Genomic DNA, 57,671 nt, shown 5'->3' on the forward strand with positions numbered 1-57,671 from the left:
ATTCTGCTCGTCGCGTTAATTCCGCTGACACAATTATTACTCGATAACACGATTGGACCGACAGCAGCTTCCGTCAGTCTGAGTGTCGCCGCCATTCCGTTTCTCGCCCGACTGGTCGAAACATCGCTTCGCGAGATTCCACCGGGATTGATTGAAGCAGCAGAAGCGTGTGGCGCGACACCGTTTCGGATCATCATCAGTGCACTCTTACCGGAGGCCCTTCCCGGCATCATTCAAGCCGTCACTTTGACGACCATCAGTCTGATCGGATTTTCCGCCATGGCCGGTATCGTCGGTGGTGGCGGCGTCGGTGACCTGGCCATCCGCTTCGGCTATTACCGGTACGATAATGTCGTCATGATCGTGACAATTGTCGTCCTCGTCATCATTGTTCAAAGTATTCAAGGGCTTGGCAATGTTCTGGCCCGTCGTGCTGATAAACGTTAACCAAAAATAGAGAATCGTAAGGGAGAGAATGAATATGAAAAAACGTTATGCCTTTTTAGCAACAGGACTACTCGGAGCCGGAATTCTTGCCGGTTGCGGTGACAGCAGCGCCAAGGAAGACAACAAGTCGATTAAGATCGGTGCAACGAGCGGGCCTTACAGCGACATGGTCAAAGAAGCGATCCAACCCGGGCTTGAAAAGAAAGGCTACGACGTCGAAATCGTCGAGTTCGGGGATTATATTCAACCGAACATCGCACTTGGCAGTGGCGACATCGACGCCAACTTGTTCCAACACTCGATCTACCTGAAGACATTTGCGAAGGAAAAGAACCTCGACCTTAAAGGACTGATTACTGTCCCAACGGCGCCGATGGGCTTATACAGCAAATCCTATAAATCGCTGGATGACGTCAAGACGGGAGCTGAAGTCGCGACACCAAACGATCCAACGAACCAGGCCCGGGCACTGAATCTGCTCGCTGACCAAGGCTGGATTGAATTGAAAGCCGACACCGATCCACTGACGGTCTCTGAAAAAGATATCGTCAAGAATCCGAAGAAACTGGTCATCAAACCGCTCGAAGCCGCGCAACTGCCGCGTGCCATTGAAAGTGTCGATATCTCTGCCGTTCCGGGAAACTTTGCGTTAGCCGCGAAGTTTGATTTACTGGATGCACTGGCACTCGAAAAAATGGATGAGCAGTACCGCAACCTGGTCGCCATCAAAACTTCTAATGCAGATAAACAACTGGCGAAAGATTTGACGGCTGTCGTCAAATCGGATGACTTTAATAACGTTATCGAAAAATCATTCAAAGGATTCAGTAAACCGGACTGGGCAAACTAACATAACTCTTTTTGTATATCAGTTTATCTAAAAATGATATAAAACCCCTGAAACAGCTGCCTCCCTTTACAAAAAAGAGGTGGAACGGTTTCAGGGGTTTTCCATTGAATGATGACTCTTGGAGAAGTCACGTCTTCCGCTCGACTTCTATGGGAAAAGGAAGCTTCGCTTCCGTCAGGAACAGGCGAGACCCGGTCATCAAACAGATGACAGCTAGCTTGCGTTCCGCCCGAGAAAAGCGAGCGGAGAAGACAAGGCTTCGTCAATCAAAAGCCTTCTCTCATTTTTCAAGATAGAATTCAAATCTAGGTGGTGCGTCATCCATCTACAGATTGATCCACACAAAAGAACCCCCATTCTGCTTTCGCAAAATCGGGGTGATACGTACACTTCGTTTTAAATGTTGCTTCAGGGTGTCCGGAAATTAATCGTAAAGTACGGTGCATTGTTACGGAACGCGACACCGGTATCCGCCTGTTCGAAGTCCTTGTTCATGATGTTATCGCGGTGTCCTTTGGAGTTCATCAAGCCCCAGTGCGCTGCAAAGACATTCGGATAGCCCATCGACAGATTTTCTCCGGCTGCCGAAAAGCGGATCCCGTTTTCTTTCATCCGCTTAAACGGATCACGTCCTTCCGGATCGGTATGAGAGAAGAAGTTATTCTTCGCCATGTTTTCACTGTGTGCCCGCGTGACCGGTTTTAAAGTACTGTACGGCGTCAGCGCTCCGAGCTTATAATCGGCCCGGTCCCAGTTCATCAGACGCAACATCAGCTTCTCATCCGTCGTTCGCAAGGCACTGGACGCCTTGCCGTAAAATCCACTCTTCTTCGCTTCGACCTCTTTCGGTATCGCGAGTGTCGCTTTGACTTTGTTGCGGTCGTGCTGATCAAAGAAATACGTCACGTACCGGTCATTCTTTTCATAGACGGCGGCATGATCGAGATTCAGCAAATAATTCGTATTGCCTTTCCGGTACGACTTGACGGCTTTCCAGCCTTTTTTCGCAAGGGTCGTTTCCGTGTCTTTATTTAAGACGGCCCCTTGCGTCCTCACACCGTTTTTCGAACGGTACTTTCCGTAATCCTTGCCGTCTTTCGTCAACGCCACGAACTCTTCCGTCGCCGTCCGTCTGACTTCCCAGTCATAACCCGGGTATTCACTTGTATATCGATCAATCAGCGTTCCGCCGCTTTTCGGATAATCTGCTTCTGCTTGTTCCATCGGGGTATTTTCATAACTAAAGAAAGCGACCGCTGCTACTCCGAGTACTAACCACTTTTTCATCTGCTTGCCTCCTCGGTTCTTCTATTGACTTCATTTTAAAAGAAATCTGTCTGTTCGAACAGTCTAAGCTATCGTTTCAAGTGAAATCACACGATTCCCTGTTCCGCTTCACAGTTTTGACACATCTCAGATTTTTTGTGCAAAAGAGGTCTGACGTCTTTATTCATCACATTCTCACACCATTATCATACATAAAATAAATTATTCTTTCCCTGTTGTTAAAATGTGTGAACATTCTTTTATTTTTATTCCCTTTAAATGTTGTTGCCGTTCCTGAAAACCCTCGCTATCATTAGAACTCGTAAGGAAAAAATAAGGAAATTCCATATAATATTCACTTCCAAAGGAGTATGCCATGATTCTACTTTATTTTATCTATGAATCGATTACGTTTTTACCGATTCAGCAGTATCTGTTTTCCGGATGGCTCATTTTAGTGTTGTTGACTGTCTCATTCAGTCTCGCTAATGCCCATGAAGAAGTCCATATCAGTCAACGGTTCGGTTTCGAACTCCTTGTCCCGGGTGTCGGTCATCTGTTACGCAAACAATTTCTTCCCGGTCTTGCCATTATCCTGTTATTGATCATCATTCATTTTACGTACATGTTCCGTGTCATCCCGTTAAACCTCGCGTTACTGCTTACCCTCACGATTAGTCTGCTGTCCTTTTTCTCTCTCTTTATCCGAATACACAAAAAAGCGGACAATTAAGTCCGCTTTTTTCAATAAAGTCGCTTAGTATTTCGTTGTTTCTTTTAATTTGTACCCATTCGACAGTTCAAGCCAAATCGTTTTTCCTTTTTTCGTTTTCACCTGGATATACGGACGACCTTGGGAAACACGTAATTCGAGTAGCTCACCTTGTTGATCGGCATGTGTTTCGCTCGCTTTGTCCCATTTCCCGGCTAGTTTACGTTCGATGAAGATATGCTTTCCTTTTTGGACAGCACGCCATTTTCCGATTTCTGCTTTTCCGTTGACCGCAACGGCACTTTCCATCCCTTGAATCGAGATGATGGCTGGATCGTGGTCACTCGCGCTGCCGTCCGCTTCCATATAATCCGAGTTGATGTTGACGATATCAGACGATGTATACGGCTTCAGGTTTTTTGAAATCAAGACATGGTCGAGCACCTGAGCGTTTCCGTTATAAACATAAGAGTAACGCTCCGATTTCGGGAGATCATCGACCGTATTCCAAAGGTTGTCCCCTTTTAAGATATCAAGTGTTTTCGAGAACTGGAAGTCATTCAAGTCACCGAGTACGACGACGTTTGAATCCTTAACTTCTGTTTCCAGTTCATTGACGAAGTTTTGGACGATGCCAGCGATTGCGTGACGCTGTACTTCACTCTTACGAACGACCGGCTGGTTTTTACCAAAGTCCGCTCCATCGCCGCCTTTAGAGTTAAAGTGGTTAACGATGACGTGATACGATTCGCCTTTAAAGATGAATTCGCCGACGAGTGGTTTCCGTGAGCTGTCAAAGTTTGGATCGTTCGGTTGAATCCGACCCGGGTTGTTCGTCAGCTTACCGTTTTCAACGGCAACAGCTTCTGTCGCTGTTCCTTTTTCACCTGGTGCAAGTGAAACACGAGCCGGGTTGTATAAGAAACCGACACGGATATTTCCGCCCGGTTGTCCGCCGTCTTTTTTATCTTCCGGTGCGATATCCGTATACGCATAACGGACACCTGTTTTCGCTTCGATTGCTGTAATCAATGTCTCAAATGATTTCGATGCATCGACTGTGCCGCTGTCCGTCGCCCCATCGTTATCCTGCATCTCTGTCAAACCGACGATATCCGGTGTTTTCAGGAATGTCGCGATTCCTTCCGAGACACGGTCGACTTTTCCGGCATCCGCCGTTGAAGCAAAGTTTTCCACGTTATACGAAGCAACCGTCAAACGCGAATCGCCCGTTTCAATGTTCGTCGGTTGACGATCGACTTCACTCGTAATCAGCTTCGGCAGATCCGCTGCTTTCGCGAATACTTTATACGCCGAATAGTTATAGCTCATGACCCCTTCGATTGTTCCTTCGAAACGGTCCCCTGATTTCGCACGGTACGAGCTGCTGCCCATTTCAACGAACAGTCGCTCCGGATTGGCATTATCTTCTGTCAGGATTGGTGTACCGCGTTTCGTATAGATTTTATCTGCTGTTTGCGTACGAACTGGAATCGTCCGGTTGGCCTGTGGTCCCGTAACGATGGCATTCGGAAGTGCGACACGCATCCCCTCCACACTTTCGTATAGATCGATCGCATCTTCAGCCGGATCAAATTCAGCAAATGAATCGTTGTCGATGACTTTCGTCGGAATCAAGACACCGTTTTCCCCGAGAACGATACTTGCCGGCAATCCTGAGTTCAATGCGCCCTTCACAAGATTGACGGTACTGATTTCCGTCACCGCGAGATCCGTATCAAACTTGTCGCTGTATCCGCCAAGCAACCATTCCTTGACGTATCCTGTCGTTGCAACGGTCTGTCCGACGGCTGCGCCGTGGTTCTTCGCATACACTAAAATTCCTTCAGACGTTTTACTGTTGTTATCCGGATTTGGATCCTGCATGTAGAAGTTATTCGCATCGACGACATAGGTGACGACACCCGTCGTCCGGACAAGTTGATCCGCGTATGGTGATGTATGCGCGATTCCTTGAATGCTGCTGATTTTCGTGATTGGAGGTGCGATGTAGTATTTGAATGTCGAAACAGCAGACGTTTTTCCATCTTTGACGGCCACTGCCTGAATCGTCATTTCTTCATTAATTGTAATCGGACCGGAGTAGACCGGACTTTCAGCAGTCGGTGTTGATCCGTCGACGGTATAGTGGATCGTACCTTCTCCGTTTAACGTCACTTGATCGCCGCGATCGACTTCTCCGACCGGTGACGCCGTCGGTGCGACTAAAATGTCTCCGGCTTCAGCAGCGTGCGTCCCGAGATTCGTTAACGTGTCGACCGGGAAGCTTGTCCATTGTGATGGTTCGTATGTTTTCGAACCGGCTGTTACGTTTGAGTTCCGAACGAGTGTCGTATCTTTCGCGAAATCAGCACTTGAGCCGACCGGACCGATAATATCGAGGACGACATCGCCTTTTTTCAAGGCAACAGGATCATTTCCGTTAAAGTTTAGTGAACCTGTTGTTTGCTGTGCTTTTCCCTTGATATCTGCATTCGCACTTGAATTGGCAATGACAAATGTTTTTCCCGGCTCAAGCGTTCCCGACAGTGTAATTTTTGACTCCGTCGGTCCACCATTCGTATATTGAACAAGCGTGTAATCTGAAAGATTGATGATTTGACCCGAACCATTATAAATTTCAATCGCTTTGTTGTTGCTTGACCCCTCTATGTACTCGGACAAGATGACGCCTTCGCCTTCTGCCCCGACCGTAATGCCTGCTTGTGGAAGAATTCCTGCTGTTAATGCTCCGACCAATGCCCACTTCCCAAACGTACTGACGTTCTTCATGATGTTGACCCCCTATGAATTTTCTGACACTTCTTTATATTATCAGATTAATTCATGAATAGTGTATGTTTTATGTAAAAAAAGATGTTAATATTCGCAAAAGAATAACTTGTTAACGCTTACAAAAATTAATCATTCGTCTTTCAGGATGGAATGCTCAGCTTCCGTAGTCATATTTATGAAAAAACGGCATAAAAAAAACGCCTTTTCAGCGTGTCTGTTTTTTAGGTGTCATGAGAATCGAGGATACAGGTGATCAAAACACCTGAAACGACGAAAGCCCTACCTCTCTTTCGTTGTTACGGCTCCTTGGCCGCGCCAGCTGAATCAAGCGTTTTAGCAAGAATCAAGTTACGCGTTGGGTTGCGTATTTACTGGGATTTTTAGAATTTCGCTCGGAAATGAGCTGAAAAGTATCGAATGGAAGGTTTATCTTGCTGGGTCAACTTCTTCTCGTTCAACAGAAGAAGGACAAAATAAAAGCGATGACTTATGTCTGACTCATTTGTCAGTAAGGTCTAAAAATCCTGACCTGATTATTAAATTGTGTATTTTTGTGATGGATTCTCACATGAGTGATCATCCCCGATTCATGACAAAATTTAATATACCACGTTTTATTTTATAAAGTCAATCTTTTTTAAGAAACTTCTATTTTGGATACGGGTCCTTTTGTTGATTCATCTCCCGAACACCGGTATCGTTAAGGTTATCAAAAGACGACTGACTATTATTATAGAAGAAACGAGGTTTTAGAGATGGCGACAAATCGACTGATCAATGAAAAAAGTCCTTATTTACTCCAACACGCCACCAATCCGGTTGATTGGTATCCATGGGGGGAAGAAGCGTTTGCCGCTGCCCGTGCGGCGAACAAACCGATTTTCCTGTCAATCGGCTATTCGACCTGTCATTGGTGCCATGTTTTGGCACACGAAAGCTTCGAAGACGAAGAAACGGCCCGGATGCTGAATGACCGGTTCATCTCGATCAAAGTTGACCGGGAAGAACGACCAGATATCGATCAGATTTATATGACGGCGGCCCAACTGATGAACGGACAGGGCGGTTGGCCGCTCAGCGTCTTCATGTCCCCGGATCAGACGCCGTTTTTCATCGGTACCTATTTTCCGAAGACACCGCAGTTCAACCGCCCGAGCTTCCGACAAGTTCTTTTGCAACTCAGTGAACACTACCGAACTGATCCGGGCAAAATCAAACGGGTCGGACAGGAAATCATTCAGGCGTTAACGGCGGTCACGACCTTCGACTCAGAGGATCCCTTGGATGAGGCATTGGTCCACGAGACATTTGATCAGGCGATGCGTCAGTTTGATATGGAGAACGGCGGGTTTGGCACAGCCCCCAAGTTCCCATCGCCCTCGTTGCTGACTTTCCTGCTCGATTATTACCGGTTTGCAGAAGATGAGACCGCCTTGCAGATGGTCATGCGGACCTTAACCGCGATGCGGGATGGCGGAATCACCGATCACGTTGGATTTGGCCTTTACCGGTATACGGTCGATGAACGCTGGGAAATCCCGCATTTTGAAAAAATGTTGTATGACAATGCCTTATTTGCGACGTTATGTATCGAAACGTATCAAGTATCGGGCAGAGAACGGTTTAAACAATATGCGGAAGAAATTTTTGCGTACATCGAACGCGATTTGTCCTCTCCGGACGGTGCGTTTTATTCGGCGGAAGATGCGGACAGCGAAGGTCGCGAAGGTCTTTTTTATACGTTCACATTCGATGAACTGACGGATTTACTCGGACAAGACGCCGTTTTCCCACTTCTCTATCAAGCCACGCCTCAAGGAAACTTCGAAGGGCGGATTGTTTTTCGGCGGACCGGTCAATCGATTCAGCAACTCTCGGCTGATCGAAATACCGCTGTCCAAGATATCCTGATCCAACTCGAGCAGGAGCGCCGGACCTTGTTGCTCTTCCGTAGTCAAAGGACCTGTCCGTTCCGTGACGATAAGGTCTTGACGTCTTGGAACGCCTTGATGATTTCTGCCTATGCGAAAGCAGGACGTGTTTTTAACGATGAGCGGTATACAGAGCGTGCCCGACAGGCTTTGACGTTCCTTGAGACCCATTTGATGGACGACGACCGGTTACACGTCCGGTACCGTCAAGGTCATATTCAAGGAAACGGTTATCTCGATGACTACAGTTTCTTGACGGAAGCTTATCTCGAGCTGCATCAAACGACACAGCACATCCCCTATCTCAAACAGGCAATCCGGCTGACAGAGCGGATGATCGGGGACTTCTCTGACGAAGACGGCAGCTTTTTCTTTACTTCATTTGAGGACGACACGTTACTCATGCGGCCGAAAGATGTTTATGACGGCGTCAAACCGGCCGGTAACAGCACGGCTGTCTCGAATCTGCTTCGTTTATCCCAGCTGACAGGCCGGACCGACTACCGGTATCAGGCCCAGCGGAACTTCTCGACGCTTGCTTCCGAAATTAAATCTCAACCGACCGGTTTCGCCAGTCTGCTGAGTGTCTACACGCGGACATTGATGGAACCAAAGGAATTAATCGTGTTAACGGAATCTTACACGGACGTCACCTCGTTTCTGACGCAGCTCCATCAGCGCCGCCTGCCTGAACTTTCACTGCTCGTCGGTTCAAAAACGGACTTGCTCGAAATCGCTCCATTCCTTGCCACGTATGATGCTCCGACTCAACAGGCGACAGCCTATCTTTGTCATGATTTTCAATGCGACCGACCGACGACTAATCTGTCGGAACTTTTTCAAAAAATCATGATATGACTTAATTCCCTTCTGTTTCCTAAAACAGAAGGGTTTTCCAAAAAACTAAACCCCTTTTTTCAAAAAAATTCTAAATATACTGTAGATAAATGTTTTATTGTCGATAGTAAGTATAGGCAAATTAATTTCACATCTTAGAATTGACATCCTAGAGCCCGAAACGTCTTCGGACGAATTCTAACTAGGAGGATACGATCTTTGAACACGACACTATTCACGAAACCCTTGAAGATGCTGGTCAGCTTTATTCTGGTCCTCGGCATATTTGTTTCTTACAGCCCTTCACTCGAAGCTGCGACGACCAAAGCAACGACCTACCGTCTGTCTGCCGATACTTCTCTGTATGACAAGACGACATCTTCACGGAAACGCTTGTTGACGATCAAGACCGGAACTATCGTTTCATCCACGTATGAGTCGTCTTCTGGCTTTTTCAGAAGAGTAGCATACGGCGGAAAAACGGGATATGTCGCGTCAAAATATCTAACAGCATTTGATCAGAAAGAAACGATTAAAGGACAACGGTTCCTCGTTTCGAAAAAGACGACCCTTCATACGTCGGCGTCGGCAACAGCTCCTGTCATCGCTACTTTAAATGAACAGGATGCGTACTACAGTTCACAAAAAATCACGAATTCGTTCGGCGAAATCTGGTACCGTATCAAGTTTGACGGCAAGACGGTTTATGCCCGTGCCTTGAACACGACACCAATCTCCTATACGAAAATGTCGAAAACTGTTTTAAAGACGACAGACGGTTACATACTCCGTCAATATGCCGGTACAGCCTATCCGCGGCAGATTGTCGTTCCAACAGGGACTTCCCTGCAAACAACCGGACGAATCGGTGACTGGTACAACGTCACTTATGCAGGTAAGTCAGGTTATATGCACAAAGGTGCGTTCGCCGGCTCTTCTAAACAAGAAGTGACGACGATTCCGGAAACCGCGTTCCAAACGAAATCTGCTCTTGTCCTATACGATACGACGGACGGAACAAAACGTCCGCTCGTCACGCTTCCAAAAGGAGCAATCGTTAAATCGACTGCAGTTTCGGGTCTCTACCATCGTGTCACGTATGACGGGAAAACAGGTTACGTTTTGACTGCTGCTTTGAAAGAGTACACGGCGAAGGTCAAGTTAGCCTCGTCACGCTTCCTTTTGTCGAACTCCGTTGAAATCAAAGCCGCACCAGTTGCATCCGCTGCGACACTTGCCAGCCTGCAAACGGGCAACGTCTACTATACGACGCAACTCGTGACAAATCCGCTTGGTGAGCAGTGGCATAAAGTCTCAAAGGATGGCAAAACCGGTTATGTCAAAGTCAATCAAGGAAAAACGATCAAGTACTATACGGTCCATGATCTTTCTCTAAAGACGACGACAGCAACGGCATTACACTCGTACGCCGGACCTTCTTACGGTGTCATCAAAACGATTCCAGGCGGCACTATCATCAAAATCCAGGGACAAATCGGCAACTGGTATAAAGTCTCGTACGATGGAAAATCAGGTTACGCGTCAGGTACAACGTTTACAGACTACGTGACGACACAACCGATTCCAGAAACAGCTATCAAGCTTCAAACAGATGTCGTGATGAAAGCCGCACCGAAAGCAACTGCTGCCACAGTCACGACATTCAAGACGAATGATATCTATCAAACGAATCAACTCGTCACGAATGGTTCGTCTAAATGGCATCGTGTCATAAAAGACGGTCAGACAGGATACATCCCGGTCGATCAAGGGACACCTGTCGATTACAGTTCAGAGAACATGGCAATGAAAGCGACAGAAACGACTGTACTGCGTACATATGCAGGAAATTCATATGCGGCTGTCGCAACCATCGCGACAGGTACGAACGTTCAGGTCATCGGAAAAATTCAAGATTGGTATAAAGTATCGGCTAACGGGAAAACCGGTTATGTTGTTGCGGATACGATGACTGAATTGATTACAAAAAAAACACTGCCGGCTTCACGATTCGTCTTATCGAAGTCAGTCGACGTAAAGAAATCGCACCACTCGACAGCCGATACGTTGACGACACTCTCGGTAAATGACGTCTACTACACGACACAACTCGTCACGAACGGCCGGTCGGAACAGTGGCACCGGATGACAATCGACGGAAAAACCGGTTACGTTCGCGTCAACCAGGGAACATCGATCGACTATCAGGCATTACCGGCTACAAAATATAAAACATCAGCTTCAACACCGCTCCGGTCATATGCCGGACCATCGTACGCTTCGGTCACGACCATTCCGAACGGAACAGTCGTCACGGTGACAGGAAAAATCGGCAACTGGGTGAAAATCACCTATGCCGGTAAAAGCGGTTATGCAGCTGCTTCCACTTTGACGGAGTTCTCGGACACAACGACGATTGCAGAAGTCCGCTTCTTACTCGATGCTCCGGTCGCTGTCAAAAGTGATGCAAAAGATACGGCAACAACAATCGCCAACTTAAACAAAGGCAATGTCTACTCGACGAAAACCCTTGTCACGACATCCGTATACGGACAGTGGCATCAAGTCACTGTCAACGGAAAAACAGGTTACATCAAACTCGGTCAACCGACTTCACCGATCGCTTATGAGCCGATTGAAAAATCATTCGTCCGGGCAACCGGTACGACTTCGCTCCGGTCTTACGTCGGGGATGCCTATCAGCTCGTCGCTTCCATTCCGGTGAACACGATTTTACCGGTCACCGGTAAAATCGGCAGCTGGTACGAAGTTTCTTATGAAGGGAAGACGCTTTATGCGTACAACGGAACCATGGTCATGACATCAGCCAAGCTGAACGTCTATAATTCGGTCGCCACTCCGTATACGTTTGACAGCTTCATCAGTGCCCAAATGAAACTGAATCCGCCACCGCAAACTGATTTATATGCTTCGAAACTGATGTATGTCAGTTCGGATTACGTTCGCCTCGGCGGTGCACTTGATCCTGTCAACGGAACGATTGCCACTGTCACGGCAACGACACCGCTGAACATACGCTCCGGTGCGACGACTGCCAGTCACGTCTATGGTCAGTTCAAACCGAACGTGATGATTAAGGTCTACCAAAACGTCAGCGGATTCTATACGACCTATCCGCGTGTCTATACATCGACTACACGCTATTCAACGATTTATTGGTTGAACGCTCTTGAAGCCGATGTCCGGAATGCGGCCGACCCGTTAAAAGTCGACCGTCAATCCTCTGCCTATTACCAGTTCCTTGATCTATCCAAATCAACAGGTGCTTCAGCCGCGACGCTGAACAATATCCTCGCGACAAAAGGAATCTTCGGTAAATGTACGACAGGCAGCTGCGGCCAAGCTTTCATCGATGCCGGTGCGAAGTATTCGGTTAACGAAGCGTACCTCATCTCACATGCTTTACTTGAGACAGGGAACGGGACGTCGAAACTTGCGACAGGCGTCACTTGGAACGGACGCACGGTCTACAACATGTACGGAATCGGCGCGTATGACTACGATGCCATCAATACAGGTGCTGCATATGCGTACAGCAAAGGATGGTTCACACCGGAAGCCGCCATCGTCGGTGGTGCTGAATTCATCAGTACGACATACATCCACAATGCTTACGATCAAAACACACTCTACAAAATGCGTTGGAGTCCGATGCGTCCCGGTGTTCACCAGTACGCGACGGATATGGGCTGGGCGGTCAAACAAACAACCCAAATCTACAAGCTGTATGAACAGATGGACAGCTATACGGCCGTCTTTGATATTCCAGTCTTTACGCGTTAAGAACTACAAAAAAATCCAGACACTGAATCAATCGATTCGTGGTCTGGATTTTTTTGTGTGCTTTGACCGCCACCATCTGACGGAAGACGTCCCCTGCATTTACGCGGAAGAGACACCCTGTCAGACTTGATCATCAGCGACGATTTGCAAATCAATGCCCCGGTTTTGGCGCATGATTTGATTGACGATCGAACCGCGCCGGATTTCCTGCCACCGGGTCCGTGCGGATTGACCGAGCACGATTTGTGTAATGCGGTGATGTTTTGCGGCCGCCGTGATGGTCTCCGCAATCGAACGTTCTCCTTGAATCCGAATTAAAACTTCTGCGTCAAACAGGGCACCACTTTCCCGTAACATCGCCAGTACTTCTTTTTGAAATGCCGGCAACTGGTTTTCCGGTTTGGGTAGAATCGTCAAGATATAGAGATCCGCTTTCATCCGGCTCGCCATCCGAAATCCACGATAGATTAACTTTCGTGCATTTTCGTTCAACTGGACACAGACCAAAATTCGTTCCTGTAATAATGTCGGATCTTTTTCAATCAGCAGACGGGCTTGATACACTTGATCGTCGACTTCATCTGCGACTTGCCGGAGCGATAACTCCCGTAAGCTCGCTAAGTTTTGTAAGGAGAAAAAAGAATTCAAGCTTTGTTCAATCTTCTCTTTTTTATAAATTTTCCCGTGTTCCAACCGCTCGCGCAATGTTTGCGGCGTCACGTCCACGAGTAGAATCTCATCCGCCTCCCCGAGAAAGGGATCCGGAATCCGCTCCCGGACTTCGACCCCTGTCATTTCTTTCACCTTAAACAGCAGGCTTTCGAAATGCTGGATGTTGACAGCCGAATAGACATTGATTCCCGCTTCAAGCAGGACAGAGACATCCTGGTACCGTTTTTTTCGAACCGAACCCGGCGCATTCGTATGTGCCAGTTCGTCAATCAACACAATATCCGGCTTGCGGGAAATGATCGCTTCGACGTTCACCTCAAGAAACACTTTCTCTTTATAATGGACGTCGAGTAACGGCACCTGCTCGAGCCGTCCAATCATCTCTGCCGTATCGCGTCGGCCGTGCGTCTCAATCAAGCCGATGACGACGTCCTTCCCTTCCCCGACTAACGCATGTGCATCCGCGAGCATTTTATACGTCTTCCCGACACCTGGAGCCGAGCCGATGTACAGCTTCAGCTTTCCGCGTGTCATGATGGACTCCGATCAAGCTTCAGATTCAACATCAGAACGTTCACATATTGATTGTTCCCTGCTTCCTGATCAACTAATCGTCGAACGGCATCAGGCGAGAGGTTTCGTTCCGTTGCAATCCGTTTCACCTGGGCCCGTGCATAATCGAGCGAGATATGCGGATCGAAGCCAGAACCGGATGTCACGCGGGCATCGTCCGGAAGCGAAGCGCCGTCCACCTGATTCTGTTTTTTGTATTCCGCCATCTGCTTGCCAAGCTCCGGGTTTGACGCGGCCAGGTTATCCCCGGCAGAAGCTCCCGCTAATTGATCCACCGCTGACGGACGTCCGTGAAAATACTGTTTCGACGTGAACGGTTGAGCGATCAATTCCGATCCGATGAATTTTCCGTTTTCCTGCAGCAAAGAACCGGCTGCTTTGTCCGGGACGAGTAACTGACCGAATAAGGTCAGCAAAGCGGGAAAGACAATCCCGCACAACGCGGTGACGAAAACCGTCACACGAATGGCCTGTTTCATGATTCTGTTCTCCTTATAGGATGCTTGCGAGCAAGACATCAATGATTTTAATGCCGATGAACGGGACGATGACGCCGCCGAGACCATAGATGAGTAAATTCCGACCAAGTAGCTGATCCGCTGTCATCGGTTTATACGATACACCTTTCATCGCGAGCGGAATCAGCATTGGGATGATAATCGCGTTAAAGATCAAGGCCGAGAGAATCGCGGTCGTCGGCGAATCGAGTCGCATGATGTTGAGCAGTTCCATTTGGGGAATCGCGACCATGAAGATTGCCGGAATAATCGCAAAGTATTTCGCGACATCATTGGCAATCGAAAACGTCGTCAACGCGCCGCGTGTCATCAGCAACTGTTTCCCGATTTCGACGACTTCGATAATTTTCGTCGGATTGGAATCGAGATCAATCATGTTGGCTGCTTCTTTTGCCGCCTGCGTTCCACTGTTCATTGCAAGACCGACATCGGCCTGGGCAAGCGCCGGTGCATCGTTTGTTCCGTCCCCTGTCATCGCAACCAGGTGTCCGGCGTCCTGCTCACGTTTGATGACACGGATTTTATCTTCCGGTGTACATTCGGCGACGAAGTCATCGACTCCGGCTTCCCGGGCGATCGTCGCTGCCGTCAATGGATTGTCACCGGTACACATGACGGTTTTAATACCCATCTCCCGCAGGCGGTCAAAACGTTCCCGCATGCCGGGTTTGACCGTATCTTTCAAGTAAATGACACCTAAGATCGTCGAATCAATCGCAACGACGAGCGGAGTGCCGCCGAGCCGTGAAATCTGTTCCACTGTTTCCTGCAGATTACCGGGAATCTTTCCTCCCTGGTCCGCGACCCACTGTTGAATCGCTTGTCCGGCTCCTTTTCGGACTCGGCGGCCGTCGGCTAAATCAAGACCCGACATCCGTGTTTCCGCCCGAAACGGAATGATTTCCGCTCCGTCCAACTGTTTTTGTTCAATCGGCATGTTTCGCAGTTCAGCCAGTTCCAGAACCGAACGGCCTTCCGGTGTCTCATCCGCGAGTGACGAGAGTGTCGCACCGGCAAAGACGGCTTCCGTCGTCGTAGCACCGACCGGCAGAATGTCGGACGCCATCCGGTTCCCGAACGTAATCGTACCCGTCTTATCAAGAATGATCGTTTGGATGTCTCCCGCTGCTTCGACCGCTTTCCCGCTCATCGCAATGACATTAAAGCGGGTCACGCGGTCCATCCCGGCAATCCCGATCGCGGATAACAATCCGCCGATCGTCGTCGGAATCAGACAGACCAGCAAGGCAATCAGAATCGGACCGGACAAATCAAAGCCTAAATAATTCGTAAAGACAGGCAGCGTCATGACGACGAGTAAAAAGATCAGCGTCAAGCTCGTCAGTAACGTCGAAAGTGCCAACTCATTTGGTGTTTTTTGCCGGCTTGCTCCTTCGACGAGCGCAATCATCTGGTCGAGGAACGATTCGCCCGGGTTACTCGTAATCCGGACTTCAATTTCGTCACTGACGACTAACGTGCCGCCGATGACAGATGAGAAGTCACCCCCGGCTTCCTTGATGACCGGTGCTGATTCTCCGGTGATCGCCGACTCATCGATCGAAGCGAGACCTTTAATGATTTCGCCGTCCCCCGGTACATATTCACCGGTTCGGACGAAAACGATGTCACCCTTCCGCAGTGTCGCCGAGGAGACAGTCTCGATCATCTGCCCGACCCGTTTGCGCGCTATGACATCCGCTTTTGAGGCTTTTAAAGAATCTGCCTGGGCTTTCCCGCGTCCTTCGGCGATTGATTCGGCGAAATTCGCGAACAGAACGGTCAGGAACAGGATGATGCTGACGGCTAAGTTAAAACCACGCATCTCGTCGATGAAAATCGTATAACCGATTGCCAGCAGACAACCGATCCAGACGACGAACATGATCGGTTGTTTGACCATATGCGCCGGATTTAATTTTTTAAAGGCATCCAGTGTCGCTTGTTTTGCAATTGACGGATTAACGGCTGATGTTGACGCTTTTTCCGGAACGTTCGGTTCCTGCCCAGTAGGTTGATCTTTGATTGGTTCCATCATCTTTCATTATCTCCTGTTCACATCGTCAGCCAATCCGCGATAGGTCCAAGTACAAGCACTGGCAGGAATGTCAATGCACCGACGAGTACGACCGTACCGAGGAAAACTGTACCGAATAGTGGGGTATCTGTTTTAAACGAAAATTCATCTTGCGGAACAGCTGGTTTTGCTTTCAGTGATCCGGCAATCGCAAGCATCAGAGTCAACGGAATGTAACGACCAAAGAATAAGGCAAATGAAGTCGCGACATTCCAGTAGACATTCGCGTCACCGAGCCCTTCAAAACCGGAACCATTGTTGGCGGTAGCCGAAGTGAACTCATACAAGACTTGTGACAGACCATGGTAGCCGGGATTTGAAATCGCTCCGACACCCGGTGCCACGTACATTGAAACTGCTGTTCCGACGAGAATCAGAAACGGCGGAACGAGTAAGGTAATCGCCATCAGCTTGACTTCAAACGTCTCGAGCTTTTTGCCAAGGAAGGTCGGTGTCCGCCCGATTAACAGTCCGGTCAGGAAGACTGCGACGAATGCATACAACAACACGTTCAGGAAACCGGCTCCTGTTCCGCCGTAAACGACGTTCAGCATCATGTTTCCCAGTTGAATCAATCCGGCAAGCGGATGAAGCGAATCATGCATCGCATTGACCGCACCGGTTTCAGCCGCTGTCGTAATCGAGCTGTATAATGCTGTCCCAATCTGTCCGAAGCGAAGCTCTTGACCATGTGCGGTCGGATTTGCGAGGAGACTGCCCGCCATGCCGAACGTCATTATGACAAACAAGATCGTCATCACGCCGAGGAACAGGCGGCCCTGCTTGGCCGAGCCGATGATTTTTCCGTAAGCGACCGGAAGTGACATTGGAATCAGCAGCATCAAAAACATCTGAATGAAGTTGACGTATTGATTCGGGTTCTCAAACGGATGCGCTCCGTTCGCTCCGAAGAATCCGGCGCCGTTGTTCCCGAGCTGTTTGATGACTTCAAACGCAGCGACCGGTCCGCGGTAAATCAACTGTTTGGCGCCTTCGAGTGTCGTCACGGTCACCGCTCCGCCAAACGTCTGCGGAACGCCGAGCAGGATCAGCAACAATCCAAACAGGAAGGACACCGGAATTAAGATCCGGAGAATAAAACGAACGAAATCCGCATAAAAATTTCCAAGCGGCTGATTCGCCAGTCCGCGGATAACGGCGATACAGACCGTAAAGGCCATCGTCGGTGCGACGAACAACATCGTACCGAGGACAAATGTCTGGGACAGATACGATAACGCTTCACCGGAGTAGTGCTGTTGATCGGTATTCGTCATGAAGCTGATCGTCGTATGCAGAGCAGTCGACCAATCCAGATTGACGGCTCCATTCGGATTCAGCGGCAAACTCCCTTGAAAACGCAGTAACAGGTATCCTCCGACAAAAAACAGCAAGTTGACGAGTAACAGACTTTTCGAATACCCGACCCACGACTGGTCTTGTTTTCGTTCATCGACACCGAGCAGCAACAACAAACGCCGCTCCAGCTTTCCAATCCAGTCAGTCTTTCGAATACCTACAGGTGCAAAGACCGTTCCGATGTACCGCCCAAGCAAAACGGCTGCTCCGAGTGCGATGACCAGTAAAATCCAAAATTGAAGTAAAAATTGAGTCCACATGATTTGTTTCTCCTATGCGATTAGAATTTTTCCGGATAAATTAAACAATAGCTCAGATACAAAAAGACAAGACAACCGACCGCCAATAAAAACCATGTCATTTCCGGTCACCTGCCCGCCATTGAATCCGTTCAATCAGACCGATCATCAAAAACGAGCTTCCGAAAAAGAAGACGAATAAAAGAATGCTCCAAATATCCCCCATGTTGAAATTACCTCCATATTATTCAATATTTTTACAATTAAACACGACAAAAAGACGATGCGAGGCAGTAACGGCCCCAGCATCGCCTTAAAAAATGGCAGCACTGAATAAGAGTCGTTCCCTCCTAAAACGCCTGCGAGGTTAGCTGTCGGATTCGGGCATACCTAGGATTTTGCCCTACTTCTCTTGTCTGAGAAGATTCACCCCGTGTCACGTGTCGTGACGGTTGGGTCCCCCGCTTCAATCATGAACTCGGCGTACTTTGAGATCGAAGCATTAACATGTTAGTGTTCGTTGATGAGATGGATATTACTCCGATTATTTGACGTTGTAAATAGAATTTCTAAAAAAAATATAGTCAGACTTTTTGATGACTTATTTTATAAAAATAGTGTTTTTCAGCCTATGCTATAGACGAAAAAAAACCGCAGAAACCGATTCCTTCATCTGAATGGAAACATTCCTTCAGCAGGAAATCGGACTGCGGTTTTTTTGAATCAACACCGGTTATGATTGCTCATTCAGTTTGGCCTGGACCGTCAAAGGAGCTAGCATCGTCACCCACAGGGCGACCACTCCAGAAACAAGAATCACAATATCACGTTCGAATCCGAGGGTCAGCAGTGTCACAACACTTGCGACCAAGACGAGACAAAGCGTCGCGATCATGACAAAACGCGATTGTTTCAACATCTTTCTCATGTGGCATCTCTCCTTTCCTTCCAAAGTCTTTTGTACTTTATCAAATATCGGTACGATTCAGGGCGGCTGACACCGGATTGTGAAGGGATTGTCATCTTGATAACCGTCATTCAGGCGAAAGCCGGAGGCATTTGCTACACTGGGATTAAGACCATAAGGGGGAATTCAGATATGTTACAGGAGCAGACATTTCAACGGATCGACGGTACGGAAGCGACGTTAAAAGATTATCCGGGACAAGCTTGGCTGATCGTCAATACAGCGAGTAAATGCGGCTTGACACCCCAGTTTGAAGGACTGGAACAACTTCATCAGGACTACCGGAAACAAGGACTCGTCGTCCTCGGTTTCCCCTGTAACCAGTTCGCCGGACAGGATCCGGGAACAGACGAAGAAATCCAGAGTTTTTGCCAAATGAACTACGGCGTGACGTTCCCTGTCTTCTCAAAAATCGAAGTCAACGGGGAAGGGACACATCCGTTGTTCGCAGAACTGAAAGCACTTGCCCCGAACACGACGGGCGAGCAGGATGTCGAATGGAACTTCACGAAATTTTTAGTGACGCGTGACGGGGAAGTCACACGATTCGCACCAAAAACTAATCCGACAGATCTTGTCGCAGCTATCGAACGGATTGTCGTTCCGGTTTAAGATCGATTCGTACGAAGCACATCTTTCCATCAAACAGACAAACGGGGGAGTGGATTTAACATCCGTTCCCCCGTTTTTTTCTATTTTCTTTTTGCTGATCCAACGTAACTCATGGTGTCCCCGGATCCAAATGCCCTTTAATCATTTCTTCCGCCAACACTTTTACATCTTCGACGTCGCGCATTTCCGTAAACGGATGTCCCCAGACATCTAGCCATTCGATTTCTTCAATCGGCTGGGTCCGGAAACGTTTGCCGGTCGGCTCAAATGATCCGGCAGCCGTTGATTCGAAGGCGGCGTACTTCAGCAACCACGGTTTATCAAGCAACAGTTTTGTCGTCTGCTTCGGATTTTTGAACATGACATCGCCGACCAGAACAACAGGATCAAATCGTTCATGAAGCGGATGCGTGTATTGAACGGACACAATCAGAGCATGATTCAACACTTTTTCATTTTGACGTGTGTAAGACCGGGTCAAAAAATGCGGGACAAGCGATTCGGCGCTGTCCTTGGTCTGATGAATACTGATGCCGTGTTCTGTCTGGACGACATCCGGTAAAGTCGGTTCGTATCCCCGGTTGGCGAGTTGTTGATCGAGCTCCTTGAATAATAATAAGGTATGTTCGACGAGTGCACGGACTTGTCGAAATGACAGTTGAATCGACTGATTGATCATGAGGTTGACCTGCCTTCCAATTGATAGAGTAATATAGTTTCTTTTACCCTAAGCCCTATCCGTTCATACCTGTTCCTTTCAACTATTCACCTGATTTTAAAAGAATTCACCTGTCTCGCACTGCCGGCAACCTTCGGACGATTTGTTCAGCACGCCGCGTTAAACGTTGTTTCGTCACGAACGGATCAAGCGTCTTTTCTTCATCCGGATCATGAATCACTTCGCAAATCCATGCCTGTTCCATCCTTTCCGTCACTTCACCCGCAAGGACGATACAAGGAACGTCCGCCTGATCCGCTAATGCTATGACCTTTGCCGGGAGCTTCCCCATTGCGGTCTGACGATCGACCCGCCCTTCCCCCGTCCAGACATAATCGGCTCGTTCGATTCGTCCCTGCGCATGGATCATCCGTAAGATAAAAGCGGCACCCGATTCGATTGAAGCACCAAGCGCGTACGCCGCTCCGCCGAGACCGCCGGCCGCCCCTGCTCCTTTGATTTGATTGATATGCAGCCGGTGTCCGATTTCCTTTAACCGTCCATCCAGTAAAACAATTTCCGATGCAGTCAATCCTTTTTGCGGTCCGAAGACGGACGCGGCTCCCAGTTCACCGGCATATGGAGCCGTGACGTCTGCCAAGACATGTAAGGGAACGGACATGGCTGGAAGACGGAGGTATTTTGTTTCCATCAACGGGTTTGTTTGCCACGCAATCGGTGCCCCGGTTTCTGTCATTAAGTCAGCCCCCAGCTCTGCCAAGAAACCAAGTCCGCCATCGGTCGTCGCCGTACCGCCCAAAGCCAAAAATACGTCAGATACACCCGTCGTCAACACCTGCCGGACGAGACGACCGACGCCCCGTGTATGCACCGAAAAGACCTCATCTTCCGGTCGTTTCAAGTGAAGTCCGCAGACGCTTGCCGCCTCGATGACGGCAATCCGGTCTTTTTGCGCATAGGCCACGTCAATCGGACGACCGGCTAAATCGATTGTTGCAGCCCAGATTTTTTCAAAGCCGTTGGCGAATAATGTATCAATCGTTCCCTCTCCGCCGTCTGCGACCGGACTCCAGTCAATCGTCGCATCAGGATCAGCATGCAGGATGCCCCGTTCAATGGCACGCGCTGCATCTTCCGAGCCGATACAGCCTTTAAAGCTGTCGATACAGATGAAATGATGCATCTTGATTGCCTCCCCTTACTTGTCTTTAATTTGACCATCCAAAAAAAAGAAAATATGATATGATAATTGTCATGCACACGACACGTTCTGTTTGTTTTCGCCGTCGAAAACAGACGATTTTTTATGAGGAGGTTCTACCCCGTGAGTCTTTCCAAGACATTATTACGAATGGCACGATTCGGAAAAACGATTTTGCCAGCACCGAAAAAAAATAGCCCAGCCCGATCAAAATTTAAACAGTCCCTTCAATTGGAATCTACATTCCAAGAACAGACCATCTCAGGAGAGCTTTCTGACACGACAGTAGCGGTCGAAGCCTTACTCGTTCGCGATCGTCTTTTGAACGAAGTCATCGTACTGCCTAACACGCACAGTTCAGGAGGACATCAATTTTCTTTTTCGTTGACGCATGACATACTTCCTGCCCTTGTTGATCGTGTCCTTGAAAATAAGGAACTGACTGAACAGGAACAACCGGCTCTTCCGGAAACGACCGAAGATGCGTTGGAAAACCTGGAGACGGATGCTTCTGACGACATAAAGGAAGAAGAAACAGCATTGCCTTCCGGACGTTTTTCGCTTTGGCTCAAGTTCTCGAAAAACACCGCCGATTTCCGACCGGCGACGCTCGAAAAGTGGGAAGCAAAAGGCTTACCAAGTCGTGCGACGTTGACAGAGGATCGTTTCACACGCGAGATTATTCTCGGCCGGTTCTCAGACACGCGGATTGCCGCGCCTTTAAAACCTTTGCTCGATTCGGAGTTTCAACATACAGCCCATCTGTATACGGATTTAAAAGGCAATCTTCGTCTGTTATTAAATAAGGAACCAAAGGTCAAACCAAAAATGCAGATTGATGCGATCGATTCCCCCGTCGCCGATCAAACGGAAATCAAAGGGAAAATCTTTACCCGGCATGCCTTTATCAGCAAAGGAACGTTACAGCTCGTGCACCGCGAGACGGGTGAGCAAATTCCGGTCCCGATTGATTGGGTATACGACAATGCCCGGAGTGCCGAAAAATTCGGTCTCTACCGCTATACGTACCGGACTGTCATCGACTGGACACATCTGCACCGGGAGCATCGAGTCTTACAGGAAGGCATTTATGACGCCTTCGTTGCCCTTGATTACTACCATCGTTCTGCTCAAACTTTGCTTCGTCTCGGACGGGCCCGTTACATCACCCGTCAATTGACACCGGAAACACGGGGTCAAGGAGACGAAACGACGATGCATATCATCCCGTACTTTACGGTCGGACATCGGAATCTTTCGTTTGAAATGACAGAATTCACGAATGACAACTATACGTATTTGAATCATATGATGAAGTTTGCTCCGCTCTATCGACTGTTCGCTGAAAAGAACACATGGCTTGTCGGCGAACGTCCTTATAAAGCACAAGACAACGGTTATCATTTCTTTAAATACATGCGCGAGACGTATCCGGATCGCCCAGTTTATTATGTGATTGATCCTGAGTCCAATGAATATTCGCAAGTCGAACAGTTGGGACATGCATTGCCGTTTAAATCAAAAGAACATATCTATCATGCCTTGATGGCGAAAAAAGTCATCGGGACGCACCATGCGGAATACCTGTATCCGCTCCGCTCGGAAGCATTCAAACGGAAGATGAAGGCGGACCGGATCTTTATTCAGCACGGTGTCCTCGGGACAAAAAACATGGACAATCAGTACGGGAAGTTTGCACCGGCATTCGATACGGATTTATTCCTCGTCAGTTCAGAGCGCGAAAAACGCCTTGTAACTCAGGACATGGGCTATCCGGAACGTGAAGTCCGAATTACCGGCCTGTCCCGCTTTGATGCTTTGCTTGCCAAAGACGTTGAAGTGAAACGACAAATGTTAATCATCCCGACATGGCGTTCTTGGTTACAGACACCACTCCAATTCTTTGAATCGGAGTACTACCGCCAGTACCAGACTTTGTTGACCAGTGAACGGTTACACCGATTCGCGGAGGAACATCACCTCGAAATCGTCTTCTGTCTGCACCCGAACATGCAACAATATACAAGTCACTTTGAAGACTTGCCGATCACGGTCATCCATCAGGGTGAACGCGATGTTCAAGGATTGATGAAGGAAAGTCTGCTGCTCGTGACGGATTACTCGAGTGTCGCGTTCGACTTCAGTTTCTTGAATCGTCCGGTCCACTACTTCCAGTTTGACCCGGTCCGCTTCATCGGACCAAAGGGATCTTATTTGGATCTGGAACAGGAATTACCGGGACCGATCTCATCGACACTGGAAGAGTTGTTTGATGATCTCGATGCGACGGCAGCCCGTTCGTTTTCAATGGCACCGGAATATCAGGCACGTGCCGCTGCTTTCCTGCAGCCCGTCGAATCGTCGTATTCGGAAAAAATTCTCCAAACGATCGTTGACTTTAAAAAGACCCGTAACTGGATTGAACAAATTCAGACAGCGGAAGCGGCTAACATTTTGTTCCGTCTTTACCGCCGGAGCCGGTTCTATTTCCCGTCGATGAAGCTCGCATATCGTCTTATGCAAAAACTGCCCGTCGATCCGAAACTCGTTGTGTTTGAAAGCGGACTCGGGAAACAGTATTCTGACAGCCCGCGTTATATCTATGAAGAATTAAAACGACGTAATCTCGATTATAAAGTCGTCTGGGTCTACCATAAGCGTCTGTATCTCGGGGATCCGAATGCCAAAGTCATTAAACGTCTGTCACCTGCTTACTTCTATTACCTGGCGACAGCGAAGTTTTGGGTCAACAACCAGAACTTCCCGCATTACTTCACACGCCGGAAAGAGACGACCTATATTCAGACGTGGCACGGCACACCGCTCAAGAAGATGTTGTTCGATTTGGACGAGATTCACGGACGGGATGAAGGGTATGTCGACCGGGTGACGAACTCGATCAATCAGTGGAGCGTCTTATTGTCTCCGAGTGCTTATGCCTCGACGATCTTCAAGAGTGCTTTCCGGTATGATGGACCGATTTTTGAATCCGGTTATCCGCGGAATGACTTGTTCTTCTCGAACAATCAGCCAAAGACCATCGAGAGCATCCGGACGAAACTCCAATTGTCGGATGATAAGAAAGTCATTTTATATGCTCCGACTTTCCGTGATCATCAGTCGCTCGGAAACGGAAAGTTCTTCTTTGACTATCCGTTCGATTTCGACCGTGTCGCGGAAGCACTCGGTGACGAATACGTCTTCCTGATCCGGACGCACGTTCTTGTGACGAAGAAACCGCGGATTCCTGCTGAACACCGGGAACGTTTCATCGATGTCACGAGTTATCCGGATATTCAGGAACTCTACTTGATCACGGATTTATTGATCACCGACTATTCGTCCGTGTTCTTTGATTTCGCGAACATGAACCGCCCGATGTTCTTTTATGCGTACGATCTCGATCTATACCGCGATACATTACGCGGCTTCTATCTTGACTACTACAAGGACTTACCGGGACCGATTCTCGAGACCGAAGATGCTTTCGTTGAAGCCTTGGCCAACATCCCGCAGTTGACGAGCGACTACCGGTCACGACTCGATGCTTTCCGGGAATCCTATTGTGCGATGGAAGACGGGTCGGCGGCATCACGTGTCGTTGACACCTACTTTGCAGAAGATACACTTGAAATGACCGAGCAGTCGGACGGCAGTTATTCCGTTTAAGAGCTTATGTTTTTAAGATTCCTTCCACACGCGTGGAAGGAATCTTTTTTCTGATCTGACGAAAAACCATCGGCTTCAACCAATTGCTTTTTGATTTGATTTCCAATTAATGTTATTCTAAATTAGAATTTCAAAAATATTATTTTCTGTAAAAAATAATGTGTCATATCAATTAGGAGGGATGGTTCATGGAACGTTGTTCACTTTGCGGAACACCATTGGAAACAGAAGCGACAGCATGTTCCTACTGCAAACATCCTGTCCTCAAAAAACGACAATTCGATGAGGAATCATCTGTCACACCCGTCAAGTCCAGCCGTTACGTCTTATCTTTTATTATCGTTTTTGCAATTGCAGTCGGAGCGATCGGGACGTGGTACGCTTTGACGCAAACCGACTCGACCCACACGACGCTGGCTGCACCCGTCCAGGCCCTGTCCTTGTCGGACTGGTCTGACGAGACCTCTGCTTACAATCAAACCTATTCGTCGGAAAATCCTCCGGCCTCTTACGATATCCTGAAGTTCGTCCGCCAATATACACAAACGGTTCCGGAAACGGCCAATTATTCCAAAACGACGGATACACTGGAAACATTCTCTGCGATCCAGTTTGCGACCTTGGATGCCTTCCAGTCAGAAGTAGATGCCTTACGGACGATTCATGCCGCTTCCGACAGCCCGGTTCCGCCGCGCCTCCAAACCGTTGATTTTAAACGGTTCGTCTCAAAAGGGGATTCCTATCAGGTCAGAACGGTCGAAACCTATCAACTGCCTGTCAATCAACAGCTCGTCACGTACGATGTCCGCTACAACGTCCGGTTACATACGGATCATCTGCAAATCACCCACATCGTCCGGATGGAGGTGGACGCATGAGAATTGTCATTCTGCTTCTGTTCTGTAGTTTGTTGATGGGATGTTCGCAGGAACCGTCGCGTATCCAGGACGAGCTGGACCTCGGACAATACACACAGGCGGTCGATCAATCGTCCCGTCAAGATCCGATGCATGATGCGGCTCAGTTGATGGTGCGGCTCGAAACGCAGTTCGCGAGTTACCGTTTTGAAGACAGCATCACTACTGCAAGAACGATTGAAAAGTTACCATTGCCTCAGGATAATCCGATCCGCCTGCGTGCGAAGTCGATTCAGCTGAGTGCTGAAGCGATGCTCGATCGTTTGAAACAGGCAGCGGGCACTTATCAAATCGAGCGCAGCATCCTCGATGATGGGCAGGAAGAAACAACCTTCCCGGCCACGGGTCAGCTCCACGTCTCGTTCGGCCAACCGCATACGTTGCTCGCGACGGTTCAGTATCAGGACTTTGGAACGCCCGATGCTCCGCGAAGTGATACGGAGACCGTCCGCTTCGAACCAGATTTATCAGCCCGTCTCGCCCTCTCCGAAGGACTCGTCAGTTATGTCTTCAGCCGCGCGGGTCTGACCTTAACTTTCGAAGGTCCAGGCGGAAAACGGATCTATCAATTAAAAAAAGTCGATTAACACAAAAAAGCGACCGCGTTCTCTCGATGATCGAAGAGGACACGGTCGTTTTTTGCTGTCTCAACTGCCTTAAAGTGCGTCCAACCGTTTCACGATTTCCACACAAAGCTCATGGGTTGCCAAGCTGTCTTTTCCCGTGACGGACGCTGACGGATGACCATGGACGGTCTCGATGAAGGCATCGACCATCTCGACGAATCCGCGGCGTCGCAGGGTCGGTTCCCAGTTATCGAGCGGCAGGCGTAACGTACCGGCTTTCGTCAACCGTTCCACCGACGTCACATCTGTCGCAATCCGTTTTTCGTTCGGTCCCATCACTTCGACGCGTTCTTCCGTCACGCCGTTATTCCGGTTCATGATACCGATCGCGGTGATACCGTTCGATTCGAATTGAATCGTCACGTGATGCAGCAATCCGTCGACTTTCTTACCGCGGACCTGCAACTGTTCGATTTCGCCTCGACCGGTCAGAAAACGGAGTGTATCCGCGACATGGACGAAATCATCAAAGATGAACGTCTTGGCATCTTCGATAAAGGACGTCCGGTTTTTTTGCATGACGACCAGATTCGGTTCTTCGACTTCAAGTAACGTCCGGTGGGCGGATGCAAACCGGCGATTGAAGCCGGTGATGAAATGCAGACCTTGTTCTTCCGCCTGTTCTGTCAATGCCCGGACTTCATCGACTTCGAGCGAGACCGGTTTATCAATGTAAAGATGGACGCCGGCTGCCAGTAACTGTTTTGCCTGTTCCGCGTGGACTTTCGTCGCCGAGTGAATCATCGCGACTTGAATCCCTTCCCGAATGACATCATCCAGGGAAGACAACGTTCCGGCAAACCGGTAAGCGTTCCGCAACCGTTCTGCCTTCTCCTGATCCGTCGAGACAAGATAGACTTCCAGGTCTGTCCGCTCTGCATAGACCGGTAAATACGCCTTTTGGGCGATATCGCCTAAACCAATTACTGCTATTTTCATCTGATTTCCTCCTTGAACCTGTCTTTTGCTCTCATTCCCTATGTTAGCCGGTTTCATGCGCTTCGTGTAGGGAAACTATTTTTTTGAAAAAGAAGATAATTTCCTTTTTTTGTTTTATGATAAGAACATATTTTGCAAAAGGAGGGAATGAGTTTTTTATGAAATCATTATTCAGGATTGGTTTGACACTCGTCCTGCTTCTTACCTTATGTCTCCCGGCCCTGCCTGCTCAAGCAGCAAGCTATCAGGTCATCGTCACGTCGACGATTGGGGCAAACATCCGGTCGAAGCCAAGCACAAGTTCATCTGCAACCATTACCCGTCGTGCCCCGTACAAAGCTAAGTTTACCGCTGTGTCTTATTCGAACGGTTGGTACAAGATCAAGGACGGAGGCGCCTATCGTTACCTGTCGAATCAGGTCGCGAAAAAAGTCGGATCCAGCTCCGTCAAGACATATAAGATTATCGTTTACTCGACGGCAGGCGCGAATGTCCGGACGTCACCAAGTACGGCCTCTTCTAAAAATATCAAACGGCATGCTACATATAAATCAAAGTTCAACGCTGTTTCCTATTCGAATGGCTGGTATAAGGTCAAAGGGAAAACGAACTACTATTATGTCTCGAACCAGGTCGCGAAAAAGCTGACGACAAGTTCGCCGGCTCCGGCAAGCGGCAGCTATCCGGTCGCATCGATGCGTTACTTCAAACTCGGTTCGTCCGGCTATGAACTGACGAAAGAAAGTTTTGCCCGCCGTTATCCGGCCAGTACGACGAAGTTACTGACGGCAATCGTCGCTTATGACGCGGCGGCACAAAAAGGAACGCTCGATCAGACCTTTACGTTGACGTACTCGATGTTAGCCGTTCCCTCCGGCAGCAGCACCGCCGGTTTCCGTTCAGGCGACAAAGTCACGATGCGCCAACTGTTAAACGGGATGTTGATCCGCTCCGGCAACGATGCTGCGAAAGCGATCGCCGTCCGGACTGCCGGTTCGGAATCGAAGTTCGTTTCGCTCATGAACAGCCGTGCGAGCCGCATCGGTATGTCGGCCAGTCATTTCATGAATCCGCACGGCTTCTATCATCCAAGCCACTATACGACGGCAGCGGATATGCAGAAGCTTGCCAATACGTATGCGAATTACAGTTATCTGATGACGGTCAGCGGACGTAAATCGTTCCAGACGACCGTTAAAGGACCTTATGCCCGGACGTTGACGTGGTATCATACGAACACGTCACTTCCAGGCGACACACGTGTTTATGCGAGCAAGACCGGTTATACGCCGGAGTCTGCCTATACACGCGTCTTCTTCATCAAAAAAGGATCGACACGTTACGGTCTCGTTACGTTAAAAGGAACACTTCCGCAAACCGAAACGACATTACGTTCCGTCCTCAACCGTTAAGACCAGACTCTCGGATTCGCTTTCTGCTGAAAGTGATATCCGGAGTCTTTTTTTGTTATTTCCACCTGAAAAATTTCACTTGCAATGGAAGCGAATTCATCATATGGTGGAAGTAACAATCAGACGTCTGACGTCTTAATGGAGGAATTCACGTGGGAAATGTAAGTTTGTTATTCGGAGGCGTCGCCCTCTTTTTAAATAGTCTGTCGCTGTTCGGGAAAGTCGATTTGAAGAGCGCCGGTCTTTTTAGTTTGTTGACCGGTTTATTGCAGACCTTCATCGCGACTTGGCTCGTCATCGGGGCAGCCGGTGATCCGGCGCTGACGTTCGGGTATGCGAGCATTTATTTATTCGCCTTTACGTACCTGTATGTCGGCATCACGTTTTTGTTTGGTCTCGACGGCAGCGGTGTCGGCTGGTTCTCATTGTTCGTCGCCATCTCTGCGCTTTTTTATGCCGGTGTCAGCTTCAGTACCGGTGACATCATCGGCGGTGCGACGTGGTTATTCTGGGTCATCCTCTGGGGACTGTTTTTCCTCGGGATGGGATTGAATATGAGCCTCGATGCGCTGACGGCTCGTGTCGCGATCGTCCTCAGCTGGTTGACGCTCATCGTGCCTGCCCTTGTCGGTCTCCGGTTCGGGACGACAGGTGCCAACTACCAGCTCATCTGGAGTGCAGCCGCCATCATGACGGTCTTATATTTCATCTATGCGGCTGTGAAGTTTCTCCCTGTCCGTACAATCGTCCGTTCAAAAAACTAAAAAGCTTCGTTTATTCCGACTCAGACGTCAAGGGGCTGACTCAAAAGTCAGATTCTACAAAGAGAAGGGTGGCAGAATTGGAATCTGCCACCCTTTTCGCGTTAAAAAAGAAACACTCTTTTCACGCGACTCCTACAGGAAAAAGCGCATGTTGCGCTGTCAGAGACAAATAAGACCCGGGTTTCTGCCTGATTCAGGCAGGAAAACTGGCTTGTGTCTCGCCTGAGGAAAAGGCGTGAAAGAATGAGTGTTTCTTTTTTGAGTCAGCCCCTTTTCTCGTCTAACAAGAATTACGCTTTTCTCAGTTGCTGAACCATCACTTCAGTTCCTGTTGCAACTCGGTCTCGACCTGTTTCAGCGAAGCCGCTGTCGGATGCCAGTAGTAGATGTGATCCGATTCGATGCCGCCGCTTCCTTCAAGCGACAAGGTCTCGACCTGTTTTAGACTGTCCCGGTAATCGGTCGCAAGCTTCCGGACGACCGGGAACGGGATATCGGTTTTGACGTTTTGACCGAGTGCCGTCAACACATCGTTAAACCGCGTCAAGGAGAAATCAGCCGTCAGTTTATCGGCGACGGCCTGAACGACTTGCCGTTGCCGGATTTGTCGTCCGAAGTCGCCCCGCGGATCATCATGACGCATCCGGGCATAGGCGAGCGCTTCCTTCCCGTTCAGTGAGACTGGACCTTTCGGGAACTGCATCTCGTAATAAGAGAAATCAGTATCGTTTTTAACCGTTACGCCATCAACGGCATCGACTAAATCGGTGAATCCTTTAAGATTGATTTCCGCGAAATAGTCGATTCGCAGATCCAAGAGATGCTCGACCGTATCCCGTGCCATTTCCGGACCTCCGAAGGCATAGGCATGATTGATTTTATCGTTCGAACCGACACCGATGATTTCTGTCTTCAAATCGCGCGGGATGCTCAGCATCTTGCTTTCCCCGGTTGCTGGATTAACGGTGACGACGATGATCGTATCACTCCGTCCGGCTTCGTTTCCCCGCTGATCGACACCGAGCAATAAAAACGACAATGCCTTTTGTTGATTGGCCAGTTTGGTTTTCGAGGCTTTTGCCGGTTGAGACGGCGTCGTCGCCTCGACATGTGTCGGATCCGTCACCTCCGCCTGCTTGCTCGTCTGGTGATCCGCCTGTTGGATGTACCCACCTGATCCGAAAAAAACGAGTAACCCGATACCAACCACTGTTATGATCAGCCACGTCCATTTTTTCATCACGATATCCCCTTTTCTTTCGGATCAAGTCGATTTACGATTGCTCGTCGGAGACGATCATCACCGCATTGCTCCAACTGCCGAACAAGGCTGTGATGACACCGATGCTCGGTGCCTCCCGTCCCTCACTGAATCGTTGATAATGAGCAATCGTCAAGCCATCCATTTCAGCTGCTGCTTCCCGTAAAATGCGTAAAACCTCTTCTTCTGTCCAGCGTTTGCGTGGTTGTTCAATCCCGATGATCTCCAGGGCATTGCTCCACGATCCGTAACGTCTCGCAATCGTCGCCACCGTCGGCCGGTTTTTGCCCGCTGCCCACTTCGTATAAGTCTGGCTCGTCAGGACGGATAACGTCTCTTGTGCTTCGAGTAACGATTCGATGATCCGGCGCTCCATCTCCTGCACCCGTTCCTTTAAGATCTCTGCTTCCGATAATGCCTGCTGCCACGAGTTGAATTGATGGACGATATCGGTCAAGCTCGGCGCCTGATGTTGCTGAGCCCATTCACGGTATGTCGCACTCGTGAAGGGTTCCAGTTCCTCCTTTGCGGCCCGTAAGGCCTCGATGATATCCGACTTGGTGAAGGCTACCCGGACGTTACCGATACCGGCCCGTTCGAGAGCGATCTGCCATGATCCGAATAAAATCAGGATTTCCGCGACGCTTGGATACTGGGTATTCAGTTGCCAGCGAAAGTAGGTATTTGCCGTCAGTTCATTTTTCCCGTTAGCAGCGAGACGGAGTGCTTCAATCGCTTCCTCCAAATCGCTCATCACGATGTCTCCCTCCCACACATTCATAACTGAACATTTCGTCGAACATCTTCAACGAGTCCCTGGCGAACAAAACGAATGACCAGTGCTTGATCCGTAAAGCTCATTTGCGAAGCAGACGGTAAACAGATCCCTTCCTCGAATAGACGGCGGCTGACATCCTCTTCATTCGCCGTGACATAAGGCACATCCCGGTAAACGGGTTGAAGGTGCATCGGTTTCCAGGCCGGACGCGCCTCGATGTTTTTTTGCTGCAACTGCTGAATCAATGTATCCCGTTGTGCCGTGCCTCCCGGTAACGTCAGTGCCGTCAGCCAACGGTTCGCGCGGCTTCCTTCGATTTCCTGCTGGTAATGTGAGACGTCGACCGTCTCAAAGGCCCGGACATACCGCTCGAAAATGGTCCGCCGTGCTTCGACCCGCTCTTCAATCACTTCCAGCTGGCCGCGTCCGATTCCGGCAGAGACATTGCTCATCCGGTAATTGAAGCCGACTTCCGTATGCTCATAATGTAAGACGGGCTGACGGGCTTGTGTCGCGAGATAAAAGGCCCGTTCGATCAGGCCGGTGTCATTTGAGACCAACATGCCCCCGCCCGACGTCGTGATAATTTTATTGCCGTTAAACGAATAGATGCCGAATGTTCCGAACGTGCCTGTCATCCGACCGTTGATCGTCGACCCGAGTGATTCTGCCGCGTCCTCGATCAGCGGTACATCATACTCCTCACAGATGGCGGCAATCTCTTCGATCTTCGCGACAACGCCGTACAGATGGACGACGATGACGGCTTTCGGCAGGCGTCCCCGGGTCGCGGCTTGAATCATCGCCCGTCGCAGTGCTGCCGGTGACATGTTCCACGTCTCCGGTTCGGAATCAATCAAAACCGGCCGTGCACCGACATAACGGATCGGATTTGTCGAAGCGATGAAAGTCAACGACTGACAGAAGACATCATCTCCGGCCGTCACGCCGAGTGTCGCCAGTGCCAAATGGATGGCGGCTGTCCCGCTGCTCGTCGCGAGTGTCGCAACGGAACCGCTGTATGTTTTCATTGCTGCTTCGAAGGCTTCGACATTCGGACCGAGCGGCGCAATCCAGTTCGTTTCCAAAGCTTCCGTGACATAACGCATTTCCTGACCACTGAGATGTGGGATCGATAACGGGATGTGTTTCATGATGACTGCTACCCCCTTGGTGACAGTTGGCGGACAGGTGTCCGGTAGACCGGAAACCAGTCCTGTGACGACAGGACGTTGTGTGCGAGGTGCTGTTCGGATAGTTGACGGTACAGTAAAGGGTGAAGCACCGATGTGCCGAGCGTGAATGAGGTCTGACGATTGCTGAAGGAACGTTTGTAGGCGAGCAGGCTGTCGTCTTCGTTTCGTGTCGTTCCGCCTCCGAGATGCAGGGCTGTTTTTCCGAGTGCTTTGGCACGGCGGATCATTTCCGCAAACAGAAGATGATTCGGGCGGGCGGACAGTTCTGCCGGATCGGATGCGCCGAGATGATAGTGCGCAAACTGTTGACCGTAGAGAACGATACAGCCGGCGATGATTTTCCCTTCCCGTTCGGCGACCAGTAACTCCGCCGGCAGCCGCCCGTCATGAAACTGGCGAAAGTAGTGATCGGTAAAGTAATAACGGGCATCGGCCTGATGTTTGTCCATCGTCAGCCGGTAAAGTTGGATGAACTTGGCATACTCGTTTTGTCCGGCGACCCGGACCGTCACGTCTTCCCGGACGGCTTTTTTGATGTTGCGCCGCGTCATCGAAGAGAACTGACTTTCAATCGTCTCGAACGGTTCGGTCAAATCGACCGTCACCGTCTGTTGCAGGACGGTCGTCGTTTCACACCAGCTTCGTCCGAGCTCATCATTTTCGAGGAGCGGATGAAACCGGATCGTTTCGCTGACAATCCGTTCCGCCTGACAATACTCGAGAAAGTGCTGCCGGATGTCCTCGATTTGATCGCTCGACCAAAGTCCGACAAAGATCGGTCCGCCGTATCCGTATGGCGTCGTCAAATCCTGAAACGGTGTCCCGGTGATCCGGCGTTTCAAGTACGGATAAATCAGAATCCCGAACTCCGAAGGATGAACGTACATCTCCGGCACGGCTTCCGGTTCTTGGGCCAGTTTAAAGTAAGCGTACTCATAATAACAATCGAGTCCGTACCGGGCGACGAGCGCATCCCATTCCAACGGATCGTGAATCAGCCGTTCATTGCTTAGCGACATCATGAGGGACACCCCCGTCAAGGCCTTTAAATTCGCCCATACCTGTCTGGTGATCGGTCGAGTTCCCTTCTGACGAGATGACGATTTTGACCGTCTTCCAAAGAATATAAAGATCTATCCGGAATGTATGATTCGCAGCATACCACTGATCCTGTTCCAACCGTTGCTGCCACGTCGTTGCGTTTCGTCCGTGGATTTGGGCCCAGCCGGTCAGACCGGGCAGGACGTCATGCCGGGTCATCTGTTCTTTCGTGTAATGGTTCAAATAGCTGACGAGCAACGGACGTGGTCCGACGAAACTCATCTGCCCCCGCAGGATATTAAAGAACTGGGGAATTTCATCGAGACTCAGACGGCGGATCCATTCAACCGACTTTGGAATCCGGTCGGCGTCCGGCAACAGCTTTCCGGCCGCATCGGTTTCGTTCGACATCGTCCGGAACTTATAGATCTTAAACAGTTCACCTTTATACCCCGGACGGACTTGATTGAAGAAAAGCGGCCGTCCGAGCTTCGTGTAGATGAATAAGGCGACGAAGGCGTAGACCGGCAACAGGACGATGATGGCGAGTAGACTGACAGTGAAATCGAATGTCCGTTTCATGATGACGTCCTCCTTCTCATAAGTTCGAAAAGAGATTGAGTTGCCGCTTGATGACATCTGCTTCGTTAAAGTGTTTCATCGCCCGTTCGAATCCGGCCCGCCCCATCTCGGACGCGACGTCCGGCTGTTCGACCAGATCGAGCATCCGTCGGGCCAGTTGTGTTTCGTCCTGTACTTCGACCAGGTAACCGGTCTTGCCGTCGACGACTTCTTCCCGGCAGCCGCGGATATTTGTCGCAATGACCGGTTTTGCCGTCGCCATCGCTTCGATGATCGAACGTGGAACCCCCTCGCGATGCGACGGTAAGACAAACGCATCGACTTGGTGCAACAGTTCCGGGACATCTTCGACGAACCCGAGGTAATCGATGTTCGGAATCTCTCGGATCCGTTTGCGGAACGTGTGTTTCGTCGTCTGATCGCGTTCACTTTCCATCATTTCACCGGCGATCACCAGCCGGACGTCCGGCTGAACTGAAACGACTTGTTCAAAAGCGTTCAGCAGTTCGAGAATCCCTTTTTCCTCGACAATCCGACCGATGAATAAAAACGTAAACGGTCCGGTCGTTTGGCGGGGCCGGGGATAGAACCGGGTCAAATCAATCCCGTTTCCGAGATGCATCAGCCGCGTCGTATTTTTGAACCGTTTGCGGTTCGCCAGTTCGTAGTCTTCCTGACTTTGGAGCAACAGATAATCGGTCGCGAACCGGGCCAGCCACTTCTCGACCGAATACGTCAGCTGATACGTGACGCGTCCCATCTTTTCGTGAAAATAGAACCCGTGCGCCGTATAGACGATGTGTTTTGTGCCGGCCCGCTTCGCTGCGACCCGACCGAGGGCCGCCGCGACCGGCGTATGCACATGCACGGCATCATATTGTTCGTCTTTTAAAATCTGGACGATCGAGCGGATCGTCTTCCAGTTGCTTGTCCAGTCGATTTTCCGTTCGATCGGGATGTCGTGCATCGTGAAACCTTGCGCCGCGAGTTTTGCGGCCGCTCCGGTATCGGCACAGGCAATGCCGACGTCATGTCCGGCATTTTGCAAGGCGAGCAGCAATGGTTGTAACATCGTCTCGGCGGTCGTATCCAGCGCGCAGACCTGAAGGATTTTTAAAGTCGCCATAAATGCACTCCTTCCGGTTTTTCCGACGGTGTCAGCATCCCTTTGATATCGATGACGATGCCGCGTCCGACTTTGAGCAGGTGTTGCGCAAGCAGCCAGTTGCCTTCAACATACTCTTCATGCGAGACAGCGAAGATGACGACGTCGGCGGGTTTCAGGTCGGCGAGATCAACAAGATCGATGCCGTATTCACGTTTCGCGTCCCCTTTTTCGACGAGCCGGTCCGTCACTTGGACTTCGATGCCGAACTCTTCGATCTCCTTGACGAGGTTCGCGACTTTCGAGTTCCGGATGTCGCTGACGTTTTCCTTGAACGATAGACCAAGCACCGTTACCCGGGCACCGAGCACCGGCATGTTTTGTTTGATTAGATTCTTAACGAGCGACGTCGCGATGAAGCGTCCCATCGTATCGTTGATCCGGCGTCCGGCGAGGATGACTTCCGGATGATAACCAAGCGACTCGGCTTTCATCGTCAAGTAGAACGGGTCGACCCCGATGCAGTGACCGCCGACGAGGCCCGGTCGGAACGGCAGGAAGTTCCATTTTGTTCCGGCAGCCTCGAGGACCTCGAGCGTATCGATGTTCATCCGGTCGAAGATGATCGCCAGTTCGTTCATCAAGGCGATGTTCAGGTCGCGTTGTGTATTCTCGATGATTTTAGCGGCTTCGGCGACTTTGATCGAAGATGCCCGGTGGACGCCGGCTTCGACGACCGCTTCGTAAACTTCCGCGACGATATCAAGCGTTTCTTCGTTTTGTGCGGAAACAATTTTTTTGATTGTCTTGAACGTATGCTCATGATCGCCGGGATTGATTCGTTCCGGCGAGTAGCCGACGAAGAAGTCGACCCCGGCCTTCAGACCGGATGCTTCTTCGAGGACCGGAATACAATCTTCTTCCGTTGCTCCCGGGTAGACGGTCGACTCGTAGACGACGATGTCCCCTTTGTTCAACTGACGTCCGACAAGATGGGAAGCACGCAGGAGCGGCGTCAAATCTGGTTGATTTTGCGCATTGATCGGTGTCGGAACGGCGATGATGATGAAATCGCTCGCACCGAGTGCTGTTGCGTCCGTCACGTATTCGACGTCGGCATTTTTCAGGACGAACGGACTGAGTTCGAGCGTCGCATCAATGCCCTCTTTCAGTTCAGCGACGCGCTGTTCTTTGATGTCAAAGCCGACGACTTCCGTTTTTTCGCCAAAGGCGACGGCGACGGGAAGACCAACATATCCGAGACCGACGACGGCAATCGAACGGTTGGCGATGGGGAGTGATCGTGTTTCGGCTGCTGTCGTATCTACGATGTGTTTGACTGCCTTGTTCATGATGGATTCCTCCTATTTCATCGACTGTTTGACGATCAGTGTTTTTCCATTCGGCTCCTGCTTCATCTGCTGGACCGGCTCGAGCGTGACTTTCATCGAGGATCCAAGGAGTTTCTGCATCTCCCGCAAGAGGATTTTTTCATGTTTCGGTACGAATCGTTGCTCGTCGGGAATGTAGCGCAGTGTTACATGATTCAGCTCATGTTGTTCAACCTGCAGGCGTAGAACCGAGTTCGGCAGTTCCCGGGCAATCGTCGTGATGTCGCCTTCAAAGACCTTGCCGCGCTTTTCACTGACGATGAAACTCGTTCCCCGCCCGTCAATCGACTCGATGACCGGTCCGTTCAGTCCGCAGGTGCAGGCTTCCCGTCCGAGTGTCATCCGGTCGCCGATCCGGTACCGGACGAGCGGTGTGCCGCGGGTCGTAAAACACGTGACGACGACTTCTCCCAGGTCTCCATACGGTTCGATGATGCCGGTTTCATGATGGAGATGGAGTTTACGTTCCCGGCATTCCGAAATGATCGGTGCCCCTTCCGATGAGCCGTATTGATCAAAGACCGGTGCTTGAAATGCTTCTTCAAGTAAGCGCCGCATCTCCGGCGTCACCGTTTCCGATGTCGGAAAAATCGCAACGAGTGAGAAGTCGAGCCGCAAATCATGTTTCAGCAGATATAAGGCAATCTCGAGCATCGCGGTCGGTGTCCCGTCGAGTGCCGCCGGTCGGAACCGGTTCAGCTCTTCGATGTAGGCCGGAAAGTTTTCTTCCTTCATATGAAAAATCGACAATAACAACTGATTGAGCGGTCGGTTCATCCGCCAAAAGATCGGCTTTTTTTGATCGATCGCCGTTAACGTCCGTCCGGTAAAGCTCGCGCGTCGCATCCCGGAATGAAAGCCGTGCAACTCTTTAAAGTAATCAAGATGCGCCATCCGTTCCTGGACGTCTTCCCGCATGAAGGCGACTTGGAGCGATTTCCCGCTCGTCCCGCCGGTCCGGCCGCGCACCGGAGCGTCGACTTCTGACATGAATGCTTCGTTTTGTTGCCGTAACGTTTCTTTTTCAAGGATCGGAATCGTCTGTAGCTGGTCGAGTGACGTAAAAGGAAGACGGATGTCGTGCTCCTGAAACAGCTTCCGGTAATATGGTGTGTGTTCCTGGATGAACAGGAGGAACGTATTCAACCGTTCGAGCTGTTCGATCCGGTAATCGACGGTCCGGTCTTTGACCCGCAACTCCTGAAGTTTTTTCTCATATCCCGGACCGTACCGTTCCTGCATCAGCTTTTTTCCATACATAGATGTCAAAATATTCTGAATAAATATCGGGGAGTTGTAGTAAATCTCTTCTTTAAGCGCCATCCTGGACTTCCTCCTTCAGCCGGTAATGCTGTTCGTACCAGTCGATGAATGCATGGACACCTGCTTCAATGGTCGTTTGCGGCCGGTAACCAATCGTCTCGAACAACGATTCAACATCAGCAAAACTTTCGGGAACATCTCCTGCCTGCAGCGGCATTTCATGTTTGATCGCTTTTTTACCAATCCGCTCTTCAATCAGGGAGACGAATTCGTTCAGCCGGATCGGACTGTGACTGCCGATGTTAAAGACACGGTATGGAACATTACTCCGGTCGGGCAACGGATTTTCCTGATCAAATGCCGGGTCGGCGGCGGGTTCTGTCTGCATCAGCCGGTAAATGCTTTCGATGATGTCGTCGACGTAAGTGAAGTCCCGACCCATCTCTCCGTAGTTGTAAAGATCAATCGGCTGTCCGTTTGCGATCGCTTCCGTGAACTTGAACAAGGCCATATCCGGTCGTCCCCACGGTCCATAGACACTGAAGAACCGGAGACCGGTCGTCTTGATGCCGTACAGGCTGCTGTATGTGTGCGCCATCAGCTCATTCGCTTTTTTCGAAGCGGCGTAGAGACTGAGCGGATGGTCGACGGCGTCCGTCGTCGCGAACGGCATCTTCGTATTCGATCCGTAGACGGAACTTGAAGATGCGTAAATCAATTGTTCGACCGGATGATGCCGGCAGGCTTCGAGGATGGACAAGAATCCGACGATGTTCGATGTGATGTAGACATCGGGACGATCGATGCTGTAACGGACGCCGGCTTGGGCGGCTAAATGGAGCACCAGGTCAATCTGTTCCGTCTCGAAAATCCGGTTGATTGCTGTCGCATCTTCAAGTGACACCCGGTAAAATGTATAGCGCTTCGGATCCAGTTCCATCAAGCGGGCTTCTTTTAATGTCGGATCATAATAATCGTTGACTTCATCCAGCCCGATGACCCGGTATCCTTCCGCCATAAAGCGACGTGCCGCATGAAATCCAATGAATCCTGCAATCCCGGTAATTAAAATCGTCTTATTCTGCACGTTTCTCAACCTCCTCGAAGTGGTGGAGCACTTGATAGCGGATGTAATGGATTGATGTATAAGCAATCAGCAACATCGGAAACAGTTTATACCGGTGGCGGATCGCTGTTCCGACATTCCCTGTCCCGAGACCGAAGATGACGGCGTTGACGATGAAGAGAATCAGCATGAACAGCAGCACACTTCCGAGCGGATGTTGTTTTAAATACTTCAGATGCATCAGGGTCAAGACGGCTAACAGGAGATAAAAAGCCGCATCGGCGAAGAAAATCGCGATATTCATGACACTGGACCACTGCCACGGAAACGGCGAGAACAGGAAGTAAATCATCCGCAGCGGCGCGTACAGGACCATATCCGACGGTCCGGTCACCGACAGCCCGTTCAAGTAAGCCGACCCTCCGCGGTCATAACTCATTCCGCTGAACAGCTGACCATTTTCCGAAACGTGGGTGAACTTCGCGAACAACACGTCCTGGAAGCTGTAGACGATGAACCCGACGATGACGACTTGAACAATCAGCCGTTGGACTTTCGATGCTTCAAAGTCCATCCGTTGCGTCTCGTGATTATAAAAGGAGAAGTAGACGAGCAGGACCAGAATCCCGATCGCGAGTCCCGAGTGAAAGACGGTGCTGATGAAGTAACCGAGATAGGCAAAGATCAGACTCGCCGCCGACTTATCAAGCGTCCAGCGCACCATATAATACAAGGTGTAGACAATGCCGAGTGCGACGAGCTGATCGCGCAGAAGGATCGGCGAAAGCAGTAACCCTTGAGCGAAGAAAGCAAACACACCGGTCCCAATCAACACGTAATGCATCGGCAGTTTCAGGAGCAGCAGCGTTTTCGACAGGATGACGATCGAGACGACGCCGAGAATGACGTTGAAGTACTGGGCGAGCATCCGTTCCGGACCAAATGCGAGATAAAAGATACCTAAAAATTTGGAGTAACTCCCCCGGACGACTTCATTGAACATCGTCGGATCGGTATAAATCAGCAATCCTTCGAGATGAAACGCTTCCGTATCGTCCCCGCTGTGCGGCGGGAGCCGGAACAGTTCGAGATCGACCAGCATCAAGGTCAGCCGGATCAGGAATGCCGTCACGAAAATCAGGAACAACGGGGTCGTCTCGGCTTGCCGGAGAAGATAAAACATCAGCAAAACCGAGTTGATGGCAAGGACGGTTGCGACGTAACCTTCGGAAGTCAAAAAGAGCGGTCGGACCAATTGGCTGAGCAAGGCTTCGAGAACGACGACAATCAGGATCGGCCGCATGCTTTTTCCTCCTTTAGCTGCTTTGTTCAATCGCCAGTGCCATTTTTCGTGGGTAGAGACAACGGTAAAGTGCCGGAATCAATAATCCGATCTGGGTGACGGCACATAAACCGTAAGCGGTCGTTGCGCCGTACAAACCGTACATCGGAATCAGAATGCTGCAGGCGACGATGTTGACGACGACACTGCCGAAGATGGCAATCGTTTGAACCCGGAATTGCTGGAATCCGGTCAACAACGCTTGAATGACGGTCGAATTATAGAAGAACAGCGAGGCGACCATCATCAGGACGAAAATCGTGTGGTACTGGACAAACGACGCATTGTAGAAAATCGTTAATCCCCACTTGCCGAAGAAGATCGAACCGATGATCAACAGGATACCGACTGCATTCGTCATGAGCAGCATCGACCGGGTCAGCTTCCGTAATTCCGGTAAGCTTTGCCGTTCCCCGCTGTCGGAAGAGAAGTTTGGCAGCAGAACGGCGACAAGGGAATGGATGAACAAACTGCCAAGCACGAGCAGATAGGCGATGCTCGCATAATAACCGAGCTCTTCCGTTCCGATCGCGTGTCCGACGAACAGGCGGGGAATGTTGGCGTTAAGCGCAATCAATAAGGCGACGAATCCGAGCGGGACAGCTTTGAAGAATAATTGCCGTCCGGTTTGATAACGTTGACTCATCTGCTGGTTTTCGAATCCGTGACCGACACGCCGGACGGTCGGTAAATCGTAAACAATCAGCATGATCAGGTTACCGGCGACGAGTGCCAGGACGAAGCCGTGAATCGAGTGGGTCGTAAAAAGAATCAAGGCCGCTCCGGAGACGTTGACGAGACTGCGGAAAATCTTCGATAAGGCGACTTCCTTGAATGCCATGTGTCCTTGGAGGAATCCGTACGCGAGATCGGCGAAGGATTCCATATACTTGTTCAGGTACACGAGTAAGGTCAGCCAGAGGATATCGGCTTCACCGAAGAAATAATAGACACCGAGAAGGACGAAGACCCCGACCGATAATAAGGAAAAGCGGGTCTTGATGAACAGGTTGAAGTTTTTTAAGCCCGACCGTTCTGCCGTCAGGATCGTGCTGGCATTTAGCCAACAAAACATGACGATCGGTGCCGTCAAAGCGAGTGCATAATTGAAGTAACCGATGTTAAGTGGTGTGCTCCACTTGATCAGCAGCGTCAAAATCATCCACTGATGCAGGGAATAGGCCGTATCTGCAATGAAAATCAGATTAAATCGTGACAGTTGCCGAACAGGTTTCATCTCGTCTCCCCCTCATTCCCGGGCGATCCGAATCGCCGGCGGAATCGTCTCCGGCATCATGTCGGTCCGGTTCGTTGCTTCGAGTAGATACGTCCGTAACGCTTGTTCATCATCGAGCGTCAAGGCGATATTCCGTAAATACGGATCAATTGATCCAAACGGTCGGGTTTTCCCGACGAGAATCTTGTCAAAGACCCGCTCTTCATGTACTTCTTCCGTCGCGAGTAATTCTTCATATAACTTTTCACCTTTTCGGATGCCGCTGTAGACGATCGGAATCTGCTGTTCGGTAAAACCGCTCAGGTGGATCAGGTTCCGGGCGAGCGTCGTGATGTTGACGGGTTCACCCATGTCGAGGACAAAGACTTCCCCGCCTTCCGCGAGGACGCTCGCTTGAATGACGAGCCGGCTGGCTTCCGGAATCGTCATGAAGTACCGGGTCATCGCCGGATCCGTTACGGTGATCGGACCGCCTTTCGCAATCTGGTCCTTAAAGAGCGGAATGACGGAACCCCGGCTCCCGAGCACGTTGCCGAACCGGACGACCGCGAATGTCGTCTCACTGTTGCGGGCAATCTGCTGGATGACCATCTCGGCAATTCGTTTCGTCGCTCCCATCACACTGGTCGGATTGACCGCCTTATCGGTTGAAATCATGACGAATCGGTTGACTCCGGCCGCTTCTGCCGCAAGAGCGACATTCCGCGTCCCGTAGATGTTGTTTTTGACTGCTTCGCTTGGATTGTCTTCCATCAACGGCACGTGTTTGTGTGCTGCCGCGTGGTAGACGAGATCCGGTTTAAACCGTTCCATCACATCCATCATCCGGTCCGCATCCTGGACGTCGGCGATGACGGAATGGAGCGTGATTCCTTCTGTGACGGCTTCCAGTTCACGTCGGATCAGATAAATGCTGTTTTCTCCGTGCCCGAGTAAAATCAGATGATCCGGTTTGAACTTAATCAGCTGTCGGCAAATCTCGGAGCCGATTGATCCGCCGGCTCCGGTGACGAGCACCGTTGCTTGACTGACACTCTTTTCAATCTCCGTGATATCCAGTTCAACCGGTTCCCGGCCGAGCAGGTCAGCAATCGATACTTCGCGCATCTGATTGACAGATACCTTGCCGGACGCCAATTCAACAAGCATCGGTAATGTATGGGCTTCGACTTTCGTCTGTTTGATCCGGTTCAGTAAAGCAACCCGGTCCGGATAGGCAAGTGAGGGAATGGCCAGGACGACAGCTTCAATTTTATGTTCTTCAATGATACATTCGAGTTGATCAATCGTTCCGATGACGGGGACACCGTGAATCATCATTCCTTTCAGTTCCGTCAAGTCATCGAGCAACCCGACGACGTTCAGAATATGGGCTTTTTTCTGTTTCAGCTCTTTTGTGATCATCTGCCCCGAGGCACCGGCACCGATGATTAACGTCCGTTTCCCGAGCGTCCGGTTTTCCCGTTTCAGCTCGAGACTTCGTCCGCGGATCAACAGTCGGACGAACAAGATGCCATTCAGGACTAAACCGGTCTGAAGGAAGACGGCACGCTCGACGGCAAAATCGAACAGAGCGTACTCGAGTCCGAGAAGAACGAAGCTGCTCGCAACAACGACGACGAGCAGTACGCCTAAATCACGCAGGCTGGCATACCGCCAGATGATTTGGTAAAAACGCATCCAGTGGGCGACGAGTGTCAAGGCGACCCATTGAATCAAAGCGATTTCGATAGCATCCATCAGTTCAAAGTTGGCCGTGAGGTTCAGCGGATTAAAAAAGTAAAAGGTCACGACCGTCGCAGCAATGATGATCGAGGCATCGATCAGTCGCAATAGACCGATCTTCATATGCCGGCGATATTGCTGGAATGGCGGGGCTTGCATGAGCGGCTCCTCCTTTCTCAAATCAAGAACGACTGGGATGACTGACAGCTTGCGGGTAAGAGGTTTCTTTCGTTTCTTCAGCGACTGACTTTTTTCCGAGTGCCCGGGAATAGACGATCAGTAAGCCGAAGAGAAGTCCGAGAATGCCGCCGATTGCGGTATTCATCAGAATGTTCGGCGAGACCGGTTCTGTCGGAATCCGGGCTGTCGAGAATACTTCGGTGCTGCTCGTTTTGATCAGTTGCGGAACATAATCCTGGAAGACTTCCGTCATCGTATTCGCCTGGATCGCTGCCTGTTCCGCCGAGCGGTCCGTGACCGATAATGCGATAACTTGCGAATCGAGATTACTGGCGACGGTCAGACGATTCGTCAAATCGAAAATCCGCTTATCCGTAACGTCCATTTTTTGAGCAACCTGATCGATGACTTCCGGGCTTCTTAAAATATCTTGGTAGGTACTGACAAGCGTCGTCGTTGAAGTCGTTTCCGCATTTTGTTGCGGGACAACCAGGATATAGGCAGTCGCTTCATACGTCGGTGGAATCACATAGGTGCTGACGGCATATCCGGCACCCGCTAAGAGCAGTGTCAGTAAGCAGAGTACCCACCACCCTTTCTTTAATGTCATCAGATGGTCACCGAATGTCTTTTTTTGATGGATGGAATTCACATGGTTCACCTCTTTCTCGCTACCTGACAGGTTGGATGGACACTGGTTATGCTTACACCTTATTTCCAAACGACTGCCAAAACAATTAGAGCTTGGTGGAAATGATTATATTTTTTTGAGGAGTCATCATGTTTGCGTATCGTTAGTTCATCGAAAAAGATTGATTCACAAAAAAAAGACGATTCACAAAAAAAAGATCGCCGCTTTTTCAAAATCATCCACAAAAACTGCATGATTTTTAAGTAATAAAGGGTAAATACCAATTTGATGATTAAAAGTCTGAAAATTCGGTAATAAGTCCTATATGAAGGGTGGATAGATACTAGTAATGATGTTAAAATCAGACAATATACCTGAATCGATTGGCTTATTCCTCCTGACCTTCTGGGTCCTGATCGATTTATGGACGCGTCCGCTCTCCTTCACGGACGAAGTCCTGCCGAGTCATTGGAACATCTGGATGGCACTAATCTATCTCATCCTGTTTGTTGGTCTTTATCTCGTTAACCGTCCCTTGTATTTTCCGCCCCGTGCCTCAACGCAACGACTTGTCATTTCGTTTTTACTTTATCTTACGTTTCATGCTATTATTTTCTTCTTTCGTCCAGCGGTCGATTCTTCGCTTGTCCTACTTCATCTGTTTACGACAGGACTTTTCGTCCTCATCGTGCTGTCACTTTCAGTTCAGCCTTACATCCGCTGGTTTCAGCTGATGAACCTCATCCTTCTGTATCAAGCCTTCTGTCTCGCTGTTTATGCCCTGATCGTCTCATTTGGAAAACAGTACGTGCCGATCGAGAACATCCAGTCGTTGAAACTCGGTCCCGTATCTCTATCGCAACTGTATGTCGGTGAACAAGGCAGCTTTCTCCGGTCAGCCAGTCTGACCAACAATCCGAATACATTGGCGGCATGGCTCGTCCCCGGTAGTCTCATCGCCTGGATGTCTGTCTTACAAGCCTTCAACCGTCGAAATGTCCGGTCATGCGTGCTTTTCGGAATGATTCTCGCCGTGATTTTAATCGGACTCGTGCTCAGTGCCTCACAGACCGGTCTCTACTCGTTTTGTCTGCTTGCGTTGCTGACGACGATTTTATTGATCCCGACCAACCGGTTGCGTTATCAGGTGACGGGACTTTACCTGATCGGTGCCGCGATTCTCATCGGCTCACTGTCTCTGAACCACACGTTATTCGCCAAGTTGATCAGTCTTAACGGCCGGAGCGACTTATGGCAAGCGGGTCTGACCGCTTCACTCGATCGGTTTTGGTTCGGACACGGGCTCGGTTCCGCTGCCATCGGGCTCGAACAGCAACTCGGGCCGAGTACACTGTATACGTTTCACAGTACACCGATCGTCTATCTGTATGAACTTGGATTTATTGGATTGTTGCTCTATACCGCATCGTTTCTGTTGATACTCGTCCGGCTCATTCAGGATTATCGCTACGACGATTCGTTATCGATCAGTTTGCTGTTACTTAGTCTTTGGTTGCTGTTGCTTCAGTTCACGGAAAGTGTCTTGATCCGGCCGAGCGGATTTTATTTCATCTGGCTCAGTCTTTTGATTTATGCGACCCGGCGTCGCGCGACCTCACAAGAAAGTACCCACACCTAGACGAACACCTACATGAAAGGGGTATGACATCATGAAGAAATGGACAGAACAACAAGTCATCGACAGCTTAATCGAGGCAAGCATCGCTTATCCTGCGTTGGACGCCAAGACATATGCCCGCTGGTCGAACGGAAAAGAGATCCCTTCAATTACGACGATCATCAACGTGTTTGGTTCATGGCGCGAAGCTTTGCATGCGGCCGGCTTATCTTCCATCCGTCCGTACTACTCCGATCAGGAAATTCTTGCTTTTATCAAAGAAGCTTCGGAACGGCTCCATCCTTTCCACAGCAACAGTTACCGGGAATGGGCCAAAGCAAAACACGGACCTTCTTTGACGTTGATCAACTTACGATTCGGGTCATGGTCACGGGCCCTTGAGGAAGCTCACATTGAGATGACACGTTCGATCTGTATGACGGAAGAACGGATTATCAATGCACTCCTCGAAGCATCGGACGTCCTTCCCCGCCTGACGACCCAGACGTATTCAATTTGGGCACAGGAAAACGGACATCCGACGGTCGCGACGATTGCCCGAAAGTATGGTTCATGGGTCGATGCCCTTACGTGTCTCGACATCGCTCCCCCCCGCCGGAAATGGGTTGAAGAAGATGTCCTCGATGCTTTACGCCAGGCCCAACAAGAACTGCCATCGCTCAGCATCATCCATTACCGGAAATGGGCGGAAGGACGTTCGGTTCCGAGTACGTCGACCATCAATGCTTTGTTCGGGAGCTGGACATCTGCCGTACAGTGCCTCAAACGGTCGCGTGTATCGATTTCTTGATTGACATGCTCAATGAGGGGCGGACGAAAAACGTCCGCCTCTTTACTTACTGCTTCAAGAAATCATCAGACAGACAAGTCTTCCTGTCAAAAGATTAATAAGAGCTGACTCGAAAGTCGGTCTCAATAAAGATAAGGGTTGGCAGATTACAATTCTGCCAATCCTTATCTTGTAAAAAAAAAGAATCACTCGCTCACGCAACTCCTACAGGAAAAAGCGCAAGGTTGCTTGCGCTGTCAGAGACAAACAAGACCCGATTTTCTGCCTCGGTTAGGCAGGAAATCTGGCTTGTGTCTCGCCTGAGGAAAGGGCGTGAAAGAACGAGTGATTCCTTTTTATATCATCTTACTTTTTTCATCGTTTAATCCGCTGCAGTTCAGCAGCTGAAATCAAGGTGACGGTATCATGCTTCAGCATGTAGATATCATCGAGGTATTGTCCGATTTGCGGAACGTTGATCTCATGCATCAGATTCCGATACAGTTGCGCCGGAAAATTGACACCACATTCATAGGCATGGGGATATCCTCCGCCAAAACGCGGATTGATTTCCGACAGATACAACGTACCGGCGACATCAAACAAATCAAAATCAAGAGGTCCGACCAGCCCCGATCCGTCCAAGACATGTTCGACCAGTTCGAAGACATCGTCCCGGAGGACAGAACGGCTTTTATCGGTCTCTCCCGCCCGCATCGTCAATTTTTCCTTAATGAAGATTGACGTCACTTTTCCGGAAATTAAGTCGACGTACGCATCGACCCCGAGCTCTTGACCAACGAGTAGTTCCTGGACGATTAAATCGGTGTTCTTTGAGAACAACTGCTCCACTTCTTCGACGGTTTCGACCCGTCGTACTTCGATGCTGGCACTTCCGCTGCGCGGTTTGACGAAGACCGGCAGCTGTACTTCGCCTGCAGCCAGAGCTTCTTCAAACGACGCCAACGTCGCATATGTTCTTGCATGGGCAATCCCTTGTCGCAGACAGTACTCATACATCGTATATTTATCGAAACAGAGCTCACAGGCAGCATACGGCGAGACGATGACTGTCACACCGATGGCTTGAAATCGTTCCGTCGCTTGTGCGAGCAAACCGAGTTCCGGATCAATCAATGTCAGGAGAGCCGTCACTCCTTCGTTCTGACAAAGCTTAAGTAAATGATCGATGTAATCGACCTCATCTATCTTCGGTACGATGTAATGCTGATCTGCCATGTATAACGCCGATGCCAATGGACTACAATCCGCTGTGCTGACACGTCCCGTCTTAAACTCTTTGACAAAATACTCGACGAGCTTTGCCCGGCGACCGGCGCTCGTAATCAATAGATGAGGTTTCTGCATCCGATTCACTCCTTTTAATTAATGATGTTAACCTTTCTTTTTCGACCTGCTCTATTGAAACCCTGCTTTTCTTTCAAAAAAACTAGGACCGAAGACTCACTTTCGAATCCACTGTTCACTTGGTCTTTTCTTCCAAAATAACCGGTACAATAGAATGCCGATCAAAGCACCTGTCCCGTCCAGCAGAACATCCTGGATCAGCCCCGTCCGTCCTCCGGTCAAAATTTGATGGAACTCATCAAAGACGGCAACTGTAATCGCGACCGTGTAGGCAAACAGACCTGCCAACGCATACGGACGGATCAAGCGGTACGTTAAATCGATTAGCGCGATTCCGAGAAGAATGAAAATCGACAGATGGGCTGCCTTTCGAATGAAAAACTCGACAAAGCTGGAAGCACCAAGCACTGCGACGCTGACTTCGCCGTGATAGTCGAACGAGATGAACCGGAGATGCTCGACGAAACCTAAATCAAAGTATCGTGACAAACCCGGTTTCAGGGACTGTTCTTCGTATGGCATCGAACTCGATATGAACAAGATGGCCAAAATCAACAAGGTCACATAACCCGACCATGGTATTTTTCTCAACATATAGGACCTCCTATTCTCACTACATAATAGAATATCATGTTCTCTTTTCTGATCCTTCCTAAGATTTTCAAATAATGCATGATATTCTGAATTTTCAACCCATTACATACATAATCATGCAATTATTTTTTTCTAAAAACTTTTTTTTACATTTTAAAGGTTTGCGCTATAATGAAAGTGGTTATTTAGTACTATTAAGCAAGGATGCAAGAATAGGAGTTGAGCCCTGTGAAACGTGCGCTCGGAAAAAAAATCATGCAGTTGCGTAAACAACACCAATACACTCAAAAGCACCTCGCTGAACGTTGTGGAGAAACGGTCACGTCGATTTCCGCTTACGAACGTGGCCAACGGATGCCCAATCCTCAAACATTAGAACGCCTTGCGCTCGCTCTGAATACGACTGTGATCGATTTGATTGACCCTCAGTATGTGCAACATCCTTCATTGCAGGAGTTTATGGCTCAATCCCTCGAACCGACACAACCGCTCGATTTCAAACTGGTCCTGGAAGATATTCTCGTCCACTTGACACTTTCGCCGGAAGTCTACTTCAATGGCCGTCTCCTGACGCAGGAAGTCCGTGATCATATGGCGACCACTATCAATCAAGCACTGCAACAAGGTTTACAATCGATTGAGATTTAATCTAAAAACACGATGAGAGGCGGACAGGATGTTTCCTGTACACATCTCATCGTGTTTTAAATTACCGTGTTAATCAGATTTTAAGACATGATGAATGTAAAGTTGACCGTCTTCATATGTCGCTTCCATCATCCGGCTGAAAAATGGAGATTCCGATGTTTTTTCAGCTAAGAAAACACGTTCGAAGCGACTATGTGCTTGATCGACGAAACTGAGTTTGAGCTCGCGCTCATCTGATTGGAACATCAAATGTGTACCGCTTTTCCCAAAGGCATCAGGAAGAATGACAGCATCCACAAACTCAAAAACCTCTTCTGGAAACAACGTTTCGATAAACGATAAACAACTGGCTTTCAGTTTGGCTATCTTCTCATCCATAACGTTTACCTATCCTCCGATTTTAGCATGGCATCATTAAACTGATTGATAAGGACTACTTTTCTTTATTACCCCACCTTTAGACCTAGCTAAACTAGTATTAAAAATATTTTTATCCAATATAAGGGATTATTTTTCTGGAAACAGATTGAATTTTTAAAACTTTATTTTTTTGAAAATAACATGGTGCACAAGATTTTTTCTACAAGACGAATTTTAATATTAAGTGCAACACCTAGCTGAAAACACAAAAAAAACCCATAACGGCCTCGTGTAGAATAGAGTTGCCACACAAAATTCAACGGAGGATTCGTTATGAGCTATATTCATCTTACCATATCAGAAAGAGTCAAAATAGAGACGTATCTCGAGCTAGGTTTCTCTGTCCGAAAGATTGCGGGACGCCTGGGGCGTCAACCTTCTACGATTTCACGAGAATTGAAACGAAATCCTCATTACGATTCTTCTCATGCTGACCAGCGTTATGCGGAGCGAAAAAAGAAGTGCGGTGCACGTACGAAGTTTACGCTCGAAAAAGGAATCTGCATCCTCGAAAAATTACGGGAGACGTGGTCCCCTGAACAAATTGCCGGACGATTATTCCAAGAAGAAGGACTCTCGTTCAAGACAATTTATCGTTGGATTTATAGTGGCCTCGTCGAGGCCGATTCTGGACTTCTTCGGCAAAAGGGAAAGCGTCAGAAACCACGTGAGACGCGCGGACGCTTCAACGTCGGACTGCCAATCAGTAAACGTCCGTCCGACGTCAAAGGGCGTCAAACGTTTGGACATTGGGAGCTTGATACTGTTGTATCGGGTAGAGGAACGTCAAAAGCCTGTGTCGCAACGTTCGTCGAGCGAAAGAGTCGTTTTTATCTCGCTGTACCGATGGAAAATCGGTCCGCTCAATCGATGGAGTCTGCGATTCAAGCATTACATCTTTCCTTCCCGTTGGGAACGTTCCAAACTGCGACGACAGATCGCGGAAAAGAGTTTAGCTGTCATGAACGAATTCGTGACACGTTAGGCTTACCCATGTATTTTGCAGATCCGTATTCTTCTTGACAACGTGGTAGTAACGAGAACGCCAATGGTCTTCTCCGTGAATTTTTCCCGAAGGGGACAGATTTCGGAAAGGTCAGTCGTTCTGAAATCGCTCAAGCGCTCGCCTGGATTAATGGGAGACCACGAAAATGTCTTAACTGGAAAACTGCATACGAGGTCTTCACGGAAGAAGTGTTGCACTTAATTTGACAAACCGTCACAACAAAAACAGAGGCAGATTTTAACTAAATTTAGCGAGAATTCTCCCACCTCTAAGCGTCTCAGGGCGAAGCCCAGCATAGGTGGGAGATGAATCGCCCTCTTTTTCAAGACTGAGATTGTTTGATACAATCAGTGTAACGAATCAACAGGAAAGGAGTGATTGCTTTGCTGAAGGCGTACAAGTTTCGACTCTATCCGACGAAATCCCAACAAGAATATTTCGTGAAGACGTTCGGTTGTGTCCGTTTCGTCTACAATAAGATGCTCGAAGAGCGGATCCGATTGTATGAAGATTCGAAACTGAACCCTGACGCGAAACAGAAGCTCCCGACACCAGCAAAGTATAAGCCGGAATTCCCTTTCCTCAGAGAAGTCGACAGTCTTTCCCTTGCGAACGCTCAGATGGATTTGAACAAAGCGTATAACAACTTTTTTCGAGATCCGTCTGTCGGGTTTCCGAAGTTCAAATCGAAGCACAACGCCCGTGCCTCTTACACGACCAACAATCTGAAGGGGAGCATCCGAATCGAAGATCGTAAGGTGAAACTTCCTAAAATCGGTTTCGTAAAGTTGAAGCAACATCGTCCGTTCGATGGTGTGATCAAGTCCGCTACGGTCTCGATGACGAAGACCTCAAAATTCTTCATCTCCATTCTTGTCGATCAATCCGAAGAGCAATGGGTTCCCGCTAAGAATAAAGTAGGAATTGACCTTGGTCTGGAACACTTCGCCATCATGACAAACGACGAGTGGACTTCTGAGAAAGTTGCCAATCCTCGTTTCCTTCGAAAGTCCGAAGAGAAGATCAAGAGGGCACAACGTGCCTTGTCCCGCAAAAAAATGGGGAGTAAGAATCGAGACAAGGCGAGGGTCATCCTCGCCAAGAAGCATGAGAAGATTGTAAATCAACGTCAAGATTTTCTTCATAAGCTGTCGAAACGGATCGTTGACGAGAACCAAGTCATCGTCGTCGAGACACTGAAGTCGAAGAACATGATGAAGAACCATACGATCGCCAAATCGATCGGAGACGTCAGTTGGTATGAGTTCGTCCGGCAGTTGGCCTATAAATGCACATTCTACGGACGAACACTGATCAAAGCGGACCAATGGTACGCCTCAACGCAAATCTGTTCTTCTTGTGGAACGAAAGGCGAGAAGAAAACGTTGGATGTGCGCGAGTGGACATGCCCTTGCGGGGCGCATCATGATCGAGATATCAACGCAAGTATCAACTTGTTGCTGTTAGCAGACTGAAACCCCTTCAGGGTGGGAACCACCCGATGAGCTTGGTCAATAACCGTAGCTCGTAAAAGTACGGTCTTCCCAAGAAGCTCCCACTTCAATTTGCGAAGCAAATAAGTGGTGAGTAGTTCACACATCCACCCCTGTTTGTCTTTAAAATTGAACTGAACGTCATCCGATTTTATCGAATTCTAAAATACTGATGCTTTTCCCTGCGTATAATGTCCGTCCCCGGTAACGGGAAAGTTTCGCAAATTCAAACAATGTATCGGTCTCATAGAGATGCTCCACTACATAACCAACCTTCTCATCAGTAGCAGACTTCAGATACGTATTAAAAATCAACAGGTCACGGTCGACTTTTTGACCGTAAAACAAGGTACAGTCCTCCATACGTCGCGAGGCAATTGGTTGGACGTTTTGTCTTAAATAATCCGCGTTATGGATACTGATCAGTAATTGACCGTCCGTTGCCAGTAAGTGACGGATATTGCGGAAGAACAATAGCAGTTCTCCTCGTGAATACTGGGCAATCGTCGTACCCGGCAAGACGATTTTATGAAACGCATGACTTCCCATGACATCGACCACCTCATTACTGAGTCCGTAGACGCGGTTCAGGTATTGCTCGGAGATACCGGCAATTCGGTTTAACTCCGACTCGATGAGATACAGATCGTATCCTTCCGCACATAACGTATTGAATAACTTTGCTGAAAAGTTCCCATGTACCAGCACACGATCTTCTTTTTGAAGGTAGCGCCGGTATAACATCAATTCGTCGACTTCCGGTAAGGAGGACGTTTCTTGATACAGTGCCGTGAACCGGTCATCTGCAAACAGATGATCGAGAACTTGAACACGTGAATAACTCCCTTTTCGCGCAAATGGACCGAATAATGGTGTGTCATCCATGATAAATCAACTCCTTATACGTCCGAACCGCCGATTCATAATCATTCCCAAGCCGCTTCGGCAACACATCGAACCGTTCCTTTTGATCGGCTTCGAGAATCGCGAGAAAGACTTCATCCGTCTCAAACAATTGATTTGTCAACAGTTCGAAGGCAAAACAGCCTTCTTTATTTTGAATCCCGATCATCGTCAGCGGACCAAGCTTTCCTTCCGTCCGCGGCAACTCGAACACGCTGTACGGAGTAACGAACTGACTGGTCCCTTGAAACGCCGAAGCTAGTTGAAACAGGATTGGATATAACGCGAGCTGAGGAATCGGAAGGAGCGCTTCCCATGTCGCCAACTGATTTTGACGTAACTGACAGATGTTTAAGTCAAACGCCTCGCTGAGCAATAGCCGCTTTCCATAATCTGCATAGATTCCGTCTCTGTGAATGAACAAACGATGGGAGGACGGCATGCCGGTGAGCGTCGCATAATCAAGAATCCCGATCCGCTGTTCCGGATTTAAGACGACACCCATCTCATGCCACTGCTGCATGGCAGCATCGAGCTCACTGCGCTCAAACGTCGCCAACCGGTCTCTGACACTAAAGGGTAACGTATCGGAAAACGCCAGCAGGACCGGTGTCCGGCTCATCAGTTCGATGACTGGCAAGTCATGCCGGGTCGACTGATCGATGTATAACAAACTGTTGATCGTCATCTGATCAAACAGAGTCGGTGTAATCGAATCGAGCAAATCCGTCGTTTCGACATAGACGTGACGCAGCGGTTGCGGCTGACGCGACGCCGTATCCGGATAGACACCCGTGAAGAGTGACATCAAGGCATCCTGTAATTCAATCGGTTGCGTATATCCTGTCGTCCCTTCTAACGGAATCGTCTTATCCAAGAAATACGGGTCTCCGAACAAGACGTCGCCCCGCTCATTAATCAGATGAAACTGAACATGTAGCATCCGCTGTTGTAAATACGCGACCAGTCGCAAGGTCCGCTCCCCCGGTCCTCGCAGGACAAACAAATAATGTTCGAATTCCTGAAAGTCCATATAGTCGAGTAAATCCAAAAACGTATGTTGATCGTAATCATAACGATCCATTGAGAACCGGTGCTGCTCACAAAAAGTCTTAAGGGCATCGGTCGGGTCGAGTTGGTGTAACCAGCCTTCGCTTTCAGAAAGAACCGTTAGTCCGATCATATCCATGCTCCTTTCATCCAAGTAATATTAAAAAAGGCTTCAGACCTGTGACGGAATGAAGCCACGTCAGCAAGAGACGTCATCATGAAGTTTTCAGTTCTCGTTTCGCCGGCGGTTTGATCCGGTCCATTTCCCGACTTGCCAAGGGTGCAACCGAGACAGCAGCAGCATTTAAGCACCAGCCGTAAGATGTCATGGTCCGGCGCGATTCTTTAAAGATGAGATTCATAGGAGTTACCCCTTTCATTCGTTTAAAATGGCAGACAACACGTTGACGACTTGTTGAACTAAAAATTTGGTATCAGGTCCCGTTCCCTCTTATAATGGAAAAGGGTATCGTTTTCTCAAATCCACTGGACAGAAAGGACAGAACCCGATGGATCAATTCACGTCACCGCAGATTGGTCTTGCCCTTCGCCGTCTTCGCAAGAAACATAATCTGACGCAGAAGGATTTGGCGAACGGAATTTGCAGCCAAGCGGAAATCAGTAAAATTGAAAGTGGAACACATTCTCCGACCGTTGATTTGTTATATGCATTATCAAGAAGGTTACAAGTTCCAATTACATTATTTTTAAATCAGGAACATCATTTGGATTCAATTAAAATAATAGATGATGAACTTTTAACTAAATTTCAAAATAAAGACTATACCGCTATATACAATGAATCTAAAAAAAAATTGGCTATTTTACAGAAAGATGAAGAATTACATTCTCTATATTCTTATTACTTGCACTTAAGTGCCTATCGTATGGAAAGGATAGACTATAGAACGTGTATCGTTGAGATGCAAAGACTATCAGAAAAGTATGTCACCTTTTATTACTCGCCAAAAATGCTAATCCGTATCAAATCTGCAATCGCTACAATTTATTATGAGAAAAAGAATTATTTACATGGATTGAAGGTTTATGAAGAATTACTATCACTTAGCCTAGATAGTGATGAACTATTAGTTGAGAAAATAAGATTGTTGTACAACATTTCTAAAGTATTAGTAGCCAAAAACAGACCCGAAGAAGCTCTAAAATATATAGAAGATGGTATTGAGCAGAGTTTACGATTTAAAGATATGTCTTTATTAGGACAACTTTATTACCAAAAGGCGTATGCTTTAGAAATGTGCAATTCTAGTTTTAAAGAAATAGAAAGTGCTTATCATAAGGCTTATACTTTATTTGATATTTTAGGAATGAATGAATATAAACAAATTCTTTTACGTAACAATAAAGTATTTTTACAATAAATAGTCTATAAGAAAATGATTATTACGCTTTATTCTTTTCTGTAAACTCACCTGGTAGAAGATCTTTCGCTACATGTTTGACCGAGAACTCGCCTGGTAGAAGATCTTTCGCTACATGTTTGACCGAGAACTCGCCTGGTAGAAGATCTTTCGCTACATGTTTGACCGAGAACTCACCTGGTAGAAGATCTTTTGCTACGTGTTTGACCGAGAACTCACCTGGTAGAAGATCTTTTGCTACGTGTTTGACCGAGAACTCACCTGGTAGAAGATCTTTTGCTACGTGTTTGACCGAGAACTCACCTGGTAGAAGATCTTTTGCTACATGTGATGTATTACTATTTATAGTAAGACCACTTCCTAATACAACGAAAATACCTGCAATGGCAAGCTTCTTTTTCAAGTTCATAATGAATAACCTCCTAATTTTTTTGTCTAGCTCTGTACCAACATCATATAACCTTAGACCCCCTTTGAATATTCGAATACGAATATTTAGTGTATTTTGCACATTATTTACACTAACCGTATCTTTTGACTTAGGTCATACGTCCCGAAATGTGCATATTATTTACATTTTATCCACCATTGTGTCGATAAAGTGTATGAAAATAGATTTTTTAGAATATTCAATCACTATCTACTTTATGATTGTGCTGCATACAAAAACCCGTTCCGTCTGCTGTGCGCAAACGAAACGGGTTTGTTTTATTTAGACGAACGGCGCAGTGCAACGAAATATCCTATTCCAAGCAAGACGACCAGTCCGAGCAAAATGCTGCTAACCGTCGTTCGGGCAGGTGATTCCGGAATCCACAGACCGATTGCAAGATTGATTGCCGCAATCAATAAGACAAGCCAGACGATGATTTTAGGTCTCATTACTTCCTCCTCCACTTCGACGTTTCCTGATTTGTTTTTCTTCGTCAAAACCTTACAAGACTCCTCTTATTCAAAACTTACTGATATGATATGGTGACAGAAGACGATTTTTAAAAGGGGGACCTATGGATGAAAAAGCTAGCAGTATTTTGTGGTTCTAAAGACGGAGCAACACCCATTTTCCGGCAAGCCGCAACAACACTCGGGACGACGCTCGCAGCGCATCAAATCGGACTGGTCTACGGCGGTTCGCGTGTCGGGACGATGGGCGCCGTTGCGGATGCTGTCCTCGCAGCCAACGGACAGGCAGTCGGTGTCCTGCCTCATTTCTTGCAGGAAAAGGAGATTGCCCATCCGAACCTGACGGAACTTCACCTCGTCGAATCGATGCATGACCGGAAAGCGAAGATGGCAGAACTGGCCGACGGCTTCATCATCTTACCCGGTGGTCCGGGAACGATGGAAGAGTTTTTCGAAGTCTTTACCTGGGCACAGCTTGGTCTTCACGAAAAGCCCTGCGGCATCTTAAACATTGACGGCTATTACGATCCGCTCGTCGCGTTATTTCAGCAAATGGAGACACAAGGTTTCCTGATTGCCGAGCACGCGTCGATGCTGCTCGTCGAATCGGATCCGGAACGGTTGCTCGAACGCTTCCGCTCTTACCGGGCACCGCAAGTGAAAACGTACATGAACACAAAGCAAACGTGACACATCAAGCTGACAACCACTCTCTTTCGACAGGGGTAACGGAACTCTCATCCGTCACCCCTGTTTTTTTAATCTTGCCAGCTCTCGACATACCGCTTGAGTAACTGCCGGACATCTGCCTGAATCTCTGTATCCTCGAGC

50 protein-coding genes, 1 pseudogene and 1 riboswitch (2 of these 52 cut by a window edge) are annotated in these 57,671 nt (G+C 48.9%); of the genes and pseudogenes, 18 read left to right on the top strand and 33 right to left on the bottom strand.

Annotated elements, in window-relative coordinates; genetic code table 11:
- Both ABIC15_RS04030 and ABIC15_RS04035 read left to right on the top strand, forming a co-directional pair.
- Positions 1-447 carry the 3' portion of a methionine ABC transporter permease gene (locus ABIC15_RS04030; protein ID WP_354019778.1) on the top strand. Its footprint begins 219 nt before the window's first position, so only the last 447 of its 666 coding nucleotides appear in the window; the start codon falls outside the window, past its left edge; it ends in the stop codon at positions 445-447.
- A gap of 34 nt (positions 448-481) precedes the next feature.
- The gene (locus ABIC15_RS04035) at positions 482-1,297 is read left to right on the top strand and encodes a MetQ/NlpA family ABC transporter substrate-binding protein (RefSeq protein ID WP_214767453.1); all 816 of its coding nucleotides are present in this window, start codon (positions 482-484) and stop codon (positions 1,295-1,297) included.
- Positions 1,298-1,705: 408 nt separating this feature from the next.
- Here ABIC15_RS04035 and ABIC15_RS04040 read toward each other — a convergent pair whose 3' ends face one another.
- Positions 1,706-2,584 (bottom strand): CAP domain-containing protein, encoded by an 879-nt coding sequence (locus tag ABIC15_RS04040; protein ID WP_354019779.1) that lies wholly within the window; start codon positions 2,582-2,584, stop codon positions 1,706-1,708.
- 355 nt (positions 2,585-2,939) lie between these two features.
- Here ABIC15_RS04040 and ABIC15_RS04045 point away from each other — a divergent pair, with 355 nt between their 5' ends.
- A complete protein-coding gene (locus tag ABIC15_RS04045; RefSeq protein WP_012371409.1) occupies positions 2,940-3,296 on the top strand; it encodes a hypothetical protein in 357 nt (118 codons plus the stop codon).
- Positions 3,297-3,320: 24 nt separating this feature from the next.
- Here the strand turns inward: ABIC15_RS04045 and ABIC15_RS04050 are convergent, their stop codons facing one another.
- Positions 3,321-6,068 (bottom strand): chitobiase/beta-hexosaminidase C-terminal domain-containing protein, encoded by a 2,748-nt coding sequence (locus ABIC15_RS04050; RefSeq protein ID WP_354019780.1) that lies wholly within the window; start codon positions 6,066-6,068, stop codon positions 3,321-3,323.
- A 758-nt stretch (positions 6,069-6,826) separates the two neighbouring features.
- Between ABIC15_RS04050 and ABIC15_RS04055 the strand changes: the two genes are divergently transcribed.
- Both ABIC15_RS04055 and ABIC15_RS04060 read left to right on the top strand, forming a co-directional pair.
- Positions 6,827-8,860 carry a thioredoxin domain-containing protein gene (locus tag ABIC15_RS04055; RefSeq protein ID WP_354019781.1) on the top strand — a complete coding sequence of 678 codons (2,034 nt, stop codon included), beginning with the start codon at positions 6,827-6,829 and terminating at the stop codon, positions 8,858-8,860.
- 198 nt (positions 8,861-9,058) lie between these two features.
- The gene (locus tag ABIC15_RS04060; RefSeq protein WP_354019782.1) at positions 9,059-12,643 is read left to right on the top strand and encodes an SH3 domain-containing protein; all 3,585 of its coding nucleotides are present in this window, start codon (positions 9,059-9,061) and stop codon (positions 12,641-12,643) included.
- Between the two features lie 120 nt (positions 12,644-12,763).
- On the opposite strand, the gene ABIC15_RS04065 is transcribed toward ABIC15_RS04060, so the two are convergent.
- From ABIC15_RS04065 to ABIC15_RS04090, 6 genes are all read right to left on the bottom strand, one after another.
- Positions 12,764-13,849, bottom strand: a complete 1,086-nt coding sequence (locus tag ABIC15_RS04065; RefSeq protein ID WP_188004719.1) for a universal stress protein — start codon at positions 13,847-13,849, stop codon at positions 12,764-12,766.
- Positions 13,846-14,367: a potassium-transporting ATPase subunit C gene (locus ABIC15_RS04070; RefSeq protein WP_354019783.1), complete on the bottom strand. Its 522-nt coding sequence runs from the start codon at positions 14,365-14,367 to the stop codon at positions 13,846-13,848. Before ABIC15_RS04070 ends, ABIC15_RS04065 begins: the two co-directional genes overlap by 4 nt.
- Positions 14,368-14,380: 13 nt before the next feature.
- On the bottom strand, positions 14,381-16,444 hold the full coding sequence (gene kdpB / locus ABIC15_RS04075) for a potassium-transporting ATPase subunit KdpB (RefSeq protein WP_354019784.1): 2,064 nt from the start codon (positions 16,442-16,444) through the stop codon (positions 14,381-14,383).
- 17 nt (positions 16,445-16,461) lie between these two features.
- Complete coding sequence (kdpA, locus tag ABIC15_RS04080) at positions 16,462-18,102, bottom strand: potassium-transporting ATPase subunit KdpA (RefSeq protein WP_354019785.1); 1,641 nt, start codon at positions 18,100-18,102, stop codon at positions 16,462-16,464.
- A 20-nt stretch (positions 18,103-18,122) separates the two neighbouring features.
- Positions 18,123-18,203 carry a potassium-transporting ATPase subunit F gene (locus tag ABIC15_RS04085; RefSeq protein ID WP_214849975.1) on the bottom strand — a complete coding sequence of 27 codons (81 nt, stop codon included), beginning with the start codon at positions 18,201-18,203 and terminating at the stop codon, positions 18,123-18,125.
- A gap of 219 nt (positions 18,204-18,422) precedes the next feature.
- Positions 18,423-18,575: riboswitch (cyclic di-AMP (ydaO/yuaA leader) on the bottom strand.
- Between the two features lie 239 nt (positions 18,576-18,814).
- Complete coding sequence (locus tag ABIC15_RS04090) at positions 18,815-19,009, bottom strand: hypothetical protein (RefSeq protein ID WP_012371418.1); 195 nt, start codon at positions 19,007-19,009, stop codon at positions 18,815-18,817.
- 171 nt (positions 19,010-19,180) lie between these two features.
- Here ABIC15_RS04090 and ABIC15_RS04095 point away from each other — a divergent pair, with 171 nt between their 5' ends.
- Entirely contained in the window at positions 19,181-19,660 is a 480-nt protein-coding gene (locus ABIC15_RS04095) for a glutathione peroxidase (RefSeq protein WP_026827448.1), read from the top strand.
- A gap of 109 nt (positions 19,661-19,769) precedes the next feature.
- Here ABIC15_RS04095 and ABIC15_RS04100 read toward each other — a convergent pair whose 3' ends face one another.
- Together ABIC15_RS04100 and ABIC15_RS04105 are read right to left on the bottom strand one after the other, a co-directional pair.
- Positions 19,770-20,339, bottom strand: coding sequence for a hypothetical protein (locus ABIC15_RS04100; protein ID WP_012371420.1), 570 nt, complete (start codon positions 20,337-20,339; stop codon positions 19,770-19,772).
- A 106-nt stretch (positions 20,340-20,445) separates the two neighbouring features.
- On the bottom strand, positions 20,446-21,522 hold the full coding sequence (locus tag ABIC15_RS04105; RefSeq protein WP_354019786.1) for a glycerate kinase family protein: 1,077 nt from the start codon (positions 21,520-21,522) through the stop codon (positions 20,446-20,448).
- A gap of 141 nt (positions 21,523-21,663) precedes the next feature.
- On the opposite strand from ABIC15_RS04105, the gene ABIC15_RS04110 reads away from it, so the two are divergent.
- The 3 genes from ABIC15_RS04110 to ABIC15_RS04120 all read left to right on the top strand — a co-directional run bounded on the left by ABIC15_RS04110 (position 21,664) and on the right by ABIC15_RS04120 (position 26,713).
- Positions 21,664-25,209, top strand: a complete 3,546-nt coding sequence (locus tag ABIC15_RS04110) for a CDP-glycerol glycerophosphotransferase family protein (RefSeq protein WP_354019787.1) — start codon at positions 21,664-21,666, stop codon at positions 25,207-25,209.
- Positions 25,210-25,397: 188 nt separating this feature from the next.
- Positions 25,398-26,087 carry a zinc ribbon domain-containing protein gene (locus ABIC15_RS04115; protein WP_354019788.1) on the top strand — a complete coding sequence of 230 codons (690 nt, stop codon included), beginning with the start codon at positions 25,398-25,400 and terminating at the stop codon, positions 26,085-26,087.
- Entirely contained in the window at positions 26,084-26,713 is a 630-nt protein-coding gene (locus ABIC15_RS04120) for a hypothetical protein (protein WP_214849696.1), read from the top strand. Before ABIC15_RS04115 ends, ABIC15_RS04120 begins: the two co-directional genes overlap by 4 nt.
- 69 nt (positions 26,714-26,782) lie before the next feature.
- Here ABIC15_RS04120 and ABIC15_RS04125 read toward each other — a convergent pair whose 3' ends face one another.
- Positions 26,783-27,691, bottom strand: coding sequence for a Gfo/Idh/MocA family protein (locus ABIC15_RS04125; protein ID WP_354019789.1), 909 nt, complete (start codon positions 27,689-27,691; stop codon positions 26,783-26,785).
- Positions 27,692-27,849: 158 nt separating this feature from the next.
- On the opposite strand from ABIC15_RS04125, the gene ABIC15_RS04130 reads away from it, so the two are divergent.
- Complete coding sequence (locus ABIC15_RS04130; RefSeq protein ID WP_290827841.1) at positions 27,850-29,103, top strand: SH3 domain-containing protein; 1,254 nt, start codon at positions 27,850-27,852, stop codon at positions 29,101-29,103.
- Between the two features lie 152 nt (positions 29,104-29,255).
- Positions 29,256-29,867, top strand: a complete 612-nt coding sequence (locus ABIC15_RS04135; protein ID WP_012371427.1) for an AmiS/UreI family transporter — start codon at positions 29,256-29,258, stop codon at positions 29,865-29,867.
- A gap of 316 nt (positions 29,868-30,183) precedes the next feature.
- Here the strand turns inward: ABIC15_RS04135 and ABIC15_RS04140 are convergent, their stop codons facing one another.
- Genes ABIC15_RS04140 through ABIC15_RS04200 form a run of 13 tightly spaced genes read right to left on the bottom strand, consistent with a single transcriptional unit; the run spans position 30,184 to position 44,686 of the window.
- Complete coding sequence (locus ABIC15_RS04140) at positions 30,184-31,107, bottom strand: LCP family glycopolymer transferase (RefSeq protein ID WP_354019790.1); 924 nt, start codon at positions 31,105-31,107, stop codon at positions 30,184-30,186.
- A 34-nt stretch (positions 31,108-31,141) separates the two neighbouring features.
- Positions 31,142-31,882: a hypothetical protein gene (locus tag ABIC15_RS04145; RefSeq protein WP_214849979.1), complete on the bottom strand. Its 741-nt coding sequence runs from the start codon at positions 31,880-31,882 to the stop codon at positions 31,142-31,144.
- A gap of 23 nt (positions 31,883-31,905) precedes the next feature.
- Entirely contained in the window at positions 31,906-33,060 is a 1,155-nt protein-coding gene (locus ABIC15_RS04150; RefSeq protein ID WP_354019791.1) for an aminotransferase class I/II-fold pyridoxal phosphate-dependent enzyme, read from the bottom strand.
- An 8-nt stretch (positions 33,061-33,068) separates the two neighbouring features.
- Positions 33,069-34,124, bottom strand: coding sequence for a lipid II:glycine glycyltransferase FemX (locus ABIC15_RS04155; protein WP_354019792.1), 1,056 nt, complete (start codon positions 34,122-34,124; stop codon positions 33,069-33,071).
- Entirely contained in the window at positions 34,105-34,725 is a 621-nt protein-coding gene (locus tag ABIC15_RS04160; RefSeq protein WP_354019793.1) for a sugar transferase, read from the bottom strand. Before ABIC15_RS04160 ends, ABIC15_RS04155 begins: the two co-directional genes overlap by 20 nt.
- Positions 34,726-34,741: 16 nt before the next feature.
- Positions 34,742-35,851 (bottom strand): glycosyltransferase family 4 protein, encoded by a 1,110-nt coding sequence (locus tag ABIC15_RS04165; protein ID WP_290827853.1) that lies wholly within the window; start codon positions 35,849-35,851, stop codon positions 34,742-34,744.
- Positions 35,839-37,182, bottom strand: a complete 1,344-nt coding sequence (locus tag ABIC15_RS04170) for a nucleotide sugar dehydrogenase (protein ID WP_131502323.1) — start codon at positions 37,180-37,182, stop codon at positions 35,839-35,841. The genes ABIC15_RS04165 and ABIC15_RS04170 overlap by 13 nt, the downstream gene beginning before the upstream one ends.
- A gap of 12 nt (positions 37,183-37,194) precedes the next feature.
- Positions 37,195-38,544 carry a phenylacetate--CoA ligase family protein gene (locus ABIC15_RS04175; protein WP_354019794.1) on the bottom strand — a complete coding sequence of 450 codons (1,350 nt, stop codon included), beginning with the start codon at positions 38,542-38,544 and terminating at the stop codon, positions 37,195-37,197.
- Entirely contained in the window at positions 38,534-39,571 is a 1,038-nt protein-coding gene (locus tag ABIC15_RS04180; protein ID WP_354019795.1) for an NAD-dependent epimerase, read from the bottom strand. Before ABIC15_RS04180 ends, ABIC15_RS04175 begins: the two co-directional genes overlap by 11 nt.
- Complete coding sequence (locus ABIC15_RS04185) at positions 39,561-40,853, bottom strand: hypothetical protein (protein ID WP_354019796.1); 1,293 nt, start codon at positions 40,851-40,853, stop codon at positions 39,561-39,563. The genes ABIC15_RS04180 and ABIC15_RS04185 overlap by 11 nt, the downstream gene beginning before the upstream one ends.
- Positions 40,854-40,866: 13 nt before the next feature.
- Positions 40,867-42,129 (bottom strand): oligosaccharide flippase family protein, encoded by a 1,263-nt coding sequence (locus ABIC15_RS04190; RefSeq protein WP_214849710.1) that lies wholly within the window; start codon positions 42,127-42,129, stop codon positions 40,867-40,869.
- A gap of 12 nt (positions 42,130-42,141) precedes the next feature.
- Entirely contained in the window at positions 42,142-44,013 is a 1,872-nt protein-coding gene (locus ABIC15_RS04195) for a polysaccharide biosynthesis protein (RefSeq protein WP_214849712.1), read from the bottom strand.
- A 22-nt stretch (positions 44,014-44,035) separates the two neighbouring features.
- Positions 44,036-44,686, bottom strand: a complete 651-nt coding sequence (locus ABIC15_RS04200; RefSeq protein ID WP_012371440.1) for a YveK family protein — start codon at positions 44,684-44,686, stop codon at positions 44,036-44,038.
- A 328-nt stretch (positions 44,687-45,014) separates the two neighbouring features.
- Between ABIC15_RS04200 and ABIC15_RS04205 the strand changes: the two genes are divergently transcribed.
- Positions 45,015-46,304 (top strand): O-antigen ligase family protein, encoded by a 1,290-nt coding sequence (locus tag ABIC15_RS04205; protein WP_354019797.1) that lies wholly within the window; start codon positions 45,015-45,017, stop codon positions 46,302-46,304.
- Between the two features lie 31 nt (positions 46,305-46,335).
- The gene (locus tag ABIC15_RS04210) at positions 46,336-47,094 is read left to right on the top strand and encodes a hypothetical protein (protein WP_318928924.1); all 759 of its coding nucleotides are present in this window, start codon (positions 46,336-46,338) and stop codon (positions 47,092-47,094) included.
- A gap of 354 nt (positions 47,095-47,448) precedes the next feature.
- On the opposite strand, the gene ABIC15_RS04215 is transcribed toward ABIC15_RS04210, so the two are convergent.
- Together ABIC15_RS04215 and ABIC15_RS04220 are read right to left on the bottom strand one after the other, a co-directional pair.
- On the bottom strand, positions 47,449-48,441 hold the full coding sequence (locus tag ABIC15_RS04215; protein ID WP_354019798.1) for an ATP-grasp domain-containing protein: 993 nt from the start codon (positions 48,439-48,441) through the stop codon (positions 47,449-47,451).
- Positions 48,442-48,537: 96 nt separating this feature from the next.
- Positions 48,538-49,035, bottom strand: coding sequence for a VanZ family protein (locus ABIC15_RS04220; RefSeq protein ID WP_354019799.1), 498 nt, complete (start codon positions 49,033-49,035; stop codon positions 48,538-48,540).
- A 228-nt stretch (positions 49,036-49,263) separates the two neighbouring features.
- On the opposite strand from ABIC15_RS04220, the gene ABIC15_RS04225 reads away from it, so the two are divergent.
- A complete protein-coding gene (locus ABIC15_RS04225) occupies positions 49,264-49,683 on the top strand; it encodes a helix-turn-helix domain-containing protein (RefSeq protein ID WP_290827876.1) in 420 nt (139 codons plus the stop codon).
- A gap of 69 nt (positions 49,684-49,752) precedes the next feature.
- Here the strand turns inward: ABIC15_RS04225 and ABIC15_RS04230 are convergent, their stop codons facing one another.
- A complete protein-coding gene (locus tag ABIC15_RS04230; RefSeq protein ID WP_290827878.1) occupies positions 49,753-50,061 on the bottom strand; it encodes a hypothetical protein in 309 nt (102 codons plus the stop codon).
- A 315-nt stretch (positions 50,062-50,376) separates the two neighbouring features.
- Here ABIC15_RS04230 and ABIC15_RS04235 point away from each other — a divergent pair.
- Positions 50,377-51,315, top strand: a pseudogene (locus ABIC15_RS04235) (IS30 family transposase).
- 177 nt (positions 51,316-51,492) lie between these two features.
- Positions 51,493-52,584 (top strand): IS200/IS605 family element RNA-guided endonuclease TnpB, encoded by a 1,092-nt coding sequence (gene tnpB / locus ABIC15_RS04240; RefSeq protein ID WP_354019800.1) that lies wholly within the window; start codon positions 51,493-51,495, stop codon positions 52,582-52,584.
- A 159-nt stretch (positions 52,585-52,743) separates the two neighbouring features.
- On the opposite strand, the gene ABIC15_RS04245 is transcribed toward tnpB, so the two are convergent.
- From ABIC15_RS04245 to ABIC15_RS04255, 3 genes are all read right to left on the bottom strand, one after another.
- Positions 52,744-53,487: a hypothetical protein gene (locus tag ABIC15_RS04245; protein WP_354019801.1), complete on the bottom strand. Its 744-nt coding sequence runs from the start codon at positions 53,485-53,487 to the stop codon at positions 52,744-52,746.
- On the bottom strand, positions 53,480-54,694 hold the full coding sequence (locus tag ABIC15_RS04250) for a hypothetical protein (protein WP_354019802.1): 1,215 nt from the start codon (positions 54,692-54,694) through the stop codon (positions 53,480-53,482). Before ABIC15_RS04250 ends, ABIC15_RS04245 begins: the two co-directional genes overlap by 8 nt.
- Positions 54,695-54,770: 76 nt before the next feature.
- Positions 54,771-54,917, bottom strand: coding sequence for a hypothetical protein (locus ABIC15_RS04255; RefSeq protein ID WP_290828262.1), 147 nt, complete (start codon positions 54,915-54,917; stop codon positions 54,771-54,773).
- Between the two features lie 147 nt (positions 54,918-55,064).
- On the opposite strand from ABIC15_RS04255, the gene ABIC15_RS04260 reads away from it, so the two are divergent.
- The gene (locus tag ABIC15_RS04260) at positions 55,065-55,937 is read left to right on the top strand and encodes a helix-turn-helix domain-containing protein (protein ID WP_290828264.1); all 873 of its coding nucleotides are present in this window, start codon (positions 55,065-55,067) and stop codon (positions 55,935-55,937) included.
- Positions 55,938-55,959: 22 nt separating this feature from the next.
- On the opposite strand, the gene ABIC15_RS04265 is transcribed toward ABIC15_RS04260, so the two are convergent.
- Both ABIC15_RS04265 and ABIC15_RS04270 read right to left on the bottom strand, forming a co-directional pair.
- The gene (locus ABIC15_RS04265) at positions 55,960-56,346 is read right to left on the bottom strand and encodes a hypothetical protein (RefSeq protein WP_354019803.1); all 387 of its coding nucleotides are present in this window, start codon (positions 56,344-56,346) and stop codon (positions 55,960-55,962) included.
- A 299-nt stretch (positions 56,347-56,645) separates the two neighbouring features.
- Complete coding sequence (locus tag ABIC15_RS04270; protein WP_290828266.1) at positions 56,646-56,819, bottom strand: hypothetical protein; 174 nt, start codon at positions 56,817-56,819, stop codon at positions 56,646-56,648.
- Positions 56,820-56,948: 129 nt separating this feature from the next.
- On the opposite strand from ABIC15_RS04270, the gene ABIC15_RS04275 reads away from it, so the two are divergent.
- Entirely contained in the window at positions 56,949-57,530 is a 582-nt protein-coding gene (locus ABIC15_RS04275) for an LOG family protein (protein WP_354019804.1), read from the top strand.
- A gap of 68 nt (positions 57,531-57,598) precedes the next feature.
- Here the strand turns inward: ABIC15_RS04275 and galU are convergent, their stop codons facing one another.
- Positions 57,599-57,671, bottom strand: the final stretch of a protein-coding gene (galU, locus tag ABIC15_RS04280; RefSeq protein ID WP_354019805.1) for a UTP--glucose-1-phosphate uridylyltransferase GalU. The gene runs 806 nt beyond the window's last position; only the last 73 of its 879 coding nucleotides appear in the window; the start codon falls outside the window, past its right edge; it ends in the stop codon at positions 57,599-57,601.

It is taken from the genome of Exiguobacterium sp. PvP048 (assembly GCF_040549175.1).
GTDB classification, from domain to species: Bacteria; Bacillota; Bacilli; order Exiguobacteriales; family Exiguobacteriaceae; genus Exiguobacterium_A; species Exiguobacterium_A artemiae.

Excerpts from the sequence above, each read along its gene's own strand:
- ABIC15_RS04210 (WP_318928924.1), top strand. The coding sequence starts at position 46,336 with ATGAAGAAATGGACAGAACAACAAGTCATCGACAGCTTAATCGAGGCA.
- ABIC15_RS04130 (WP_290827841.1), top strand. The coding sequence starts at position 27,850 with ATGAAATCATTATTCAGGATTGGTTTGACACTCGTCCTGCTTCTTACC.
- ABIC15_RS04155 (WP_354019792.1), bottom strand. The coding sequence starts at position 34,124 with ATGATGTCGCTAAGCAATGAACGGCTGATTCACGATCCGTTGGAATGG.
- ABIC15_RS04090 (WP_012371418.1), bottom strand. The coding sequence starts at position 19,009 with ATGAGAAAGATGTTGAAACAATCGCGTTTTGTCATGATCGCGACGCTT.
- ABIC15_RS04125 (WP_354019789.1), bottom strand. The coding sequence starts at position 27,691 with ATGAAAATAGCAGTAATTGGTTTAGGCGATATCGCCCAAAAGGCGTAT.
- ABIC15_RS04050 (WP_354019780.1), bottom strand. The coding sequence starts at position 6,068 with ATGAAGAACGTCAGTACGTTTGGGAAGTGGGCATTGGTCGGAGCATTA.
- ABIC15_RS04260 (WP_290828264.1), top strand. The coding sequence starts at position 55,065 with ATGGATCAATTCACGTCACCGCAGATTGGTCTTGCCCTTCGCCGTCTT.
- ABIC15_RS04275 (WP_354019804.1), top strand. The coding sequence starts at position 56,949 with ATGAAAAAGCTAGCAGTATTTTGTGGTTCTAAAGACGGAGCAACACCC.
- ABIC15_RS04270 (WP_290828266.1), bottom strand. The coding sequence starts at position 56,819 with ATGAGACCTAAAATCATCGTCTGGCTTGTCTTATTGATTGCGGCAATC.
- kdpB (WP_354019784.1), bottom strand. The coding sequence starts at position 16,444 with ATGATGGAACCAATCAAAGATCAACCTACTGGGCAGGAACCGAACGTT.
- ABIC15_RS04220 (WP_354019799.1), bottom strand. The coding sequence starts at position 49,035 with ATGTTGAGAAAAATACCATGGTCGGGTTATGTGACCTTGTTGATTTTG.
- ABIC15_RS04170 (WP_131502323.1), bottom strand. The coding sequence starts at position 37,182 with ATGAACAAGGCAGTCAAACACATCGTAGATACGACAGCAGCCGAAACA.
- ABIC15_RS04105 (WP_354019786.1), bottom strand. The coding sequence starts at position 21,522 with ATGCATCATTTCATCTGTATCGACAGCTTTAAAGGCTGTATCGGCTCG.
- ABIC15_RS04115 (WP_354019788.1), top strand. The coding sequence starts at position 25,398 with ATGGAACGTTGTTCACTTTGCGGAACACCATTGGAAACAGAAGCGACA.
- ABIC15_RS04250 (WP_354019802.1), bottom strand. The coding sequence starts at position 54,694 with ATGGATATGATCGGACTAACGGTTCTTTCTGAAAGCGAAGGCTGGTTA.
- ABIC15_RS04070 (WP_354019783.1), bottom strand. The coding sequence starts at position 14,367 with ATGAAACAGGCCATTCGTGTGACGGTTTTCGTCACCGCGTTGTGCGGG.
- ABIC15_RS04150 (WP_354019791.1), bottom strand. The coding sequence starts at position 33,060 with ATGAAACACATCCCGTTATCGATCCCACATCTCAGTGGTCAGGAAATG.
- ABIC15_RS04265 (WP_354019803.1), bottom strand. The coding sequence starts at position 56,346 with ATGAACTTGAAAAAGAAGCTTGCCATTGCAGGTATTTTCGTTGTATTA.
- ABIC15_RS04185 (WP_354019796.1), bottom strand. The coding sequence starts at position 40,853 with ATGCGGCCGATCCTGATTGTCGTCGTTCTCGAAGCCTTGCTCAGCCAA.
- ABIC15_RS04100 (WP_012371420.1), bottom strand. The coding sequence starts at position 20,339 with ATGATCAATCAGTCGATTCAACTGTCATTTCGACAAGTCCGTGCACTC.
- ABIC15_RS04165 (WP_290827853.1), bottom strand. The coding sequence starts at position 35,851 with ATGGCGACTTTAAAAATCCTTCAGGTCTGCGCGCTGGATACGACCGCC.
- ABIC15_RS04175 (WP_354019794.1), bottom strand. The coding sequence starts at position 38,544 with ATGGCGCTTAAAGAAGAGATTTACTACAACTCCCCGATATTTATTCAG.
- ABIC15_RS04085 (WP_214849975.1), bottom strand. The coding sequence starts at position 18,203 with ATGACATGGTTTTTATTGGCGGTCGGTTGTCTTGTCTTTTTGTATCTG.
- ABIC15_RS04095 (WP_026827448.1), top strand. The coding sequence starts at position 19,181 with ATGTTACAGGAGCAGACATTTCAACGGATCGACGGTACGGAAGCGACG.
- ABIC15_RS04040 (WP_354019779.1), bottom strand. The coding sequence starts at position 2,584 with ATGAAAAAGTGGTTAGTACTCGGAGTAGCAGCGGTCGCTTTCTTTAGT.
- ABIC15_RS04215 (WP_354019798.1), bottom strand. The coding sequence starts at position 48,441 with ATGCAGAAACCTCATCTATTGATTACGAGCGCCGGTCGCCGGGCAAAG.
- ABIC15_RS04120 (WP_214849696.1), top strand. The coding sequence starts at position 26,084 with ATGAGAATTGTCATTCTGCTTCTGTTCTGTAGTTTGTTGATGGGATGT.
- ABIC15_RS04145 (WP_214849979.1), bottom strand. The coding sequence starts at position 31,882 with ATGAGCGATTTGGAGGAAGCGATTGAAGCACTCCGTCTCGCTGCTAAC.
- ABIC15_RS04160 (WP_354019793.1), bottom strand. The coding sequence starts at position 34,725 with ATGAAACGGACATTCGATTTCACTGTCAGTCTACTCGCCATCATCGTC.
- ABIC15_RS04065 (WP_188004719.1), bottom strand. The coding sequence starts at position 13,849 with ATGACACGCGGAAAGCTGAAGCTGTACATCGGCTCGGCTCCAGGTGTC.
- ABIC15_RS04195 (WP_214849712.1), bottom strand. The coding sequence starts at position 44,013 with ATGCAAGCCCCGCCATTCCAGCAATATCGCCGGCATATGAAGATCGGT.
- kdpA (WP_354019785.1), bottom strand. The coding sequence starts at position 18,102 with ATGTGGACTCAATTTTTACTTCAATTTTGGATTTTACTGGTCATCGCA.
- ABIC15_RS04205 (WP_354019797.1), top strand. The coding sequence starts at position 45,015 with ATGATGTTAAAATCAGACAATATACCTGAATCGATTGGCTTATTCCTC.
- ABIC15_RS04255 (WP_290828262.1), bottom strand. The coding sequence starts at position 54,917 with ATGAATCTCATCTTTAAAGAATCGCGCCGGACCATGACATCTTACGGC.
- ABIC15_RS04140 (WP_354019790.1), bottom strand. The coding sequence starts at position 31,107 with ATGAAAAAATGGACGTGGCTGATCATAACAGTGGTTGGTATCGGGTTA.
- ABIC15_RS04190 (WP_214849710.1), bottom strand. The coding sequence starts at position 42,129 with ATGAAACCTGTTCGGCAACTGTCACGATTTAATCTGATTTTCATTGCA.
- ABIC15_RS04035 (WP_214767453.1), top strand. The coding sequence starts at position 482 with ATGAAAAAACGTTATGCCTTTTTAGCAACAGGACTACTCGGAGCCGGA.
- ABIC15_RS04055 (WP_354019781.1), top strand. The coding sequence starts at position 6,827 with ATGGCGACAAATCGACTGATCAATGAAAAAAGTCCTTATTTACTCCAA.
- ABIC15_RS04230 (WP_290827878.1), bottom strand. The coding sequence starts at position 50,061 with ATGGATGAGAAGATAGCCAAACTGAAAGCCAGTTGTTTATCGTTTATC.
- ABIC15_RS04245 (WP_354019801.1), bottom strand. The coding sequence starts at position 53,487 with ATGGATGACACACCATTATTCGGTCCATTTGCGCGAAAAGGGAGTTAT.
- ABIC15_RS04045 (WP_012371409.1), top strand. The coding sequence starts at position 2,940 with ATGATTCTACTTTATTTTATCTATGAATCGATTACGTTTTTACCGATT.